We start from the raw sequence: 57,671 nt of genomic DNA on the forward strand, positions 1-57,671 counted from the left end.
TGCAGTTCGATGTCGCTGCGGATCTGCAGCACCAGCCCGGCGCCGCCATCATCGACAGTGGCATGACCACTGCGTGCGTCCACCTTCGGCGATGCGACCACGCCGATCCGGCCCAGCAGCGATGCCTGCGGCACCGGACGCAGGCGCAGCAGGAAGCGCCGGACCGGGCGCAGGATCAGCGCGGTGATGGGTACCGCAGGCAGCGGTGCCAGTACCGCCACGAGCGTACCCAGGCCCCAGCGCAGCAGGTCCGGCAGCGGCAGCAGTACGAACAGATGGATGAAATAGGTGATGAGCCAGCCGAACAGGCCCAGCAGGGTGACCACCACCATGATCGGGACGCCGCCCAGGCCCCAGCGCGCCAGCATGGCCGACAGGCCACTGAGGTCGGTCCCCGCCTCGAGCGCGCCATCGGCGCCGAGATCGCCGAAACCGTCATCGACCAGGCCGAACGCGGCAACCGCCCAATACATCACCGACACCATCAGCAGAATGCTGTACGGCAGCGTCGGGTAACCGAGTACGACGGTGAGAAACTCCTGCATCGCTTGCCTTCCTGGGCTATGGGCGGCGGCCGCCCGTTCGGGGCGCGCCGAGCGCGTCCCGTCGATCCCCGCGCCAGCTCTCATGGCAGGCGCGCTTGGGACCATCCTATGTGAAGAATGCGTGCAGGCTCAAATCGGGGTGCTGATCAGAGTAAATAGTGACGCGAATCACTCGAGAACCGTGCAATCGGCGCGGCGCACTTCCTCGACGAAGGTACGCATCTTGTAGCCGTCCTTGATGCCCGGCTCCAGTTCGATGCCGCTGGAGACATCCACGCCCCACGGCAGGGTGGCCAGCACCGCGTCGTAGACGTTTTCCGGGTTCAGGCCACCGGCCAGCAGGAACGGGCGATGCAGGCCGGTCGGGATCCGGCCCCAGTCGAAGGCCACGCCGGTGCCGCCACCGCCGCCCGGCGCATGGCTGTCGAACAGGAAGCCAGCGGCGCTGGGATAGCGCAGCTGCAGGGTGCGGGCGTTGATCTCTTCACGCCCGCCCATCGCGATCGCCTTCAGGTACGGCATGTTGAAGCTGCGGCAGAAGCTCTCGTCTTCCTCGCCGTGGAACTGCAGCAGGGTCGGTCGCACCGTGCGCAGCACCTCGCGCACCTCTTCCTTGCTGTTGTTGCGGAACAGCGCCACCACGTCGACCATGGGTGCGATCGCCTGGCGCATCGCGCGTGCCTCGGCCGGGGCGACCCGGCGGCTGCTTTCACGGGCGAAGATGAAACCCACCGCGTCCACACCCAGTTCACCGGCCAGGCGGACGTCGCCGGCCCGGGTCATGCCACAGAACTTGATGCGCGTGCGGTAGTAGGAGCGGCTCATAGCGTGACCTCGGCGGGCAGATGCCAGTTGTCGGGGTACAGGGGCCCAAGGAACACCAGGCCCTGCGGCGGTGCGGTGGGACCGGCTACGGTGCGATCGCGCCCGGCCAGCAGTTCGGCGATCCATTCCACCGGTTTTTCGCCGCTGCCCACCAGGATCAGCGATCCGACGATATTGCGGACCATGTGATGAAGGAATGCATTGCCCTGCACGGCGACCTCGATCACCTCGCCCTGGCGGCTGACCTGCAGCGACTGCAGTTCACGCCGTGCATGCAGCGCCTGGCACTGCACCGAGCGGAACGCACTGAAGTCGTTCTCGCCGAGCAGGGCCTGGCCGGCGGCATGCATCAGGGTCTCGTCCAGCGCCCGGCGCTCCCAGCTGAGGGTCTGCCGCTGCAGCGCCGGCCGCACTTCGCGGTTGAGCAGGCGGTAGCGGTAGCGGCGCGCACGCGCCGAGAAGCGGGCGTGGAAATCGTCGGCCACTGGTACGCACCAGCGCACTGCGATCGAGCGCGGCAGGCGGGTGGTGGTGCCCAGCATCCAGGCGCGCGGATCTCGCACCACGTCGGTGTCGAAATGCACGACCTGGCACTGGCCGTGCACGCCAGCATCGGTGCGGCCGGCACAGACCACCTGCAGCGGCGTATCGGCCACCGACGACAGGGCCTGCTCAAGGCTGGCCTGCACGCTGGGGCCACCCTCGCCCAGGTTCTGCCAGCCCCTGAAATCGCTGCCGTCGTACTCGACGCCAAGCGCGTAACGCATGTGCTACCTCGATGTTGCGGGAGGGGCGGCGCTCAGGCCGGATCGCGTTCGGACCAGACCGCCAGTTCGTTGCCACCGGGCTCGACGAACTGGAAACGGCTACCGCCGGGGAAGGAAAACACCGGCCGCACGATCTCGCCGCCGGCGTCGCGCACCGCCGCCTCGATCGGCGCCAGCTGGTCAGCGTACAGCACCAGCAGCGGTGCACCGGCATCGCTGGCACGCTGTGGCTGGCCACGGAAGAAGCCCCCCTGCAGGCGACCGTCGTCGAACGCGGTGTAGTCGCTGCCGTAGTCGACGAACGACCAGCCGAACGCCTTCTCGAAGAAGGCGCGGCTGGCCGCGGGATCCGTGGAGGCGAATTCAACGTAGTCGATGCGGCGCTCGCGGCTCATGGCGGGGTCCTTGTCGGCGGGGTCGGTCACGGCAGGCGGGCCAGCAGTTCGCGGGCCTGGGCCTGGCAGTGCAGGTCGCCGCCCTCGGCCACTTCCTGCAACAACGTACGTGCGGTCTGGGCATCGCCCAGGTCGAGGTAGGCGATGGCCAGTTCCAGGCGCTCCTGCCCGGCGCGCGGCGCCCAGCCGGCATCGCTGGCCGGTGCCGCGGTGCCTTCTTCATGCGCGGCCTCGGCCAGCGCGTCGTGCGGCACCGCGCTTGAATCCCCGCTGTCATGGTGTTCGGCCGGCAGGTCGAACACGCCGCGGAACTGCGGCTGCTGTTCGGCGTGCAGTGCGTAGTCAGGCACTGCCACCTCGTCAGGCGTCGCCTGCGCGACCGGCTCATCCTGCACGGCAGCGGACGGCGCGGGATCGTCCTGCGTGGCCACCGGCTCGTCCCAGCGTGGCAGGTCGGTCACGGCCTCGGGCAGCTCCACCACTTCATCATCGCGCAGCGTCTGCGCCTGCCAGTCAGCCTGGGCGGCGACGTCGGCGACCGGTTCGGCAACCACATCATCCCGCACTTCGGTTTCGGTCGCCCAGGCCGGCATCGCCGGCTCCTGGCGCCCCCCCTCGGGTACTACCGACGACCACGAGGACTGCTCGGCCAGCGTATCCAGCGCCGCGCCCGCCGGTACCGCAGCGGCCAGGCCGGCGGCATCGCCTTCTTCGCGCAGCGGCGGCAGCGGCGACGGCTTGCGACGACGCAGCAGCCAGGCGGCACCGGCCGCCAGCAGCAGCACCGGCAGCCCCAGCCAGTACCACGGCGTTGCCGCATCGCGGGCATCCGGTGCCTGCGCCAGGCGCTGCTGCGCGGCGGCCAGGTCGTTGTCCTTCATCGCGATCAGCGACTGCTGCTGTTCCTTGAGTTTTTCCAGGTCGGCCACGCGCTGCTTCAGCTCGCCGATCTCGGCATCGCGGGTCGCGATGTCCTCGCGTGCCTGGCGCAGTTGTTCGTTGCCCAGCATGTCACCCTCGCTGCCGGCTCCGGTGCCGGTGGTTGTGCCCGCGTGCGCGGCGTCGGAGGCCAGCGCAGGAGCGATTTCAAGTCGTGCCCCATTGGCCGCAGCCGGGGAAGAAGCGTTCGTGGTTGCCGCCTTGGCGACCGGGGCGACGGTGCCCGCCGGTTGCGGCACGGTGCGCGCCTGCCGCCACTGTGCAGCGTGTTCACGCACCAGCGCTGCGGCCTCGGCGGCATCGACCGCCGCCAGTGCATCGCTGCCGGGCATGCGCAGTACGGCCCCCTGCTTGAGCAGGTTGACGTTGCCCCGGATGAACGCCTCCGGGTTGGCCCGCAGCAGCGCAATCATTGCGCGGTCTCGGCTGACCTGGTTGCCGCGGGCCACCGCGCTGGCGATCTGCGACAGGGTCTGCCCACGCTGGACGGTGACGCTGCCATCGGCTGCCGGCGTGGCAGCGGGTGCAGCCACTGCACGAGGACGTGCCTGAGCGGGTGCCGGCGCTGCCACGGTGGACGGTGCAGGCGCGCTTGCGCTCTCCGCAGCGGCGGGTGCCGGCGCAGCGTCACGGACGATGGTGTTGGAGAGGGTGCCCGCCGGTGCGACGATTTCCGGCTCGGCCACCGCCAGTGCGCTGGAGGGCGCGTCGACCAGTGCCGAGTACTCGCGCACCAGGCGGCCCTGACCCCAGTCGGCCTCGATCAGGAAGCTCAGCGACGGGGTCTCGACCGGCGTCTGCGAGGTCACCCGCACTACCGCCCTGCCCTGCGCATTGCGGGTCAGTTCGAACTGCAGCTCGCTGACCAGCCCAGTCGGCCGCTGCAGGCCCACGCGCTCGAAGGTGACCGGTGAAGCCAGCGCGACGCGCAGGTTCTCCAGCTCGGACGGATCGGCCGAGACCACCGGGATTTCGGCCAGCAGGGGCTGGCCCGGCTTGGACAGGACACGGATGTCACCCAAGCCCAGCGCAAGCGCCGAACTGCTGGCCAGGGCCAGCAGCGCGGTGGAAAGATAGAGGAGCGGGCGCTTTGCGCCCCTGGCCCGTTTATTCATGGGCGACACTATAAAGCGTGCGGACCGGGGTCCGCACCCACCGGAAAGACCCTTGAGGTAGTGCCGGCCGCTGGCCGGCATGCACTCCGGCGCATGGATCACGGCAATGCCGGCCAGCGGCCGGCACTACCGGTGAGGCAACCGCTGTGATCAACGCTGCTCGGCGGCAACCAGCTCGGCCAGCTGCACGGCATTCAGGGCAGCGCCCTTGCGTACGTTGTCCGACACGATCCACAGGTTCAGGCCGCGCGGGTGCGACAGATCCTCGCGGATGCGGCCGACGTACACCGCGTCGGTGCCCGAGGCGTGGGTGACCGGGGTCGGGTAACCACCGGCCTCGTGGCGATCCACCACTTCGATGCCCGGCGACTGCTCCAGCAGCGCGCGCGCTTCGGCGACCGTGACCTTGTCGCGGGTCTCGATCGCCACCGACTCGGAGTGGCCGTAGAACACCGGCACGCGCACTGCGGTCGGGTTCACCAGGATGCTGTCGTCGCCGAGGATCTTGCGGGTCTCCCAGATCAGCTTCATCTCTTCCTTGGTGAAGCCGTTGTCCTGGAAGTCATCGATGTGCGGGATCAGGTTGAAGGCGATCTGCACCGGGAAGCGCTGCGGATCGATCTCCTGGAAGCTCAGCAGCTGGCCGGTCTGCTTGCCCAGTTCCTCGGTGGCCGAACGACCACCGCCGGACACCGACTGGTAGGTGGAGACGTTGATGCGCTTGATGCCGTACTTGCGGTGCAGCGGCGCCAGCGCCACCAGCATCTGCATGGTTGAGCAGTTCGGGTTGGCGATGATGCCGCGCGGACGGTTGACGACCTGTTCCGGGTTGACCTCGGACACCACCAGCGGCACGTCATCGTCGTAACGGAAGGCCGAGGAGTTGTCGATCACCACCGCACCGGCGGCGGCGAACTTCGGCGCGTATTCCTTGGACACGCTGCCGCCAGCCGAGAACAGCGCGATCTCGACACCGCTCGGATCGAAGGTGGCCAGGTCCTGGACCTTGACCTTCTGGCCGTTGAACTCGATCTCGCCGCCGGCCGAACGCTCGGAGGCCAGGACGCTCAGGGTGCCGACCGGGAAGTCACGCTCGGCAAGGATCGACAACATGGTCTCGCCGACCGCACCGGTGGCACCGACGACGGCGACGTGGAAACTGCGCTGTGCATTGCTCATGGGGGAAACTCTCACGAAAACGGGGATGGGGAAAAAACACGCACGACAGCTGGGTTCGGGGAACCTCCTCAAGCGGGGCGCGCAGAGGTTCCCTATCGTTTCCCGGTTTTTTTGCCCAGAGTCACGCGCGCGGCCATCGCCGCGTCAGCGTTGATCGCGCTCGGCATGCGCGACGGGCCGCCGTCCAGGCCGAGCCCGGCAACCAGATTATCCACGGCCAGCTGTACCATCGCCGTGCGCGTGGCCAGCGAGGCGCTGCCGATATGCGGAGTGAGCACCACGTTGCGCAGTGCCAGCAGCTCCGGGCGCACCTTCGGCTCGCCCTCGTACACATCCAGGCCGGCGGCCGCCAGGCGGCCGTTGGCCAGTGCATCGGCCAGCGCGATCTCATCGACCAGGCCACCGCGGGCGATGTTCACCAGCGTTGCCGACGGCTTCATCTTCGCCAGCGCGGCGGCATCGATCAGATGATGCGAGGCCGGCGTGTACGGCAGCACCAGCAGCAGGTGGTCGGACTGTGCCAGCAGCGTATCCAGGTCCACATAGGTGGCGCCCACTTCCGCTTCGGTCGCGGCCGGCAGCTGCGAACGGTTGTGGTACAGCACCTTCATGCCGAAACCGTGCGCGCCGCGGCGGGCGATGCCCTGGCCGATGCGGCCCATGCCGAGGATGCCCAGCGTGCTGCCATGGATGTCGGCGCCGAGCATGGTCTGGAACGACCACTGCTGCCACTGGCCTTCGCGCAGCCAGCGCTCGGATTCGGTGATCCGGCGCGCAGTCGCCATCAACAGGGCGAAACCGAGATCGGCGGTGGTTTCGGTCAGGACGTCCGGCGTGTTGCTGGCCAGGATGCCGGCTGCGCTGAGCGCATCGACGTCCAGGTTGTTGTAGCCGACGCCGACATTGGCGATCACCTGCAGCTGCGTGGCATCGGCCACCTGGGCCGCACCGATGCGCTCATTGAGGGTGATGATCGCGCCGTCGGCGCTGGCCAGCTGTTCGGCGATCTGGTCCAGCGACCAGGCGGTGACGGTGTCGGTGCTGCGCAGCTGCACGCGATCGCGCAGCGGCGCGATGGCCGCGTCGATCAGCGGCTGGCTCACCCACACGGTCGGCCGCGTGTCAGCCATCGATCTGCCCGGGAATGCGCGGGGTGATCGTGCCGACATCGCCACACTGCGCGCGATGGCGCAGCGCCTGGTCCATCAGCACCATCGCCACCATCGCCTCGGCGATCGGGGTGGCGCGGATGCCGACGCAGGGATCGTGGCGACCGGTGGTGACCACCTCCACCACGTTGCCGGCGGTATCCAGCGACGGACCCGGCAGGCGCAGGCTTGAGGTCGGCTTCAGGGCAATCGACGCGACCACCGGCTGGCCGGTGGAAATACCACCGAGGATGCCACCGGCATGGTTGCTGGCGAAGCCCTGCGGGGTCAGCAGGTCGCGGTGTTCGGTGCCCTTCTGCGCAGCGCTGGCGAAGCCGTCGCCGATCTCCACGCCCTTCACCGCGTTGATGCTCATCAGCGCGGCGGCCAGTTCGCCGTCGAGCTTGCCGTAGATCGGCTCGCCCCAGCCCGGCGGTACGTTGTCGGCGACCACATCCACGCATGCACCGACCGAATCTCCGGACTTGCGCAGCGCATCCATGTACGCCTCCAGCTCGGGCACCTGTGCCGCGTGCGGCCAGAAGAACGGGTTGTCTTCCACCGCCGACCAGTCGAAACCGGCCGGGGTGATGTCACCCAGCTGCGACAGGTAGCCACGCACGGTGACGCCAAAGCGCTCGGCCAGCCACTTCTTGGCGACCACGCCGGCGGCCACGCGCATGGTGGTCTCGCGTGCCGAGGAACGGCCGCCACCGCGCGGGTCGCGGATGCCGTACTTGTGCCAGTAACTGTAATCGGCGTGGCCCGGGCGGAACTGCTGGCCGATGTTGGCGTAATCCTTGCTGCGCTGGTCGGTGTTGCGGATCAGCAGCGCGATCGGGGTGCCAGTGGTCAGGCCCTCGTATACGCCCGACAGGATCTCGACCTCATCAGCCTCGCGCCGCGCCGAGGTGTGCCGGCTCTTGCCGGTGGCGCGGCGCTGCAGGTCATGGGCGAATTCGGCGGCGTCCAGCGCCAGCCCCGGCGGGCAGCCATCGATCACGCAGCCGATGGCCGGCCCGTGCGACTCGCCGAACGTGGTGACGGTGAACAGCTTGCCGAACGAATTGGAGCTCACGGGCGCTGCGCCGCCAGTTCGGTGATGCGCGCACTGTGGGCGATCAGCTCGCGGCATTCGACCGCGAAGATGCCCATCTGGCCGACCTTGAACTCGATCCAGGCGAAATCGACTTCCGGCAGCAGCTTGACCAGATGCTGCTCGGATTCGCCCACTTCACAGATCAGCAGACCGTCTTCGCTCAGGTGCAGCGGCGCATCACGCAGGATCTTCAGCACCAGGTCCAGGCCATCGTCACCGGCACGCAGACCCATTTCCGGCTCGTAGGAGTACTCCTGCGGCAGGGCATCGGTCTCGTCGTTGGTGACGTACGGCGGATTGGTGACGATCAGGTCGTAGTGGCGGCCGGACAGGCCGTTGAACAGGTCCGACTTGATCAGGTTGACGTTGTACGCCTGCAGCCGCTCCCGGTTTTCTTCAGCCAGCGACAGCGCGTCGTCGCTCAGGTCGACGCCGTCCACCTGCCAGTTGGGGTAGTAGTGGCCCATGGCGATGGCGATGCAGCCCGAACCGGTGCACAGATCCAGGGCACGGTACACATCGCGACCCGCCAGCCACGGCTCGAAGCCGCACTCGATCAGCTCGGCGATCGGCGAGCGCGGCACCAGGGCGCGCTTGTCGCTCTTGAAGCTCAAACCTGCAAACCAGGCTTCACCGGTCAGGTAGGCGGCCGGGATGCGTTCGTCGATACGGCGCTGGAACAGCTCCAGCACGCGCAGCTTCTCGGCCTGCAGCAGGCGCGCCTGGCCGTAGGCCGGGCCGAGGTCGTGCGGCAGGTGAAGGCTGTGCAGCACCAGCTGGGTGGCCTCGTCCAGCGCATTGTCGTAGCTGTGCCCGAAGGTCAGCCCGGCTTCGTTGAAACGGCTGGTGCCGTAGCGGATCAGATCGATGATCGTGTGGAGTTCGGCGGCCGTTTCAGCGGTCATGGCGGTACTGCGGGCAAAGTGGCCCCCGATTATAGGGGCTGGCGCCGGCGGCGGCATCCGTTGCGGCGGAAACGATCGGGCGGCAGCCGTTATGATGGAGCCCATTTCGCGCGGGAGCCCCCATGTTCAATCGCAACGCCGGCATCATCCTGCTGATCGCCCTGGCGGCGGGGCTCGGCCTGCTGGCCGCCCAGCAGGTGTTCGCGCCGAAGCCGCCGGCCAACGCCCCGGCCACCGAAGCGATCACCCTGTACCCGCAGCCGCGTGAACTGCCCGACTTCAACCTGGCCCAGTCCGACGGCACCCGCCTGATCCCGGGCGAACTGAAGGGCCACTGGACCCTGGTGTTCCTGGGCTTCACCTTCTGCCCGGACGTCTGCCCGACCACCCTGGCCGAGCTGGCCGGCGCGCAGAACCAGTGGGAGGCCCTGCCCGATGGCCTGCGCCCGCGCGTGCTGTTCATCTCGGTCGACCCGGATCGCGACAGCGCTACCCGCCTCGGCGAGTACGTGCACGGTTTCCACAAGGACACCCTGGCCGCCAACGCCGATATCCCCTCGCTGGAGCGCTTCGCCACCTCGCTGGGCTTCGTGTTCCAGAAAGTGCCGGGCAAGCATTTCGACGAGAACCCCGAGGATTACACCGTCGAGCATTCGGCCAGCCTGGCCGTGCTCGACCCGCAGGGCCGCCTTGCCGGCCTGGTGCGCCCCCCGTTCAATGCGCCGGCGATCGCCCGCGACCTGCAGAAGCTGACCGAGAAAACCGCCCCATGAGCCTCACCACCGCCCTGACGTACGCCCTGCCCCATCGCCTGCTGTCCTCGATGGCGCGCTCGTTGGCGTACTCGGACGATCCGCGCGTGTCGCGCTGGCTGATCGACACCGTCACCCGCAAGTTCAACGTCAACCTGGACGAAGCGGCCAACCCGGACCCGCGCAGCTATGCGACCTTCAACCAGTTCTTCACCCGCGCGCTGAAGCCGGGCGCGCGCGTGGCCGATGCCGATCCGCGCAGCCTGGTGATGCCGGCCGACGGCCGCATCAGCCAGCTCGGCAGGATCGAGGCCGGCCGCATCTTCCAGGCCAAGGGCCAGTCGTTCACCGCCGCCGAACTGCTGGGCAGTGACGAGGATGCCAAGCCGTACAACGACGGCCTGTACGCCACCGTGTACCTGTCCCCGCGCGACTACCACCGCGTGCACATGCCGTGGACCGGCACCCTGCGTGAAACCGTGCACGTGCCAGGGCGCCTGTTCAGTGTCGGCCCGGCGGCCGTCAACGGCGTACCGCGCCTGTTCGCACGCAACGAGCGCCTGGTCTGCCACTTCGACACCAGCTTCGGCCCGATGGTCAGCGTGATGGTCGGTGCACTGCTGGTGTCCGGCGTGGAAACCGTGTGGAGCGGCGAGGAGATTCCGGCCTATGGTGATCGCATCACCCGCAAGGACTACCGCGGCCAGGGCATCAAGCTGGAGCGCTTTGCCGAGATGGCACGGTTCAACTACGGCTCGACCGTGATCGTGCTGCTGCCGCCCGGCGTGGCCGAATTCGCCCCGCAACTGGGCGCCGAAAGCCCGGTGCAGCTGGGCCAGGCCCTGGCGAAACTGCGCTGACAAAAAGGGGACGGAGGGGATTAAGTCGTTTATGCATAAACGACTTAATCCCCTCCGTCCCCTTTTTGGCGTTACTGCAGGGCCGGGGCGGGGCCGACGTCCATGCCGTCGTAGTCTTCCACGCCGCGCTCCGCGGCCAGCGCCGCGAATTCCTGGTTGCGGCGGTCCAGCGAGGCTTCGTCGTGGGTCTCCACGCGCTCCACGTGCAGTACGTGGAACGAGGCATCGCCCTCTTCCGGCTCCTGCTCGAACAGCTCCACGAAGGTGTAGCCCTGCCCCTGCAGGTGGTCCGCCAGTGCCTGCAGCGGTTCTGCACTGGAGTGGACGAAGAAATACCCCCACAGCAACGGGCCGTTGATGTCCCAGTCGGTGTTTTCGCGGAGGTTGGCGAACAGGTTGCGGGTGGCTTCGAGGTCCATGCGGATTCCAGTGGTCGTGGGGATTACTTGTCGCAGCCCTGCAGCTTCAGCGTCTGGCCGTGGCGCAGGCTGTAGGCCGGGGCCTTCAGACCGTTGGCGCGGGCCAGGGTCGGCACGTCGCACTGGAACTTCGCCGCGATGGCGCCCAGGGTCTCGCCCTTGCCTACCTTGTGGCTGCGTACCGGCTTCGGCCGGGCCGCCGGTGCCGGGCGCGGCGTCGCCACTGCAGCCACCGGCGCGGTCGGCACGCTGGTGGATGCGGCCGCGTCGGCCACCGGCACCACACCGCCCACCGCCACGCTGCCGGTATAGCTGGCCGCGGTCGGGCGCTTGATCGCCGCATTCAGATCGGCGGTGATCAGGGTGCGGGCCAGGTCGGCACGCGGGCCACTGACACAGTTGCGCTGATACAGGCCGGCGATGCGGGTGGTAGCGTTGATCAGTGTGCCGGCCGGAATCCAGCCATCGGCTTCATAGCGCGGGTTGAGGTTGCGCAGCGCACGCATGTAGCCATCGCGCGTACCGTGGCTGCCCAGGCAGATGGTCAGTTCGTAGATGGTGGTGGACTTGGCCAGGCGCAGCGTGGCCGGCTGGGCGCTGATCTTCGGGAACTCCACGCCGTACTGCTGCGGGTGCAGGAAGATCCAGGCAGCAGCGATCACCATCGGGACATAGTCCTTGGTCTCGCCCGGGAACTGGTTGTAGACGCTGTCGGTCCAGAAGCTCTGGCCAGCGCTCTGCTTGAACACGCGCGCGGCACGGCCTTCGCCACCGTTGTAGGCGGCCACCGACATTTCCACGTTGTTGTTCAGTTCGCGCAGGCGCTCGTTGAGATAGCTGGCGCTGGCTTCAGCGGCACTGCGCGCGTCGAAACGGGTATCGAAGCCGGTGCCGTCCGGGCCGAGGCCGAAGCGGCGGCCGGTGGCCGGCATGAACTGCATCAGGCCGGCGGCGCCGGCGCGCGAGGACGCATGCACGCGACCGTTGGACTCCTTGGCCATGATGCCGAACAGCAATGCCTCGGGCAGGCCACGCTTCTCCCACTCCGGCCACATCACCGCGCGCAGGTTCTGGTAATTCTCGTAGCTGGTCAGCAGCGCCGGGCGCATGTCGGTCAGCCAGCGGCGGATGCCCGCCTGCACTGCCGGGTTGTATTCGACCATGCTGTCGAAGGCGTGCCGCTTGTCGTTCAGCAGCGCGGCAGCGCGCGCGGCTTCGGGCACGTCGGCGGTGAGCGGGCCGATGTGGTCGGGGTCGGCTTCCAGGCGGTCACCGCCCTCATCGGCCACGTCATCGCTGGCGGCCGCATCGGCGTCGTGCTTGAGCAGGCGCTTGTAGCTGGCCAGCAGGGTGCCCATCTGGCAGCCCTTTTGCTTCACGCAGTCGTTGAGGACATCCTCCATGTCCTCCAGCGCGGCATCGGCCTCGTTGCTGCCCTTGGGATCGGCATTGGAGACCAGCAGCAGGGCATCGCTGTAGCGCTTCTCGGCGGCGGTCATGCGCTGTTGCAGCGCATCCACCTTCACCTTGTCCCGGGCCGAAACCCGCTGCGCATGGGCGTCGGGCGCCAGGGAAACCAGGCCGGCCAGGGCCAGCAGCGGCCAACCACGGGAAATCAGGACAGGAACGGGCATTGATGGCACTGTGTGCGAAACAGGCAGGCAGAGTAGCGGCGCCGCCAAGGTCCGGGCAAGCCGACCTTCGGACCGTCACTGCCGGCGGTTAACATTGGGCTATTCATCACAAGGGCTGGACCATGGATCCGATTCTGCTCGGCAAAGGCATTACCGACGATATTGCCGTCACCCTGCTGCCGAAACTCGGCAACCGCCACGGCCTGGTGGCCGGCGCCACCGGTACCGGCAAGACCGTGACCCTGATGACCCTGGCCGAGGGCTTCTCGCGACTGGGCGTGCCGGTGTTCCTGGCCGATGTGAAGGGCGATGTCTCCGGCCTGGCCGTACCCGGCACAGGCGCAGAGAACCTGCTCCAGCGTGCCGCCGAGATCGGCGTGGCCGACTATGCGCCGGCCGCCAGCCCCACCATCTTCTGGGACCTCTACGGCAAGCTGGGCCACCCGGTGCGCACCACTGTCAGTGAAATGGGCCCCACCCTGCTGTCGCGCATCCTCGAATTGAACGATACCCAGGCCGGGGTGCTCGACATCGTATTCAAGCTGGCCGACGACCGCGGCCTGCTGCTGCTGGACATGGACGACCTGCGCGCCCTGCTCGGCCTGGTTGCCGACGAGCGCAAGGACATCTCCACCGAGTACGGCCTGGTCAGTGCGCAGTCGATCGCCGCGATCCAGCGTTCGGTGCTGCGCCTGGCGCAGGACGGTGGCGAGAATTTCTTCGGCGAACCGGCGCTTGAGCTGGCCGACATCATGCGGGTCAACCACGACGGCCGCGGCGTGATCGGCATCCTCGCCGCCGACCAGCTGGTACTCAAGCCCAAGCTGTACTCCACCTTCCTGCTGTGGCTGCTGTCGGAGCTGTTCGAGCAGCTGCCGGAAGTGGGTGACCTGGACAAGCCGAAGCTGGTCTTCATCTTCGACGAGGCGCACCTGCTGTTCGACGATGCACCGCCGTCGCTGGTGCAGCGCATCGAACAGGTGGTGCGCCTGATCCGTTCCAAGGGCGTGGGCGTGTACTTCTGCTCGCAGTTCCCCGACGACGTGCCGGGCAACATCCTCGGCCAGCTCGGCAACCGCGTGCAGCACGCACTGCGCGCGTTCACCCCACGCGACCAGAAGGCGGTGAAGACCGCGGCCGAGACCTTCGTGCCGAACCCGAAACTGGACGTGGCCAAGGTACTGAGCCAGCTTGGCACCGGTGAGGCACTGGTCTCCACGCTGCAGGACAAGGGCATTCCAATGCCGGTGCAGCAGACCCTGATCGCGCCGCCGCGCTGCAGGATGGGGCCGATCACCGAGGCCGAGCGTGCACAGGTGCGTGCCGGCAGCCCAGTCGGCAGCCGCTACGACACCGCGATCAACCGCGAATCGGCCGCCGAACTGCTGGCCCAGCGTGCACAGAAGACCGTCGAGCAGGCGCAGGCGCCGGCCGCGCGCAGCCGCGAGCAGGACGAAGCGCAGGACGGTGGTTTCGGCCAGGCGATCAAGGATGCGATTTTCGGCACCAAGCGCCGCCAGGGCATGATCGAAACCATGGCCAAGCAGACCACGCGCACCGTCGGCACCAAGCTGGGCAACCAGATCGTGCGCGGTATCCTCGGTGGCATCTTCGGCGGCAAGCGTTGAGCCGCCGCGGCGTCCTCATTGCTGCAGGCGCAGGAATGCTGGTGGCATTGCTGACGGTGGGCTGCAGGCAGGAGCAAGCGCCTGCTGAGAGCAGTAGCGCCGCCGCAGCGGCGGACAATGCTCCCGCCGTCGTAAGCGGCGGGCAGGCAACCATGGAACTCGACGAAGCGAGTCAGGGCGAGCCTGCGCCTGCCTACGTGCCAGTCGGCAGCAAGGATCTGGTCGGTACATTCGTCGTTGGCGGCGTCGAAACCCGTACCCTTGAACTCAAACCCGGCGGCCGCTACACACTGAAGGGCGGCGTGGTCTGGGACCTTGTCAAGAGCAGGTGGTCCCTGGAAGCCGGCGGCACGCACCTGCGCCTGCACCACGATCACCGGCAAACGGAAGATCTGTTGTTTGGCGTGGAATCAGCCGATGTGCTGGTCCTGCTCAACGCCGATGGCAGCCCAACCCACATGCGCAGCACCCTGGATAGAGTCAAGAAGTGAGCCGTTGGCGTCCCCCTGCAGAGAAAAGCACCGCCCTGATCACCGCCTCCGGGCATGCGCGACTGAAGGCCGAACTGGATGAGCTATGGCGCGTGCGCCGCCCGGAAGTGGTGAAGGCGCTGGCCGCCGCTGCCGCAGAGGGCGACCGTTCCGAGAACGCCGAGTACACCTACCGCAAGAAGCAACTGGGCGAGATCGACCGCCGCGTGCGCTACCTGACCAAGCGGCTGGAATCGCTGCGCGTGGTCGATACCACGCCAACCGATCCGCTGGCGGTGTTCTTCGGCGCATGGGTGGAACTGGAGAACGTGGACAGCGGCGACACCAGCCGCTATCGCATTGTCGGGCCGGATGAGACCGATGCTGGACTGGGCTGGATAAGCATCGATTCCCCCCTGGCGCGCGCGCTGCTGAAGAAGCGGCTGGACGATGAGTTTTCGGTAGAGCTGCCCGGCGGACAGTTCACCTTTGCGGTGATCGGGGTGGAGTACGAGCCTGTGTAGCGTCGAGCATGGCTCGACGTTACGGAACCAGCAACGGCGGCGGGTACGCGCGTCCTGCACGCAGCGGGCGGAAATAATCGGCATTGCGATAGAAGGCGGGATCCTGCACGCCATGCCAGCCGGGAATACCGGCCAATGGCAGGGGCCGCAGCTGCAGCGGATCGGTCACTGCCCTGCCCTCGGCAATGGCAGCGGTCACCGCGTCGACACAGGCGGCATCGGCATCGCCCTGTACCACCAGGCACTTGCCGACCAGCAATCGCCCCGGCAACAGCGCCTGTTCCATCAGCGCATGCCCGAATACCACAGCGATGGCGATGTCACCGCTCTGCCACCGCGTCGGCTCGAACAATGCAGGCCAGTCATGCCCATCCCATGCGTGCAGCAATGTGTCATCACGCATACGCACGATCACGCCGGTTTCGTCGAACTGGGTCAAGGCGGCCTGCGCGCGGTTGCGCTGGCCGGGTGGCATGGCCTCGATATGCCTGCATTGTTGCGCGTTCAGTGCACGCTTCAGCTGCGGATGGGAGGCCCACACCAGTGCGTTGAACAGGTCGTGCCAGTTGTCGGCACGCGTGGCGATGCGCCCCTGCGCGATACGCGCCTCGTAATGCAGGCCGTCGGCCAGCAGCGCGGCATCCTGCTCCACCAGCTGCCAACCCGGCAAGGACAGGCATGCGTCAAGTGCCGCGATGGGTGGCCAGCGGGTGCCAACCAGAAGATCACCGAAATCCTGCAGCCCGGCAAACACCGGGTGCCCGAACACCTGAGGATCGACCGCCGCACGCGGCGGCGGCACGAAGCGGCGGACGCCGCTGCCGTCACCGGCGGCGGTCGTCGTTGCGGTCACAGCATCTTGAGGTCGAATGCCGGACGGGTAGCGGCGGGCAGCGCGTCACCATACAGGTCGTGCTCGTCGCTCTCGGTGATCTCCACGTCAACGAATTCGCCCACGCGCAGCGGAACCTGGTCGGCATTCTGGATGTGCACCAGGCCGTCGATCTCCGGGGCATCGGCCTTGGAGCGGGCCACGGCGATGTCGCCTTCGATGGCGTCGACCAGGCACTGCTGCACGGTGCCGATCTTGGCCTCCAGGCGCGCGGCGGAGATCTGTGCCTGCTTCTCCATGAAGCGGGCCAGACGCTCCTGCTTTACTTCCTCCGGCACAGCATCGGGCAGATCGTTGGCGGTCGCCCCCTCAACCGGCGAATAGGCGAATGCGCCCACGCGATCCAGCTGCGCTTCGTCGAGGAACGACAGCAGTTCTTCGAACTCGGACTCGGTCTCGCCCGGGAAGCCGACGATGAAGGTCGAACGCACGGTGATGTCCGGCGCGATACGGCGCCAGTTCTGCACGCGCTCAAGGGTCTTCTCGACCGCGCCGGGGCGCTTCATCAAACGCAGGATGCGCGGGCTCGCATGCTGGAAGGGGATGTCCAGGTACGGCAGGATGCGGTTCTCGGCCATCAGCGGCACCACTTCGTCCACGTGCGGATACGGGTAGACGTAGTGCATGCGCACCCACGCATCCAGCTCGGACAGTCCTTCGCACAGCGCCTTCAAACGGGTCTGGTAGGCCTTGTCGCGCCACATCTTCTCGGCGTACTTCACGTCCACGCCGTAGGCCGAGGTGTCCTGCGAAACCACCAGCAGTTCACGCACGCCACCACGCACCAGGCGCTCGGCTTCACGCAACACCTCGTCAACCGGGCGCGAGACCAGCTTGCCGCGCATCGACGGAATGATGCAGAAGCTGCACTTGTGGTTGCAGCCTTCGGAAATCTTCAGGTAGGCGTAATGGCGCGGGGTCAGCTTGATGCCGTAGTCGGGCACCAGGTCCACGAACGGATCGTGCTTGGGCGGCAGTGCTTCATGCACCGCTTCCATCACGCTCTGGTAATCCTGCGGGCCGGATACCGCCAGCACGTTGGGGTACGCCTCGCGGATCTGCTCCGGGCGCTTGCCCAGGCAACCGGTGACGATCACCTTGCCGTTCTGGTTCATCGCCTCGCCAATGGCATCCAGCGACTCAGTCACCGCCGAATCGATGAATCCACAGGTGTTGACCACCACCACGTCGGCCGAATCGTAGGACGGGACGATGTCGTAGCCTTCCGAGCGGAGCTGGGTGAGGATGCGCTCGGAATCGACGAGGGCCTTCGGGCAGCCAAGGCTGACGAAGCCGACTTTGGGGTTCAGCTGGGACATGGAATCGCGGGACTCTGGGGGCCTGGGCCCCTGCCGGCATGGCAGGGGTTCCTGGGGGCCGGGGGCCTGAAAGGGCGCCAGTATACCGGGGTTCGGGCCAGGGCCCTGAATCACCGCTCCCGCCTGCGGCCCCTGGCCTGTGAAGGGTCAGTACCCGGTCACGTCCAGCACCACCGCAACCAGGTCGCGGAAGTCCGGCCGACCCGGCTGCGGCGTCTCGAACATCATCGACCAGTCACTCCAGATGCCATCGATGAAACCCAGCTTCAGGTGACTGCTGTCACCGGAGATCACACCGGCACGGCGTGTCATCCAGCGGGCCTGCCATCCACCGTGCAGGCGCTGGTTTTCGATCAGCTCCTGCCAGGGCGCTACCAGGAACGCGACCGCATACTTTCGACCGGCGGGTACCGGAATGATCCGATAGATCCAATCGTAGGAGTTCGTGTACTCGATCAGCTCGACCACACGCGCGTACTTGAAGCCGGACCAGAACGCACATTGCCCGGCGCCATTGAATACCTGCAGGCCCGCACGGGCGTCTGCGGGAATCACACGATCATCGGCAAAGTGGTAGCTGCGATCATGACTGTTCGCGACCAGATGGACCTGCGGCCACCTGGGCTCGTAATCCACCAGCCGCAGGCACGAAAAATCATCGCTGATCTGGATGCCATTGCCATCGTCGAGGGTTGTTTCGAAGTACGCCATCACCAGGCCACAAGATAAAGATAGGCGCCGTCGCCGGCGGACCAGGAAACCCGGTTGCCACTGATCGTGACAACCCGCCTGGAGCTTGAGCTTCCGGTGAACCCACCGGCGTTGATGAAGGCACGTATCGTGCCCTGGGCGCTGGCGTTGACTTCGATCTGCCCTGGCCCCGCGCCGATGGGAATGACCTGCAACGTGCGGAAAACGCGAGTAGCCAGGTCTATTTCCGGTTGACCGGCAGCGTCCCATGTCTGCAATCCCGCGGGCATTTTTCTTTCTCCTTGAAAACACGGGGCCGCAGGCAGCCCTCTGAAACGGGCGGCGGTATCCCGTCGCCTGACAACCGCCCGGTATCAGCCAGCAGCTGATTCAATGGGCAGCGCTTCTTCCACCTCGATCGCCTCGAACCGGTACAACGCGCCAAACTTCAAGGCGTAAGCATCCAGCGGCGATACCGGGATCACCATCTGCGGAAGAAGGTTGTCGCCTTCCGGCCGGAAATGCAGATTGACCACCCCCGACTGCTCCACAGCGCGGGTCAGCAGGACGAGACGTGCGTTGAACTTCATGTTGGATCTCCAAAAAAAATGGGCCGCATCCACCGGCGGCCCGAACGGTTTTCATGCAAGGCACCCACCGCGACGGGCAGGCGCGCGGTTCACCACACGCCCATGCGCACACGCAGGCGTCCGGCTTCGTCATAGACCCGCCAGTTGCCATCGCTGTACTCGGTGCGGCGCCCGCCACCGGGCGCACTGACACTGAACGCATCGGCCACCACATCGAAACGCGAGACCTGGCCACTGGACGCCAGCTGCACGCCGCCTACCCGGCCGTCGGCACGAACGTTCACCGACCATTGCGCGGAAGACTCGGTGCCTCCGGCCGACCAGGTGGGGGGGGCGGTTGCCGACGCATCCACCTGGCTCAGCATTGGGCGGAACATCCAGAAGTACGGCGTGTCTCCACCGGTACCGATCACGATCACGCGGAAGCGAGCGAAGGACGCTGTGGTGGGCGCTTTGGTGATCAGGAACGTCCGCGTCAAGCGGTCGAGCGTGATCGGCGTTCCGGTATCGCTCCTCACGCCAGGGCTGTGCACCAGCCCCAGATGGTTGCCGGCCGCATCGAAGAACGTCATCTCCAGCTTGGCTTCCACGCGATGAGTGTTGATCCAGGCGGACGCGCAATAGGTCTTGCCGCCCTCGATGGCGATGTCGTACTCGGTTCCCCACCACGCCATTTCGCCTGCCGCGACGACGCCGGGTGTCACCGCGCCCAGTCCGAATATCCCCTTCGGATGCCAGCTGTCATTGCCGGTGGGGTTGCCCAGCTCGGACCAGCGGGCGTTCGGGTTGCTTCCCCACCCCCACCCCGAGCGCTGCCAGAAGGGGAACGTGGTGTTCATCAGCAGGTTGCCGCCGGCGCCGAGATTCTTGACCTGCGCCTGCATGCTGGTCACCACGGCAGCGTCCGCCTTGCCGCCCAGTGAGGCCTGCACGCCGTCGACCCGACCAGACAGTGCGGTCAGCTGCGTACCCTGCTGGCTGACCTGGCTCTTCAGCTGCGAGAAACCGCTGGCCGAGACGTCGCCCACCTGGGTCTTGAGCTGGGTCAGGTCACGCGCCGTGGTGTCCAGCTTGCTGCCCTGCTGGCCTACCGAGGTGCTCAGCCCACTGATGGCCGAGGCATTGGCATCGTTGGCCACCTGGTCGGTGATGTCGTAGACCTGGACGCTGTCCACCCGCACCTGGCCGTTGTCGGGGTGAGCATAGATGTTCAAACGCCAGGCATCGATGCCGCTGTTGAAGGCATCGAAGTCGAACGATCGGGTCTCGAACGCCTCTACTGCGAACACCGCACGCAGATCCTGGTAGGACTGCTGGCCGGCCGCATTCTTGCGATAGATCCGCACCAGCAGATTGTTGGCACCGCCAGCACCGCAGGCGCGGACGATCACCCGCAGGCGGCGCGCGCCGTTGATCGGCACCCATTTGCCACCGTTGGCCTGCAGGGTCGGATTCACGTTCGTGTAGCGGTTGAGCAGCACACCTGGGCGTCCATCACCGTTGACCGTGCTCCACACCGCGCCATTGGCCGCCGCCGATGCCGTCCAGCCACCCAGCCCTTCGGCGAAGTCGGGATTGGGCAGCAGGCCGCTGCCGGTGTTGAGTACGCCCTTCAGCCCACTCGACAGATCGGTGATCTGCTGTGCCTGCGCATCGACCTTCGTCCCCTGCTGATCGACCTTGGTGGTCAGCGCGGTCACTGCAGTGGCCGTGGCGGCGGCGCTCTGCTGCGCGGCGTAGGCGTCGGTGACATCGATCATGCGGATGTCGTCCACCTGCACGCGCACGCCCACTTCGCGCGCACCGCTTCCTCCCGGGATGCTGACCAGCATCCGCCACTTCGCCGCAGACGCGGCGGTATTCATGTAGCCGCTGACCTTGGTCCAGCCATCCTTGCGCAGGGAGGCCAGTGCGTAAGCCTGCAAGGGCCACGAATTCTCCGCGTTGGCTTCGTTCGTGGTCTGCCAGCCCACCCGGATCGAGCCACCGGTCGGCTGGATGCTGTCCGGATGCAGGCGCGCGTAGTACTCCACATAGATGCGGCGATTGCCGGTGATGGGGGTCCACTGCCCGAAGTACATGTCCGCATTGGTGTTCGGGCTGGTGTTGGCCGCGACATTCACATCCAGGCCGCGCTCGCCGGTCCGGCGTGCATCGGCGCGGGCGGTGTAGATCGTGCCCGCCGCACTACCCAGCAGCTGGCCGTCCTGGAACGTTTCGAACGCACCCAGCGGGAACAGGCTGTCGCTGCCATTGAGGACCGATTGCACGTCCGACTGCAGCTTGACCACACTGGACGCACTACTGGTGACACGATCGCCAAGCTGCACCACGTCGCTGCGCAGGTTGGCGATGGCCGTCGCGTTGCCGGCGATGTCCTGCGCATCGGTGATGTCATAGAGCTCGACCCGGTCGAACAGCACCTTGCCGCCCGCGTTGGTCAGATGCACCTGCGGCATGATCTCGTTGCGATCCTGCGCGGCAGACCATTCGGCCGTGTAGGTTTTCCAGGCTGCATCGGACAGGTTCAGCGTCACGTCGGCATGGCTTTCGCCCCCTCCGCTGGTCCGCACGCGCAGCCGGCAGACCAGGGTGGCCGTCGCATTGTCGAAGGCGCGGGCGATCATCACCAGGCGGTACCGCCGCGACCTGCCGGCAACCACCGGCAACCACCGCGCATCATTGGCCGTGATGAAGGGGTTCTGTCCGGCCTGGGGACCATGCGTCATCAACAGTGCGTCACCACTCTGGCCCGATGCCTTCACCCACTCCACGGTGTTGGCCGACACGGTGCGGGTCAACGTCCACCAGGCGGCACTGCCAGCGAAGGAGCTGTTGCGCAGCACGTTGTCGCTGCTGGTCACCGAGGTCTCCACCCGCGCGGCCAGGCTGGTCAGGCTGTCGGCCGCGGACACCAGGTCGGTACCGAGCTTGCTGACGTCGGTGCGCAGCCCGGTCAACGCTTCCGCATTGCTCCGCGCCGTACGATCGAGCATCGACGAATCCTGCGATCCGGTCGGCACGCCATTGAGCACGGTGACGGTCATTTCCACCCACATGCCGGTACGGCCGGTCTCCGGCAAGGGCGACAGGATCTGCCTGCCACCGCCGGCACCGCTCCTGCGCCGCCCGATCATCACCAGCATCCGCGACCCCGACAGGGCCGCCAGGTTCTCCTGTGACAGGCCCGCATCCAGCAGGCGGGTGCGCAGGCCGCCGGTGTCAGCGTTGCTGGCGCTGCTGATCGCCCCGACTGCGTCGGACGTATAGGCAATGAAGTACTGGTTGTCCTTCAGTGTCTGGTCGTACCAGGTGTTGAAACGGGCCGACTCGCTCTGCAGGTTGCCATGGGTATCGAACACCGCCGTATCGGTGATGCTGTTGTCCGCATTGATGATGCCGACCCGTAGCCCCCGGTTGGCGCCCATGCCCGGCACGATACTGCCATTGGCGCGGTATACACCCGATGCGCGGGGGCCACCTGTGGGCCAGGCGAGGATGTGTGCGTTGGCGATGATGTTGTAGGCCACCATGTTGCCAATGCCCGAGGCCAGCCGCGTGACGTTCTCGGCGGCACTGGCCAGCTTGCCATCGATCTGTTCCACCTTGGTCGACAGGCCGCTGACCGCCGTAGCGTTCGCGTCGACATCGGTTACATCCTCCACCCACAGATCGTCCAGCCACAACGTGCCGGCCGTGCCATTGCGATTGATCGTGACCTTGATGCCCTGCACCGTGCCCGTGGGCGGCAACGTCACGAAGGTCTCGGTCTTGACCCAGTCGGCCGATTTCGGGAACGACTGCGTGGCGCCACCCATCAGGTTGCCGTTGTGGTCGGCGACGCGCAGCTTGGTGTTGTCGGCGGTGCCGTCGAAGTCTTCGCTGGTCCGCGTCCAGCACGACACTCGATAGCGACGGCCGGCGGTCAGGGTGATGACGCGCCCCTCATTGACCGCGGCGCTGACCACCGTACTGCTTCCCCCCGCGTAGGGCTCCGCCTTCCAGCAAAGGCTGTTGCCGCGCCCCTCGCGCACCACCGACGCTGCGGTGGTGTTGAAGAACGTCCAGCCGGTGCCAGCGCCCAGGTTGAAGTCGCCATTGAGCGCGAGGTTGCTGCCTGCGCCCATCACCGCTTCCATGCGACTCTTCAGTTGCACCAGGTCCTGGCTGCTGCTGGTAACCCTGCCATCGAGCTGCCCGACTTCGGTCTTCAATGCATTGAAGGCGCTGGATCCGATCTTGTCCCCCATCGTGGCATCGAGGCTGTCCACGCGCCGCCCCAGTGCCGTGTCAGCGGTCACCATCGCCTGCTGCAGGCTGCTGACACTGGCACTGGTGGCCAGCGCGCCGGTGCCTGCCGGCATGCGTGCCTGGAGTGCCTGGATCGACTGCGCGTTGACCTGGTCGCCACTCAGCCGCGCGGTCTTCTCGGCCGCAATCAGGCCCTGGCTGACCCCCGCCAGGTCACCGCCCTCGTAGCTGCCGCGCATCTGCACGGCCAGCGACTCGCGCCGGCCCGCTTCGCTGCTGTCTGCCGCGACGCGTGCAGTGGCTTCGTCCTGCAGCATGGCCACCGACGCACCCGGCGTCGGGCGACCGATCGCCACCCAGTCCAGCAGGAAGTAGTGGGCGTCGGTCTGCGCCTTGGACAGGTCCAGGCGGATCTGGTCGACGACGGTACCGTTCCACGGAATGTTGTCCACATCCAGCGTCGCGATGCCGTTGCTGTCATAGCTTGGCTCCGCGAACTGCACCATGCGTGCGTTGTCCCACGACTGGCCGGGACCGTTCCACAGCAGGCGCCCGTCCCAGGCAGGACTGCCCACCTTGCGGATGCGCAGCTTGACGAAGCGATGCGCCGCGCCTTGGACATCCTGGCCGCGCGGGCTCGTCACGAAGGCATCGCTGGCATGGTTGGCCGGGCGCAGCCAGCCCTCCACCAGCGTTGGACTGCCACCGTTTGCCCCCCACCCTTCGACGCTGCTGTCGAAGTACCAGATGCGCTTGCTGTCGAACTGCACGCCACTGCCCGCCGACAGCTGGCTTACCATGCGGGTGAGGTTCTCCACATCCGACCGGCGTTCGCTGGTTTCGCGGGTCACCGCCGTGGTCAGCTCGGTGCGGGTATTCAGATCACCGGCGGCGCGGTCCAGCACTTCGCGTGCAAGGCCATCGGTGCTGGCCTTGAGCGCCAGGGCCTGCTGGTCCAGCCGTTCGGCCTGGCCGGCAAGCCGTTGGGCGCTGGCGGTGATCTGATCCTGCAGGCGCAGCGATTCGCTGCGCAGCGCCTCGGCGGCACGGGTGGCGGCGGCCAGGTCGCTGTCAATGCGGGCGTTGATTTCCTTGCCCAGGTCCTGCTTGACCGATTCGACCACACCGCCGATTCCCTCCAGCGTCTGCCCGGTGTTGCGCCCCAGCGCGCGCCGCAGGTAGCGGGCACCGACGGACAGCACGCCGGCGGTATTGCGACTGCGGCAGGCAAACGTCCAGCTGCCCGCCTCTGGCAGTACGGCTTCGATTGCGGAGGTGAAGAAGCCACCGGCATCGCCCAGCGGGGTCATATGCTCCCACAACGGGTTGTCGATGCTGCCGGCGGTATAGCGGATCTCCACGCCGGCGAAATCAGCCGACTGCACGGTGTCGCTGGAGAAGCCCCACACATAGCGGCGCACGCCACCGCTGAGCTCTTCGATGTCGAACAGATCGACCAGGACCGGCGGCGCATCAGCACCCAGCGTGGTGTACTGGGTGGACACGGCAACGCCGGCACGGCCATCGGGGCTGTACGGACGAACGACCACCGGATAGGTGCCCGCTCCGGGAATCGCCCAGCTCGCCGACCGCGTGGTGGTGCGTGCCACTTCCTCCAGCGCAGCATTGCCGTCTGGATCGGACAGGACCCGCGTTTCGCCGGCCGGGCCACTGATATCGAAGCTGGCCTGCAGTTCGGTGTGCATGCTGCCACCGCGGCTGACCTGGCGCTCGACCACCTTCAGATTGCTGGCCACCGGCCGGGTCTGCAGCGAGGATTCGTTCGACGGCGGCACATATTGGCCGGTCCGCACGTAGTGCCAGAACTCGGGCCCCTCCTGCACCACCTCCACTGCGGCGCCCTTCAGGTCACCTTCCGGGCGGATGCCGGTCACGCGCACGCGGGTACCCGGCGTCTGCTTGAAGTCGTAGATCCAGATCGTGTCGTGTGCGGGATTGCCGTCGTTGTGGCCCGGCAGCGGTGCATCTGCCGGCCACGGATCGGCCAGCACCAGCCTGTCACTCGGCTCAGCGCCCGGAACCACGCGCAGTACGCGGTAGACACGTTCGCCTGGAATACGCAGGCCGATGAACGCACTGCCCAGCGAAGGTGCCGGAACCGTCTCGTCCAGTTGCAGCGTGGCAATGCCTGCAGCGTCGACGGCGGCACCGATCAGGCGGCCACCGAAGCCCCACTGGGTCAGGTCGTGCTGCAACGCCAGCACCGACAACCGCGAGTAGGCCAGGTGCTCGATGTCGGTGCTGTAGCTGATCGACTTGTACTGATAGACGCTCTGCGCCAGATGCCAACGCGCCAGCATCGCGGCATGGGCTTCGGAGCTGACGCCCTCACCGGTGATCTTGGCCGGATTGAGCATCACCTCCACGCCCGGCGCCGGCACGCGCAGCGTCGCCGCCTTCCAGGTTCGGCGGTCCAGGTAGCTGTACTCGATGCCATCGGCAGCGTTGGCCAGGGTGTAGTCCACCTGGAACTGGCCCTTCTTGATCGTGGCCATGTTGACCACGCCGGAAAGGGGCTGCTCGTCGGCCGCCCAGGCCACGCCGAGCCGGCCCTTGGCCCAGGTCACCTGGCCGAAGCCGGCCAGCGCGATGGCGTCGAGCACGGCCTGGTGGCTGCGCACCTCGGTCAGCCAGTAGTCGTAGCCCAGCGCGTTGTCCGCGCAGTGCAGCATGAAGGCTTTCAGGCTTTCAATGTCGATGCGGCGGTCGGCCATGCCCAGGCCGGCGATGCGCTTGCCGTTCTCATCATGGATGCCACGCGCGTAGGCCAGGATCTGCGCGCCCGGGTTGCTGGTTTCCTCGGTCACCCAGCCGGCCGCTTCGCCCTTCCACACCGGAATCGGTCGCGCATGGGCCACACAACGGATCTCATCCGGGGTGCCGTTGAGTTGACCGGACGCCTTCATCTGCAGGCCGATGGCAGGAATGCCGGCATGGCTGGCATCGTCGCGCTGCACGCTGACCAGCGTGGTCCAGGTGAAATTCGCCTGCGCGCCACTGCCATCGGTGTTCTGCCCGGCCACGCGCACGCGCACGTCGTACTGGCCCAGTTCCACGTCGCGGCCGTAGCTCACGCGTCGCGCCTTCTGCGTGCGTCCCACTACGCTGTAATTGCCGAACAACTGCCAGGCATCGGAGCCGACCGGCCGGTACTGGATCTGGATCTGCTCGCGGTTGTCCTTGTCCTTGCCCTTGGACGTGGTATCCCACAGCCGGAACTCGATGTTCACCTGCAGGCGCAGAGTGTCAGCGGAGCTGGTGCGTTCCACCCACGGGCTGGCCATGTGCTTGGCATCGCTACCGGTATCGAGCAGCTGTGCACCTTCAATCACATCGGCGTTGCTGTACAGCGGAATCGCTTCGTCGGGCATCTGCGGGAAGCCGCGGAACCAGGTGCGCACGCCCTCGTAGCTGGACAGCGCCGAATCACCGTTCTGCAGGGCCTCTACCCGGCCAACGTTGATGCCCGGGCTGAGGGTCAGGCCGACGTACTGCTCATCGCCCTCGAACCAGGTATAGGGGCGGCTGATCAGGTCCGGAGCGAGGCGAGTGGAACCGAACAGCAGGCCCAGCGGCTCATAGGCGCGCACACGGTTGCGCGGCGCTGCCAGGGAATACGCAGTGTCGGCGACACCGCCACCACCGGGCTTGGGTGGCTTCGGCGTGAGAACCTTGTTGATCAGCACGCTGCCGGCCACGTAGACCGCGGATGCAGCCAGCGTACCGTACGTGCCTGCGATGGCGCCTGCGCCCCAGGCGGAACCGGCCACCAGCGTGCCGATGCCGAAGGTGAAATAGGTCAGCGCGATCATCGCCACCAGCGGAATCACTGCCTTGCCCACCACGCTGCGCACTTCGATCAGCTGGCCATGGCGCGGTCGTACCTGCATCCACTGCTCGCGCGGCACCTCCAGCCCGTCCACACAGACCTGCCATGCGCGGCCATCGAGCCCGTCTACATGGCGCATGAGGAACGCGTACAGGCTTTCACCCGGGCGCAGGTCGACCGGCACGTTGCGCTGGCCATCCAGCAGCACTGGGTGCGGGGTGATGATGAGGCGGCCGTCGACCGCCGGTTGTGGTGTCAATTCCATGCGTAGTATCCCTCGATCCTCAGCCCAAATCCGGGCAGGTCACGAACGCGGTGCAGCACGCTGCAGCCGTTCGTTTCGTTGCTGTGCAAGACCCAGCCCTCATGGGCCAGGAAAAAGAAAACCCCGGCGTGGCCGGGGTTGTGTTGTCCGCGTTCGATCATCAGTACCAGGTCGCCGTCCTGTGGAGGGCCCTCGCGAGGTACCGCCTGTGCACGCGACAATGCGCCCAGCTCGGCCGAGCCGCGCCGCCCGCGCGGCCGGCGTCCGGGCAGTGCCACTTCACGGGCGAACAGCGCTCGCTGCACCTGCATCACCAGATCGGCGCAGTCGTACGCCGCTTCGTCATAGGGGATGCCCACCCATCGCTCGACGTCGACCAGGCGCATCAGAAGATTCCCGGCAACGTGAACGGATTGGCATGCAGCAGCACGGCCTGCTGGCGCATCAGGAAATCGACACCACACTGGGCACTGACCGTGCGCGTGTTGACCGACACCTGGGTCATCGGCAGGTCGTACTCGGCCTCGATGGCATCCGGATCGGCGCGATCGGTCAGCATCAACCGTGCGGTCACCATCTCTCCGGGGGCCAGCCCTTCCAGGTCCTCGGTGAGTGCGCGGCCGATGTTGTCGATCACCAGCTGCGCGCGCGGTGCCTGTCCACTGACATCGTCGGGAAGCTGGAAGCCGAACGGCGCGGCAATGAACTCCCTGCCGTTGCTGGTCCAGTTGACGTTGTCGTTGACGATCCGCAGCACCTCCGGCATCGACGGTGCCGACACCTCCAGCAGCATCAGCGGTCCATGGGTGTCGGCCAGGCGCTGGCGGCGCTCGTGGAAGGAACTCATCGCATGTACTCCAGTACAAGATCGCGCTTGGAGAAGCGGAACCGGGTGTTCAGTGGCACCAGGCGGCCGATGCCCTGCGGGAAGCGGGCGCTGATCGGCTGCCCGGTCCGCGGGTGCTCCATCGTGAACCAGCCGACGCGACCGACATCGTGCAGGTACCACTCTTCGAATGCCTCGGCATCAGCCGCGGTGCGGAACTGCACCGAGGCGTACACGTTCTTCATCACCCGGCTGTTGAGCGCGCGCATCTTGCTGGGGCCGCGCTCCATCTCGGTCCGCTCTTCCGAGGCAACGATCTCCTCGCCGTAATCCGCAAAGCGGATTTCTGCATACTCTGGCCAACTGCTCATCCCACTGCCTCCGTCCATCCGTATCGGGCCCGTCCAATGGCGCCCAGCTCACCACCGTTGAGGCTGTCGCCCACGATGTCGATCACCAGTCGCCGCACTTCGCTGCCATCGGGCATGCGCTGCCGCTCTTCCCGGGTACTGACCCGGCTTTCGCCGTAGTTGTTGATTTCCACATTCATCCCACCCTCGCCGGCGTGGGCGATCGGCACCTGCACATAGCCCCCGCTGTCACCACCAGACAGGCCATTGCCGGTTCGCAGCGAAGCGCGCAGGGCAAAGAATGCCGATGGGCCGCCGAGCGCGGCCATGTCTTCCTGGCTGAGCACGCCCTCGCCTTTGTGGACGATGCCGGCCGGCTCGTACTTGCCCCCCGGGCCGGTGTAGCCGCCGATGGAAAAGCCGGTGATCTTCGGCCCGAACATCTGCCCGATCGAACTGATCAGCCCACTGACCATCTGTTTGGCTGCCACGCGCGCCAGATCGGCGATGATCGAGTCGGCGAGGTCGGAGAAGGACAGCTTTCCGGTCTGGGCAAACTTGACCAGACTGTCTTCCAACCCGCCCAGTGCATTGCTGAAGACGCCGTGGCTCAAGTCGGCGGCATTGGCTGCGGCATCGGCATAGTCCTCGAACGCCCGCATCGCGCCGTTCTTCCAATCGGACTGGTATGCCTTCTTGTTTTCCTGGAACTCGGCCTCGCGTTGCAGTGACTGTTCATGGAATGCATCGAGCTCGGCCAGCTGGGCCCTGTAGCGCTCCGACTCGATGACCTTGCCGTCTTCACCACGTGACTCGTCGTCCAGCGCACGCTTTCGATTGTCCCGGTCCTCATCCAGTGCGGAACGGCGTTGCATGCGATCCACGCTCGCCGCGCCATGGCCGATGCCGAACAGTGCCTGGTCGTTGCCACGCTGCTGTGCATTCGCCGCCTGCTGGAGCTCCCGCTGCAGTTTCAGCAGATCCTGCTGCGCCTTCTTCGACGCTTCAGCGGCCGCCGCCTCCTTGGCCAGGGCCACCGCGGCGTCCAGCGAGGCCTTCACCCGCAGTTGTTTCTGCTCGCCGAGCTTCTTCTCGGCATGCTCCATCTCGTCAAGGAGGGTGACCTGCAGCTTTTCCGCCTCTGTCATCCCCTCCTTCAGCTTCTGGCGCACCCGGTCCTGGGCGATCTGCTTCTCGATGCGATCCATCAGCCCGGCGTACGCATCAGCCTGCTCGTTCACGCCCCTGACCGACTGCTGGGCGGCCTGCTGCTGTTCGCGGAACTGGGCCTTGCGTTCGATGTCGGCCTTCTTGCGCGCGGCGTCCCTGTTGAACTCGGCGCGCTGGGCCGGGTCCATCTTGTCCGGGCCACCGTTGGCGTTGATCTCCGCACCGCGCTCAGCCATCCAGGCCGCATATTCGCCACGGGTCAGCCGGATCCACTCGACTTCGTCCCGCCACGCTTCTCCGCGCATGGCGCCCAGCATGCCGTTGAAGGCATCGGTTGCCTTCAATGCGTTCCATTCCGTCGCACCCAGAGACGCGATGAGCTGGTCAAGCGTCTGGTTGTCCACGTTCTGGATGGCCGTGGCAATCGCATTGAACAACTTCTCGTCAAGGGAGCCCCTGATCGTTTCTTTCAGGCCCCGGAACTTCTCCTGGACCGGCGCGACCTCCGCCTGGAACGCTTCCAGGTTCGCCCTGGCCTTCTCCAGCTCAGCGTAATCCGAGGCCGCACTCAGGCCCGCACCTTCGCGTCCCGATCGCTGGCCATTACTCACTCGACCTTCCCAATGGACGACCGAGCCCTGCAACGCCTTCTCGCGCGCCTCCAGCTCGCGCAGCGCCTTGGCCTGCTCATGCAGCGTGGCGACCGCCTGCTGCAGGGGCAGCGTGCCCGCCCCCATGCCGAGGCCGGCCTGGTCCATCGAGAACGACATCTGCTGCAGCGACTGCATCTGCTCCTTGTACTCGGCGCGCGCACGTTCGGACGCCTTGACCATGTCCACGTACGCTTCGCCCAGCTTCTGCACAGACGCGATGGCGATACCCCATGGGCCACCGGCGGCCGTCAGCAGGCCGCTGCCCAGCTCCTTCAAGCCGCTGCCGAGCACATCGCCGCCGACGTTGGCCTTTGCCTTTGTCCCGGCCTTGCCCGTTGCGCCCTCCGGTGCCGCATGCACGCGCGCAAGCGCGGCGGCCGTCCGCTCGGCCTCCGCGCGCAGTGTCTTGAGATTCTGCGTCGCCAGGCGACTGGCCTCCGCCATTGCGGTACGGAAGCCCGTCGTATTGACCCGCAGTACTACGTCTAGATTCTGGTTAGTGGACGCCATACGCGTTCCTCCAAGAATGATGAGGGGCCCCGCAGGGCCCCAGGTTCGATTGCATGCCACACATCGGAGAAGCACTGCCCTGCCCCGCCCGGAATCACGCCGCAGCGTTGCGTCGCGATGCGCTGCCGAACAGTTCCAGCAGCTGCTGCGAGCGCTCCTTTACCGCCTTCTCCGGCGAAGTGCGGGGACGCACCAGCAGGAAGTCTTCGGCAGTGGTCGTATTGCCATGCACCTGCGCCAGCACGCTGGTCAGCTGGGCGAGCATCCCCTGCAAGGGCTGGTCCAGCGGCTCCAGGCGTGCGAACGCATACATCTCCGAGAGCTGGCGGGAGGTGACTCCCGCCAGCAGGTGGTCCGGATGCGGGAGGCCCAGCCTCCACGCGATCCGGAACTGAAGCCGGCGCTCAGGCCGGCGGATCAGTTTTTTTCCAGCTCTCCCACGGCCGCATCGCCGAGCGCATTGAGCGTCTGTGCGACACGGAACACGCGATCCAGCGCCGCGGCCGATTTGGTGCCCAGCTGGGCCACCTCATGGTCGGAGAACAGGCGCTCGCCCATTTCATCGACCAGGCACAGGCCGACGAATCGCGCACGGAAGTCATCCACCTTGGGCGTGTCACCGCCATAGGTGTCCTGCTCCCAGCGATCACGGTCGCGGGCCGACATCATCGCCACGCGCACGTTGCCGCCCCATTCGGGTACGGCGACGTCCTCGTGCCGGCGATCCTGTGCGTCCAGGATCTGCTGCTTGCCCAACAGCATCACGGGGTGCCGCCAGCGGCCACGGTGACCAGCGCGAACTCACGCGGCAGCAGGTCCGCAGTGAAGGTCAGCACCTGGTTGGTACCCGGGGCCACGTTGAAGGCGGCGACCTTGGCGACGAAGGTGGCCGCATCGCCGGTGGGCAGCACCATCAGGAAATGCAGGTCGGCATCCGGATCGGCGTCGCGCAGGATCTCCTGGCCTGCCGAGCTGCCGACCGGCCAGCGGTGGCCGGACACCTGCACGGCCTGGCCGCCGGACAGACCCGCGATGTTCTCCATCTGCTTCGAACGCAGGTTGGTGGCATCAAGGGTGTTGGCCTGGCCGCGGCCGAACGGGAAGGCAGTCAGGCCGTCGATTTCGGTATAGCCGGCCGGATTGTTCGGCGCGGTCGGGGCGGTGCCGGCCTTCACGTACAGCGCGGAGTCCTGGGCGGAAATGGCTTGATTGATGGACATGGTGTTGAATCTCCTGGAAATGAAAAAGCCGCCTTGCGGCGGCTGGGGTTCGGGGTGATCAGGCTCGGGGCTGCCTGCAGTGGGTCATCGTGGCTGGCCCGTCACAGCCACCGGTTGCGCGTTGCGATCGGCAACACGCGGACAACAAAAAAGCCCCCGGCTCGCGCCGGAGGCTTGTATGTCATCGTGGCTGAAAGCTTAGGCTGCGGGTGTGCACCGGTCAATGCAGAAACAGCCCTCTGCACCGCCTTGGGAACGCACTGCGGCACGCCCGCAGCCGCCCGATCCGGCACAGCCGCTGACGCCGCGCTAACCGGCGCAGCACCGACAATGCAGCTCTGTTCCCAGCAACGAGGAAGATGACGATGGCCGAGTGGATCACCCTGGATACGCATCACGGCCCGGTACGGGCCTGGCAGGCCCTGCCGGAAGGCACCGCGCGCGGCGGCCTGGTGGTGGTGCAGGAAATTTTCGGCGCCAATCCGCACATCCGCAGCGTGGCCGAGCGCTTCGCGGCTGAAGGCTATGCGGTGCTGGCGCCCTCGTTCTTCGACCTGCTCGACGGCCCCGACGCCGATCCGGACGCGTTGCCCTACGACGCCGAAGGCGTGAAACAGGGCCTGGAACGGGTTGGCGCGCTCGGCATGGAACGGGCGCTGGAGGTGGTGCGGGCCGCGGCAACCCGGCTGGCACCGCAGGGCAAGGTCGGCACCGTCGGCTACTGCTGGGGCGGCACGGTGGCGATGCTGTCCGCGGTGCGCCTGGGGCTGCCGTCGGTCAGCTACTACGGTGCGCGCAACGTGCAGTTCCTCGACGAAACGCCCAAGGCCCCGGTGATCTTCCACTTCGGTGCCCAGGACCGCAGCATCCCGCCGGAAGCGGTCCAGGCCCACCGTGAGAAGCTGCCGCAGATGGCCACCTATGTCTATCCGGCCGATCACGCCTTCAACCGGGAGGTCGGACATGCGTATGATCCAGACAGCGCCGCCCTGGCGCTGCAACGCACCCTGGACTTCTTCTCGGAGCATCTTGGATGAGCGAATTTGAACTCGATTCACGCCTGGCCACCGATAGCGTGCTGGTGGCGGAAGGACCGTTGTCGCAAGTGCGGCTGATGAACGACGAACGATTCCCCTGGCTGGTACTGGTACCGCGCCTGGCCGGGGTGACCGAGTGGATCGAGCTGGACGGCGAGCAGCAGGACAAGCTGCGCACCGAGCTCAACCGCGCCTGCAAGGCCCTGAAGGGCTCCGACGGGGTGGAAAAGATCAACATCGGGGCGCTGGGCAACATCGTGCGCCAGCTGCACTTCCATGTGATCGGCCGCCATGACGGTGATCCGGCCTGGCCGGGCCCGGTCTGGGGCAGCGGCCCGGCGCACCGTTACGAGCCGGCGGCGCTGGACCAGCATGTCGCCTACTGGAAGGAACGGCTAGGATATCCGGCCCAGTCCTGAGCCTTCGCCGACCCGATGCGATTCAACCTCGTTGCCGCCGTCCTGCTGATCCTGATCGGCCTGTTCATGCTCGCCAGCAATCTCGGCTGGACGCACCTGAACCTGTCCAAGCTGCTGCTGACCTGGTGGCCGGTGGCCCTGGTGGGTGTCGGCATCGCGATGCTGTTCGGTCGCGGCAAATAAGCAAAGGCGGCGCAAGCGCCGCCTTCGCCCATGCAGAGCCGAGCCTTGCTCGGCTCCAGAACAACTCAGGTCCGCGGCAGGGTCACGCCGGTCTGGCCCTGGTACTTGCCGCCACGATCGCGGTACGACGTCTCGCAGACGTCATCGGCAGCCGCCTGGAAGAACAGCATCTGCGCCACGCCTTCGTTGGCGTAGATGCGCGCCGGCAGCGGCGTGGTGTTGCTGAATTCCAGGGTGACGTGGCCTTCCCATTCCGGCTCCAGCGGCGTCACGTTGACGATGATGCCGCAGCGCGCGTAGGTGCTCTTGCCCAGGCACACCACCAGCGTATCGCGCGGAATGCGGAAGTACTCGACGGTACGCGCCAGCGCGAAACTGTTGGGCGGGATGATGCATTCATCGCCGACGATATCCACGAAGCTGCCCGGATCGAAGTGCTTGGGATCGACGATCGTCGAGTTGATGTTGGTGAACACCTTGAACTCACGCGAGCAGCGCACGTCATAGCCATAACTGGACGTGCCGTAGCTGACGATGCGCTGGCCGTTGGCCTGCTTGACCTGCCCGGCCTCGAACGGCTCGATCATGCCGTGCTGCTCGGACATGCGGCGGATCCAACGGTCACTCTTGATGCTCATGCTTTGTCCTGGGGGTACGAGGGGGCGCGAGGATTCTAGCAGGGGGCCGGCCTGCGCCGGCGGCCCCTGCCCCGGCACTTACAGCAGCGACGACAGGATCGGGATCGAGGCCCGCGGGCGCTTGCCGACTTCCTCGATCAGGCGCTGCGCGGCATGGCGGTAGGCCAGGGCCGGCGCCGAATCCGGCTGGGCCACGGTGATCGGGGTGCCTGCATCGCCCTGTTCGCGGATGCCGATCTGCAGCGGCAGCGACCCCAGCAGCGGCACGCCGTACTGCGCGGCCATGCGATCGCCGCCGCCCTCGCCGAACAGATGCTCGATGTGCCCGCAGCTGCTGCAGGTGTGCACGGCCATGTTCTCGACGATGCCCAGCACCGGCACCTCGACCTTCTCGAACATCTTCAGCGCCTTCTTCGCATCCAGCGTGGCGATGTCCTGCGGCGTGGTGACGATCACCGCGCCGGCCAGCGGAATCTTCTGGGTCAGGGTCAGCTGGATGTCACCGGTGCCCGGCGGCAGGTCGATCAGCAGGAAATCCAGGTCGTCCCACAGGGTGTCGTTGAACAGCTGGGTCATCGCCGAGGTGGCCATCGGGCCACGCCAGATCATCGGCGTGTCCTCTTCGATCAGGTAGCCGATCGACATGGTGTCCACGCCGAACGCACGCAGCGGCTCGATGCTCTTGTTGTCCGGGCTTTCCGGGCGGCCGGACAGGCCCAGCATGGCCGGGACGCTGGGGCCGTAGATGTCGGCGTCGAGCACGCCCACCCGCGCACCGAGCTGCTGCAGCGCCACGGCCAGGTTCACCGACGTAGTGGACTTGCCGACACCGCCCTTGCCCGAACCGACCGCGATGACATTGCGGATGCGGGCATGCGGCGTGAGTCCCTTCTGGACCTGGCTGACATGGGGACGGCGGGGAGAACTGTTCACAACGAGCACCGGCGGGGTCAGGGGGATAACCCGACATCATACAAGCTGGACGTAACCTGACTGAAATTCAGGATTGCGACAGATTCGTGCACAGATTGTTAAGTTCATGTTACGTTCGATAAGCACTGTTTTGGGCTGCGGAGATGGGTATTCCCGCCCGCACGATGGCGCATGCGCAGTGCCGTTTTTGTTTTTTGCTCTCCATTGGAACTACATGAAACACTTCAGCAATACCGCACGTCGCAACACGCTCACCGTCGCCCTGATTTCCGCTCTGATGGCTGCCGCTCCGGCAATGGCCCAGGACAAGGCGACCAACCTGGACAAGATCACCGTCACCGGTTCGCTGATCCCGCAGACCCAGGTTGAAACCCAGACCCCGGTGATGTCCATCACCGCAGAAGACATCCAGACCCGCGGCTTCAGCAGTGTTGCTGAAGTGCTGCAGCAGTCGTCGCTGACCACCGGCGGCCTGCAGGGTGGCCAGACCTCGGGTTCGTTCACCCAGGGCGCCGAAGCGGCCGGCATGTTCGGCCTGAACCCGGGCTACACCAAGTACCTGATCAACGGCCGCCCGATGCTCTCGTATCCGGCGCTGTACAACGGCAGCGAGTCGTTCAACAACATCAGCGGCATCCCGATCGACATCGTCGAGCGCATCGAAGTCCTGCCGGGCGGCCAGTCGTCGCTGTACGGCTCGGACGCGATCGCCGGCGTGGTCAACATCATCCTGAAGGAACGCATGGACGGCGGCACGATGTCGATCCGTGGCGGCACCTACACCGAAGGTGGTGGCAGCAACATCCGCTTCAGCGCCGCCAAGGGCTTCAACGCGTTCGACGATCGCTTCCACGCGCTGGTCAACGTGCAGATCGAAAACGGCAGCCCGATCTGGGGCTACCAGCGTGACATCACCAAGCAGAACAACCCGGTCGGTTACACCGCGCAGCTGCCGTCGAACGACTTTGCCGTCATCGGCAACGCCGACAACAAGCTGTACATGATGGACCCGACCCGCTGCGGCAACGTGGCAGGCCTGTACGACGGCACCACCACCGTCGGCAAGCGTCCCTCGGGCGAGTCCTGCGGCTCGGTGTACAGCGCCGGCTACAAGACCCTGAAGAACGGCAAGAACAGCGGCCAGTTCTACTCGTCGATGACCTTCGACGTGAACGACAACTTCCAGCTGTTCGCCGACGTGCTGTACAGCAAGGAAAAGACCGAGTTCACCTCCGGCTCCAGCGCCCTGTGGTGGGGCACCAAGTCGGTGATGGGCGGCTTCTACGACCAGGGCCTGGGCAAGGTCGTGAACCTGCAGCGCGCCTTCGCGCCGGAAGAAATCGGTCCGGGCCACTACAACAACATCCTGAACTCCGATGAGAGCCGTTCCTACCAGGTCACCCTGGGCGGCAAGGGCATGGTCGGCGACTGGGACTACAGCGCCAGCTTCACCCGCGGCGAGTACCGCCTGGACCAGAACCGCTTCGCGCGCTGGAAGGACAAGATCGAAGGCTTCTTCGGCGACACCGTGCTGGGCCCGCGCCTGGGCACCACCGCTGATGGCTTCGGCATCTACAACCCGAACTACACCGCCTTCTACTCGCCGATCACTCCGGACCAGTTCGCCAGCTTCACCGGCTATGGCACCCACCGCAGCAAGACCTGGCAGAACCTGGGTCGCGTGCAGGTGACCAACGGTTCGCTGTTCTCCCTGCCGGGCGGCGACGCCGGCCTGGCCGTCGTGCTGGAAGGCGGCAGCGAAGGTTGGGACTACTCGCCCGACCAGGCCTTCATCGATGGCAACGCCTGGGGCGCCAGCGCCGTGGCCGGTGCCGGCCACCGCAGCAACTACGCGGTGACCAGCGAACTGCGCATGCCGGTGTTCGAGTCGCTGACCATCAGCGCCTCGGGCCGCTATGACGCGTTCAAGATCGCCGACAAGACCGTCGACAAGGCCACCTACAGCATCGGCCTGGAATACCGTCCGGTTGAAAGCCTGCTGCTACGCGGCAAGTACGGCACCGCGTTCCGCGCGCCGACCCTGTCCGATGCCTTCCAGGGCATGAGCGGCTCGTTCGCCTCCGGCCAGAACGACTACTACCGCTGCAGCCAGATGGGTTACGCGCTGCGTGACGAAGCCTGCTCGTTCTACAAGACCACCTCGGTGTACAGCGAAAAGTCCGGCAACCCGGACCTGAAGCCGATCACCGCCGACGTGTGGAGCGCAGGCGTAGTGTGGGCCCCGGTGAGCAACTTCTCGCTGTCGGTCGACTACTACAACTGGAAGATCAAGAACGAGGTCAAGACCCTGAGCACCGACCAGCTGCTGCTGGCCGAGTACCAGTGCCACAACGGCCTGCCGAACAACACCTCGGCCAGCTGCCAGAACGTGACCGACTGGGTGACCCGCGACGCCGGTGGCAACCTGACCCGCGTGTACACCCCGAAGCTCAACGTGGCCAGCCAGAACCTGGAAGCGGTGACCGTCGGTGCCAAGTACCAGCAGGATCTGGGCCGCTTCGGTTCGCTGATGTTCTCCGGCAACTACACCAACATGCTGAAGCGTGAAGTGGTGGCCCTGCCGGGTGCGCAGAAGCTGGACCTGCTGAGCGATCCGTACAACATGTGGTACTACGACAACTTCGCCAAGGTCCGCGGCGACGTGTCGGTGGGCTGGGCCATCTCCAAGTTCACCACCACCGTGTACGCCAACTACGTCGGCAGCACCCCGAACTACCTGGCCTACACCGGCCGCAGCTATGACTACGTCCACTCCTCCGGCGCCAAGGCCGGCAAGTGGGGCTCGTACACCACGTACAACATGAGCCTGAACTACCAGGCGCAGGACGATCTGACCCTGTCGCTGATGGTCAACAACGTGTTCAACAAGCTGCCGGAAGGCCAGCGCTACAACTACCCGGGCAACGAATCGACCCCGTTCAACGATGGCTTCTACAGCGTCTACGGCCGTCAGATTTCGGCCCAGGTCAAGTACGACTTCTAATCCCGTCGTATTCCGGACCACGTGTCTGGACCAGGCCCCGCTTCGGCGGGGCCTTTTTTTTGGGGCGCTGAACACCCCGTTCGGCCTTCAGCAAAAAGCGTGATCGACAACGCACAAACACCGGCGTTCGTGAGAACGCTGGTGGATCACAACGCATTGATTCTGAAGGGACATTCGCAACGTCGACATGCTCCCTTGCACGTCGCCATCTTTTGAAACACGCCAAAACAAATCTCCTTATCCATTGATTCGGAAGCATTTTTTGGTCCTCCAGAAGCGCCTGGATGTGACAGTCCCGTGTTTGCTGCGTTAACGACGTGTTACGGTCGACCTGAATGGAATCACACTGAACGAATCGTTAATGCGCAAGGAGTGCGCCGCCAAGACATTGCTCACTACGGGGATCCACCATGTCTCGCCAACGTTCCACGCTCTCGCGCCACCCTCTGACCCTCGCCCTGCTCGGCACCCTCCTGGCCTCCGGCACCGCCCTGGCCCAGGACGGCAATGCGCCGACCCAGCTTGACCGTGTGACCGTCACCGGATCGCTGATTCCGCAGACCGAGATCGAGAACCACACGCCGGTCCTGACCGTCACCGCCGAGGATATCCAGACCCGCGGTTTCACCAGTGTCGCCGACGTCCTGCAGCAGTCCTCGCTGTCCACTGGCGGCCTGCAGGGCGGCCAGACCTCCGCATCCTTCACCCAGGGCGCCGAAGCGGCCGGCATGTTCGGCCTCAGCCCGGGCTACACCAAGTACCTGATCAACGGCCGCCCGATGCTCTCGTATCCGGCGCTGTACAACGGCGGCGATACCTTCAACAACATCAGCGGCATCCCGATCGACATCGTCGAGCGCATCGAGATCCTACCGGGCGGCCAGTCCTCGCTGTACGGTTCGGACGCGATCGCCGGCGTGGTCAACATCATCCTCAAGGAGCGCATGGATGGCGGCGTGCTGAACGTGCGTGGTGGCGCCTACAGCGAAGGTGGCGGCAACAGCTTCCGCCTCAGCGGCGCACGCGGCTTCAACTCGAAGGACGACCGCTTCCATGCCCTGGTCAACGTGCAGTATGAGAAGACCAGCCCGATCTGGGGTTACCAGCGCGACCTGACCAAGGTCAACAATCCCGACGGCTACAGCCCGCAGTACGTCTCCAATGATTTCCTGGTGCTGCTGCCGGCCGCCAACAACCGCTACGCGATGATGGACCCGAACCTGTGCGCCAACGTGGCGGGCCAGTTCGACGGCACCACCGTGCTCGGCACCCGGCCGACCGGCCAGGCCTGCGGTTCGGTCTACGGCACCGGTTACAAGACCATCAAGAACGGCAAGGAAAGCGGGCAGATCTACAGCTCGGCCACCTTCGACGTGAACGACAACTTCCAGCTGTTCGGCGACGCGCTGTACAGCCTGGAGGAGGTCAAGTACGCAACCGGTTCCGGCTACACCTGGTGGGGCACCTCCTCCGGCTGGGGCCGCTTCTACGACCAGGCCAGCGGCCAGTACATGAACCTGCAGCGCGTGTTCGCGCCAGAGGACATCGGCGGCGGTGGCTACCGCGACATCATGAACACCGACCGCAACAAGGCCTACCAGGTCACCCTCGGCGGCCGCGGCACCGCAGGCAACTGGGACTACAGCCTCAGCTTCACCCGCGGCGAGTACAAGCTGACCGAGCGCAACTTCGTGCGCTGGAACGACCCGATCAACGATTACTTCGAGCAGCGCGTGCTGGGCCCGGTACTGGGCACCACCAGCACCGGCTACGACATCTACAACCCGAACTGGGAAGCGTTCTACGCGCCGCTGCCCGCCGGCGACTTCCAGAGCTTCACCGGCTACAGCTACAGCGAAAGCCGCACCTGGCAGAACCTGGCCCGTGCCCAGGTCACCAACAGCTCGCTGTTCAAGCTGCCCGGTGGCGATGCCGGCTTCGCCGTGGTTGTCGAAGGTGGCAGCGAAGGCTGGGATTACACGCCCGACCCGGGCCTGATGGACGGCAGCGTGTGGGGCACCACCGCCGTGTCCGGTGCAGGCCATCGCAGCAACTACGCGGTGACCACCGAACTGCGCATGCCGCTGCTGGAAACGCTGACCGTTACCGGTTCCGGCCGCTATGACGCCTTCAAGATCGGCAGCAACACCGTCGACAAGGCCACCTACAGCGTCGGCATCGAGTTCCGTCCGATCGAAAGCCTGTTGTTCCGCGGCAAGTACGGCACCGCCTTCCGCGCACCGACCCTCTCCGATGCCTTCCAGGGTCGCAGTGGTTACTACGCCAACGGCTCCACCGACTACTACCGCTGCGGCCAGCTGGGCTACGACCCGGCCAACACCACCGGCTGCCCGTACGACAGCGTCTCGGTGTTCGGCACCCGCTCGGGCAACCCCGACCTGGAGCCGATTACCGCCGATGTCTGGAATGCAGGCGTGGTGTGGGCACCGATCAACAACCTGTCGCTGTCAGTCGACTACTACAACTGGAAGATCAAGAACGAGGTCGATACGCTCAGCTCCGACCAGCTGCTGCTGGCCGAGTACTACTGCCGCAACGGCCAGTCCAACAACACCTCGGCCAGCTGCCAGAACGTCAGTGACTGGATCACCCGTGATGCATCGGGCGTGCTCGACGAGATCTACACGCCGAAGATGAACGTCGCCCGCCAGAACCTGGAAGCGCTGACCGCCAGCTTCAAGTACGTGCAGGACATCGGCCGCTTCGGTTCGCTGCAGTTCTCGGCCAACTACACCGACATGCTCAAGCGCAAGCTGCAGCCGCAGCCGGGCGACGAGTTCCTGGACCTGCTGCACGACCCGTATGCGATGTGGGTGTACGACTCGTACGCCAAGGTGCGCGCGGACGGCTCGATCGGCTGGGCCAAGGACAACTGGACCACCACCCTGTATGCCAACTACATCGGCAAGACGCCGAACTACATGGCGTACGTGGGCAACGGCTATGACTACGTGCACAGCTCCGGCTACAAGGCTGGCAAGTGGGGTTCCTACACCACCTACAACCTGAGCGTGAACTACCGCGCGATGGAAAACCTGACCCTGTCGCTGATGGTCAACAACGTGTTCAACAAGATGCCGGACAACCAGCGCTACAGCTTCGCCGGCACCAGCGGCCAGCCGTACAACAACTACCTGTACAACGCCTACGGGCGCGCGATCTACGTGCAGGCCAAGTACGCGTTCGGCGTGAAGTAATCCAGCAACCGCAGCAACGGAAAAGCCCCGCCATGGCGAGGCTTTTCCTTGTCCGGCATGACCGTTTGGAAGAACAGGCCCGGGTAAAGCCGGGCCTGCCCTCTTCCTCCGGTCCTTCCGCTCAGCGGAAGCTGTAGCGCAGGCTGGCCATGTAGCGACGGCCCAGCGCGTCCAGCACGTACGGGAACGGACCAATGTCGTCGGACAGGTTCAACACCGACAGGTTCACGCGTGCGTTGTCGGTCAGGCGGTAGCTGACATTGGCATCCCAGGTCGTCCAGCTGTCGCGCCTGAAGTACTGCCGGCTTTCCGGGGTAGCGGTCAGGCTGAACTGCGAGCCGCTGGTGTAGTTGGACGTCACGCCATAGCTCCACTTGCCGATGGCATGCTGCGCCGTCCAGCGGAACTGGCGCTTGGGCTCGTCGAACGTACCCACGCGCTCCACGAACGGCACATCCGCGTTGGCGGCCTGGCCACGGTTCTTCGGCATGTAGCCGTAGAAGCCCAGTGCCACCTGGCCGAATCGGCCCATGTCCCAGTTGTAGTCCACTTCGGCCGTCCAGCCGCGGAACATCAGCACCGGGCCATTGCCGTACTCGGTGCGGATATCGGTGGCCGCACCACTCAGCGGATTGCGCGTCACCAGGCTGCAGAAGCGGTTGGCGTTGGGCACGTCGGAGGCATTGAAGTCCGGGTTGTCGAAGCAGCCGGTGATGATGTCGGTCGGGCTGAGGCTGGTGATCACATCGGTGATCTTGATGTCATACCAGTCGGCCGCAACCCGCAGGCCCTTCGCCCAGTCCGGTGCGAACACGATGCCCGCTGTCCAGGACTTTGCCTTCTCGTTCTTCAGGCCGGTATAGCCGTTGACCGAGCCGAGGGTGTTGGTCGGCGACGCCTGGAACGTTGCCGGGTCCGCACCCGGGTAGGCCTGGAAGAAGGCCTCGCAGTTGCGGCGGCGAATCGCGGGGTTGGTGCCGCCGTTGATGGCCGATACGGAGCAGACTTCCGGGATGTTGTAGTACGCCGGCTGCAACGAGGTATAGAGCTCGGCAATCGACGGGGCACGCAGCGACTGGGTCTTGCTGCCGCGCAGCTGGATTCCCGCGAACGGCTCGTACTGGATGCCATAGGTGTACGCATTGAAGCCACCGGCCACCGAGTTGACCACGCGGCGGCCCTTCAGGGTCACGTCCAGGCGATGCAGGCCAGGCAGGTCCCAGTCGGGGTTGAACAGCGGTGCCAGGAACTCGGCGAAGATTTCGTTGGTGTGATAATCGCCCTTGGCGCCCTGGATCGGCACCGAACGACCCTGCCCCAACCGCTGGTACTCGCTCGGAGTGAACGAACCTTCCTCGCGGCGATGCTCCACACCCGCCGCGAAGGAGAACTCGCCACCCGGAAGGTCAAACAGCCCGCCGGTCACCGATGCGTTGAACACGGTCTGGCGCGTCCGTGCCTTGGCCAGGGTCGGCGTTGACACATAGGCCAGCGCTTCAGGCGATGCCTGGTTCTCGCCGAACAGATTCAGCGGACGGCAGTTCGGATCGGCAGTGGTGCCCGGGGCGGATGCATCACAGACGATGTTGCCGCTGGCATCGCGCTTCACGTTGAGCGCATTGATGAAGTTCTGCTGGATCAGGCCGGTTCCCTTGTAGTCGAAGTCGCCTCGACCGTGGGTCACGCTGGTTTCCCAGTTGAAGCGGCGCTCGCCGATATCGAAGAAGCCATCCAGGCCGAGCACGATGCGGCTCAGGCGCGTGTCGGTGCTGGCGTTGTTCATGCTCAGGTCGCGCGAGGAGCGCGACAGGCGGAACGAGGTGATGCCGTTCTCGGCCAGGATGCGGCGCGACTCGGCACTGAGGAACGGATTGTTCGCGCTGAACAGCATCGCGCCGCTCTGGTCACCACTGCCATCGGGATTTGCTGCACCGAAGCCGGCGGCATTGTAGACGTTCTGGTCCAACGTCTCGCGCGCGGTCGCGCTGTAGTGCGACAGTTCGAAGAAGCCACGCACGTTGTCGTTGAAGTCGAAGCTGCCGGTCGAGTAGACCGAACGGCGTTCGAGGTCGGCGATCAGCGGCAGGGTTTCGTTGAGGTTGAGGCCATCGCCGCCGGACGCATTGCCACTGGGATAGGTAATGCCCGGATCGAAGGCAACCAGATCGCCCTTGTTGTTGAAGTGCCAGAGCTTGTTGTTCGGGCCGAAGCCGTTCAACTCACCCGTGGCATTGCGCTGGTAGCTGCGCCGCACCTGGATGTCCGACGGCATGATCAGGCCGCCGAAGGTCATGCTGGAGATGCGCCGGTTGCGGATCCAGACCTGGTCGGCGATGCCGTCAGCCGGCCCGGTGTTGAACGGGATGCTGGGGTCGATGCGACCGTCGTTGCCCGGGGTACGCCACGGCTGGAAGCGCGCCACGTTTGCGGCCGTCGGATTGGTCTGCAGGCTGTAGCCGTTGCGGTAGAAGTCGCGCTGGAGCGCGTTCACGCCGTCGCTGTTGTCCAGTTCGGCAGCGATGGTGAAGTGGCCACGGCCATCAGCGAAGCCACTACCGAAAATGGCGGACCACGAGTAACGGTCATTGTCGTTCTTGGTGGTCCTGCCAAAGCCGATCTCGACCTCGGCGCCTTCGAACTTGTCTCGCAGGATGATGTTGTTCACGCCGGAGATGGCGTCGGAACCATACGTGGGGGCACCACCGATGCTCAGGCTTTCCACACGCTCGACCATCACGGTCGGGATCGAGTTCATGTCGACCTGGATGCCCGAGCCACCGCCCGCACCGAACACGGTTGGCGGTGCGGAGGTCACGAAGCGGCGACCGTTGACCAGGGTCAGCAGGCGGTTGCTGCCGAGACCGAAGCGACTGGCGAAGTTCACGCCTGCGCCGAAGCCGGCCTGATCACCACGCGAAGAGACGCCGGCAGAAACACCGGGAATCTTGGTCAGCGCATCGATCAGGTTGGTGTGCCCGTAGGCCTCGATATCCTGGCGAGACACCACGGCGGCCGGTTCCAGGGTGTCATAGCCGGCGCGGTAGATGTGCGAGCCCGTTACCGTGATGCGGTCCAGCTGGGTGGCCGCGGCTTCATTGGAAGCCTTCTTCGCGCTCTCGGCAGTCTCCTTGGCAGCCTCTCCCTCCTGCGCGAAGGCAGGCAGGGCGACGGCAAGCAGGATGGCCGAGGTGAGCGCGAGACTCAACGGATTACGGGGTAGTGGGCGAGTCTTCTCCATGTCTCTCTCTCTGAAAAGTGAGGGCACAAAAAGCTCTGCATCGGCAAGGCAGAGGAAATGTAGTCAGCAACTGTTCACGTGCCGATAACGGAATTCATACACAGATCGACACGAAACGGCAACATTCAGCAAAAGTTCAATTTCATATGACACACCGTGGAATCGAGCATGAGGGTGTGAGTTGACCCGAGGATTTTTCCAATAATCCTTTCCAATCAGCACCTTGAGCCGACACCGTCGGATCCCGCGGCAACCATCGCACGCCATGGACAGTGCTCTGGACACGTCCTGTCCCGGCAGCCATCCAGCGCCGGCATCCTCGGCAATTGCGAACACGGGTTCATAATCAATTCACCCAATGCGCCTGGAGAGGACCGGCCTTCGTTCGGCGCTTCGGCGGAGCCTGGGGTGCCCTTCTGCGACGCCCTTCTGGCGTCTGTGCGCCCCTTGCGCAGGGGCATGACCTTCGACACCCTTGCAGGTCTGGCCGGCGGCGTATCGTTCGGCCCACGGTCGCACCTGCGGCCACTCCCTGACTCACTCGGCCTGGAGGCCATTCAAGTGACCCGTACTCCCAAGATCGTGCTGCTGACCCTGGCCGTTTCGGCCGCGCTGGTCGGCTGCGGCAAGACTGAAACCCCGGCCAAGGATGCCGCCGCCTCCGCCCCGGCCACCGCCGAAGCCACCCACTACACCCTGGACGACAGCAAGCTGCCGGCCTACAACGCCTTCCAGCCGAGCGACCTGGACACCACCAAGGACGCCTGCACCGCCTTCGGCGACTACGTCAACAGCAAGTGGCTGGCCGCCAACGAAATCCCGGGCGACCGCACCAGCTGGGGCGCGTTCACCATCCTCGACGAGCGCTCGGTGGCCGTGCAGCACCAGCTGGCCGAACAGGTCGCGCAGGTCAAGAATCCGAACCACATCGAAAAGATCGTCGGCGACCTGTGGGCCACCGGCATGGACGAGGCAAAGATCAATGCCCAGGGCATCGAGCCGCTGAAGGCCGACCTGGCTGCGATCGACGGCCTGCAGGACAAGGCGGCCATCGCCAACTACCTGCGCACCAGCGCCGCCAAGGGTGACAACATCCTGTTCGGCTTCGGCGCCGAAGCGGACTTCAAGAACTCCGCCATGAACATGGCCTACGCCAGCCAGGGCGGCCTGGGCCTGCCGGACACCACCTACTACACCGATGCCAAGAACGCCGACAAGCTGAAGGCCTACCAGGCGCACGTCGCCAAGGTGCTGGAGCTGTCCGGCGTGGCCGCGGCCGATGCGGCCAAGCAGGCCGAGGACGTGGTCAAGTTCGAAACCCGCCTGGCCAAGGCCTCCAAGTCGCGCGTCGAGCTGTCGCGCAACGTCGAGCTGTACTACAACCCGGTCACCCTGGCCGACGCCGACAAGCTGACCCCGAACTTCAGCTGGACCGAGTTCTTCAAGTCGCAGGGCGTGGCCGCGCCGGAGAAGTTCTCGCTGGCCATGCCGGCCTTCCATGAGGAAGTGAGCAAGTCGCTGGCCGACACCGATCCGTCGGTGTGGCGCGCCTACCTGCGCTTCCACACCGTGGACAGCGCCTCGCCGTACCTGGCCGATGCCTTCGTGCAGGAGAACTACGAGTTCTACGGCAAGACCCTCAACGGCCAGAAGGAACAGAAGCCGCGTTGGAAGCGCGTGCTGGGCACCATCGAGAATGATGCCGGTGAAGCCTTCGGCCAGCTGTACGTGAAGGTTGCCTTCTCGCCGGAAGCCAAGGCGAAGATGGAAGAACTGGTGAAGAACCTCGCCGCCTCGCTGAAGGACCGTATCCAGGGCCTGAGCTGGATGAGCGAAGAAACCAAGGCCAAGGCCATCGCCAAGTGGGAGACCTTCACCCCGAAGATCGGTTACCCGGACAAGTGGCGTGACTGGGCGGGCCTGCAGACCCAGCGCGACAGCTTCCTGGGCAACGTGCGCGCGGCCAACGAGTTCAACTACAAGTTCAACCTGTCCAAGATCGGCAAGCCGGTGGACAAGACCGAGTGGGGCATGACCCCGCAGACCGTCAACGCCTACTACAACCCGCTGCAGAACGAGATCGTGTTCCCGGCCGCCATCCTGCAGCCGCCGTTCTTCGACCCGAAGGCCGACGACGCGCTGAACTACGGCGGCATCGGTGCGGTGATCGGCCATGAAATGACCCACGGCTACGACGACCAGGGCGCGCGCTTCGGGCCGACCGGCAACATGGAAGACTGGTGGACCCCGGCTGACAAGAAGAACTTCGAAGGCCTCACCGGCAAGCTGGTCAAGCAGTTCGACCAGTACAAGGTCGACGGCCAGGCGGTGAACGGTCACCTGACCCTGGGCGAGAACATCGCCGACCTGGGTGGCCTGGCCACCGCCTACGACGCCCTGCAGAAGGCCACCGCCGGCAAGGAAGATGCAAAGGTCGACGGCTTCACCCGCGACCAGCGCTTCTTCTTCAACTGGGCCACCGTGTGGCGCACCAAGTACACCCCGGAAAACGCCAAGGTCCGCCTGGCAACCGACCCGCACGCCCCGGCGCAGTTCCGCGCCATGGGTGCGCCGTCGAACCTGCCGACCTTCGCCGCCGCGTTCCAGTGCAAGGCCGGTTCGCCGATGGCCCGCACCGGCGAGCAGCAGGTGGTGATCTGGTAAGCCACGGCTGACGCTGCGGCAGACCTGCAAGGGCCCGGGAATTCCCGGGCCTTTGTTTTTTGCGGCGCCCGTCATCCACGCATGGCGTGGACCTGCTGCGCCCTGGCTGGCCCACGCCGTTGGTAGATGCCGACCTTGGTCGGCGCACGGCATGGCGGATGCGCCGCGACGCGTGCATGCCGCGCCCATGCCACACACCCGGTAGCGCCGGGCCATGCCCGGCGGATGCGCCGCGATGCGTGCATGCCGCGCCCATGCGCGGCTTGCTATAGTGCGCGCGCCCTCAATCCATCACGGATTCGTTCCACATGCCCAATTTCCGTCCGCTTGCCATCGCCCTGGGCATCAGCCTGGCGACCCTGGTCCCGACCCACGATGCGTTTGCCGCCGCCAAGAAGAAGGCCGCACGCGCCCCGGCCGTCAGCGCCCAGTGCAGCGACTTCTACGACGTCACCAATGCAGGCTGGCTGAAGGCCAATCCGGTGCCGCAGACCGGCGCCACCACCGCGCTGGGCCAGCTGGTCGATCGCAGCCGCCAGCAGCAGCGCGAGCTGCTCGACGCTGCCATGAAATCGCCGCAGGGCAACGTGCAGAAGCTGCTGGGTGACTTCTGGGCCAGTGGCCTGGACGAAGCGGCCGTGGAAGCGGACGGTTCCAACCCAATTGCCCCGCTGCTGACCCGCATCAATGCCATCAAGAAGGCCAAGGATGTGCCGGCATCGATCGCCGCGCTGCACCAGGTGGGCATCCCGGTCGCCTTCAACTTCGGCCCGGACGTCGACCTGAAGGCGCTGGACCGCCACATCGGCTATTTCATGCAGGGCGGCATGGGCCTGCCGGATCCGGCGTTCTATACCCGCACCGACGCCGATACCGTGGCGCTGATGGGCCGCTACCGCAACTACGTCAAGCAGATCCTGGCACTGACCGGCACCCCAGCGGCCAAGCTGGATGCCGAGTCGCAGTCGGTGATCGCGCTGGAGACCGAGCTGGCGCGCAATGCGCAGTCGCTGGCCGGCATCAACAACCCGTTCAACAACTACGCGCCGATCTCCACCAAGGAGCTCAACAGCCGCTACCGCAATCTGCAGCTGGACGCGTTCCTGAAGGCACAGGGCGTGGACGACGACCTGGTCTCGCTGGCCGACCCGGGCCTGTTCAAGCAGCTCGATGGCATGGTCACCAAGCTCAAGCCGGACCAGTGGAAGGCCTACCTGCGCTGGCGCGTGGGCGATTCGATGGCACCGTACCTGTCCAAGGCCTACCGCGACGCAGAGTTTGAATTCCGCGGCCGCGTGCTTCGTGGCGAAACCCTGCCGCCGCAGCGCTGGGAAGACGTGCTGGACGCGATCAACGTGGCCGCCGGCCCGATGGTCGGCCGCGAATACGCCGCCCGTTACCTGTCGGCCGAAGACCGTCGCCAGGCCGCGTGGATCGTCGACAAGCTGCGCGAAGTGCAGATCGAGGCGGTCAAGAACAACAGCTGGATGAGCGCCGAAGCCAAGACCGAAGCGCAGGCCAAGCTGGCCGCGCTGAAGATCGAAATCGGCACCCCGCTGCGTGACCTCGACTACAGCGTGCAGCCGATGGGCCGCGGCTCGTTCGGCGGCAACATGCTGATCGCCTCGACCTGGCGTCACCGCGAGGAAATGAAGCGCATCGGCAAGGGCAATGCCGACCGCCGCTGGGACGTGCTGCCGCAGCAGCCGTCGCTGGCCTACGACCTGGCGCAGAACCGCCTGATCGTCACCGCCGCGATCCTGCAGGGCCCGGTGTTCAACGCCAAGGCCGACGCCGCCGACAAGTTCGGCAGCTTCGGTGGCCTGGTCGGCCATGAGCTGACCCGTGCGATCGATGCCAAGGGTGCGCTGGTCGACGCCAAGGGCGAGCTGCGCAGCTGGTGGACCCCGGCCGACAAGACCGCCTGGACCCTGCTCGGCAACCGCGTGGCCGCGCAGTACGGCACTTACGACTTCCCGGGTGTGAAGGGTGCCAAGGTCAACGGCACGCTCACCCAGGAAGAGAACCTGGCCGACATCGCCGGCCTGGAACTGGCCTGGGCGGCTTATGTCGCACAGGAGCCGAAGGCCAAGCAGGCACAGCAGCAGGGCTTCTTCCGCGCCTGGTCGACGCTGTGGGCACAGCAGCTGTCGCCGAACGAGGCCGTGCGCCGCCTGACCGCCGACATCCGCGCGCCGGGCCTGTGGCGCAGCAATGGCACGCTGGCGAATCTGCCAGCGTTCGGTGCCACCTTCAGCTGCAAGGCCGGCCAGCCGATGCAGCGCAGCGAAGCCGACCAGATCAAGGTCTGGCGCTGAGCCATAGGCTGCGGTGGTAATGCAAAGGGCGCCTTCGGGCGCCCTTTTTTTTGCGGGTGCAGCACGATCCGGGGTTAACACCGGGCGTGCTATCGCTGCGGCTTCGTCCGACGTGGAGCCCCGACATGGCACACAAGAACACGATCTGTATCTGGTACGACAACGGCGCGCTCGAGGCCGCCACCTTCTATGCCAGCCTCCTGCCCGACAGCGCAGTAGCTGCCGTACATCACGCACCGGGTGACTACCCCGACGGCAAGGAAGGCAACGTCCTGACGGTCGAATTCACCGTCTGCGGCATCCCCTGCGTCGGCCTCAATGGCGGCACCGCGTTCAAGCACAGCGAAGCCTTCTCCTTCCAGATCCAGACCGAGGACCAGGCCGAGACCGATCGCCTGTGGGATGCGATCGTGGGCAATGGCGGACAGGAAAGCCAATGCGGCTGGTGCAAGGACCGCTGGGGCATCTCCTGGCAGATCAGCCCACGCATGCTGATCGAAGCGGTGACCAGCCAGGACAAGGCCCTGGCCAAGCGTGCCTTCAACGCGATGATGCCGATGAAGAAGATCGACATCGCCACCATCGAAGCGGCAATCAAAAAAGGGGACGGAGGGGATTAAGTCGTTTCTCCCCACCCCTGCGCTCAGATGCGAATTGCGACTTAATCCCCTCCGTCCCCTTTTTTCGAGGTGCTGATGTCCTGGGATGCGATCATCATCGGTGGCGGCCACAACGGCCTGGTCTGTGCGGCCTATCTGGCGCGCGCGGGCAAGCAGGTACTGGTACTGGAACGCCGCGGTGTCCTTGGCGGTGCTGCGGTCACCGAGGAGTTCCACCCGGGCTTCCGCAACTCTGTGGCGTCCTACACGGTGTCATTGCTGCAGCCGAAGGTGATCGACGACCTGCAACTGCATGCGCATGGGCTGCGCATCGTCAATCGCCCGGCCAACAATTTCCTGCCGCTGGAGGATGATCGTTACCTGCTGTCGGCACCGGGCCGCACCCAGGCCGAGGTGGCGAAGTTCTCCGAGCGGGATGCGCAGCGGCTACCCGAATACGAAGCGCGCCTGGAGATCTTCGCCGACGTACTGCGCGCATGGGCCCTGCGCGCGCCACCGGATGCCGGCGTTGCCGGTGGTTGGCGCGCGTTGCCTGCGCTGTGGCAGATGGGCCGTCTTGGTCGTGAACTGGCGACGCTGGATGCCTCGCTTCGGCAGGAACTGCTGGACCTGTTCACGCTGTCGGCCGCCGAGTACCTGGACCGCTGGTTCGAGAGCACGCCGATCAAGGCGCTGTTCGGTTTCGATGGCATCGTCGGCAACTACGCAAGCCCGTATACACCTGGCAGTGCCTACGTACTGCTGCACCACGTGTTTGGCCAGTGCAATGGCGTGAAAGGTGCGTGGGGCCACGCGATCGGTGGCATGGGCGCGATCAGCCAGGCCATCGCCAGCGCGGCGCGCGAGGCCGGGGCCGAGCTGCGCGTGGATGCCGGCGTGCAGCGCCTGCTGATCGAACAGGGGCGCGCAGTGGGCGTGGCGCTGGCCAACGGCGAGATCCTGCGCGCACGCGCGGTGGTCGCCAACGTCAATCCGAAACTGCTGTACGAACAATTGCTGGAACCGGCGCAGGTACCCAACGCAACACGCGAACGCATGGCGAACTGGCGCTGCGGTTCCGGCACGTTCCGGATCAACCTGGCACTGTCGCGGCTGCCGGATTTCCGCGCCCTTCCCGGCCCCGGCGATCACCTTAGTGCCGGCATCATCATGGCGCCCAGCCTGGACTACATGGACCGCGCCTGGCTGGATGCACGCCGCGACGGCTGGTCGCGCGAGCCGATTGTGGAAATGTTGATTCCCAGCACACTGGACGATTCCCTGGCCCCGCCCGGGCAGCACGTGGCCAGCCTGTTCTGCCAGCACGTGGCGCCGGTGCTGCCTGATGGGCGTCACTGGGATGACCACCGCGAGACCGTGGCCGACCTGATGATTGCCACCGTCGAGCGGCATGCGCCTGGCTTCGCCGCCAGCGTGCTCGGCCGGCAGGTGTTGTCACCGCTGGATCTGGAGCGCACCTTCGGCCTGGTCGGCGGTGACATCTTCCACGGCGCACTGAGTGCCAACCAGTTGTTCTCTGCGCGGCCGATGGTCGGCCAGGCCGGCTACCGCGGTGCCCTGCCCGGCCTGTACCTGTGCGGTTCGGGCACCCATCCCGGTGGCGGCGTCACCGGTGCGCCCGGGCACAATGCCGCGCAGGTGGTGTTGCAGGATCTGTGAAGGCGTGCCGACCAACGGTCGGCACCTGCAGCGTCAAATGATCCCATTCAAAGCGTGCCAACCAAGGTTGGCACCTACCCGCGTGAAGCGTTGCGCATAGCGCCTCACTTCACGCTGCGCAGATGGTTAGGGCGCTTCGGTGGGCCCGGCGGGCGGCGCTTGTTGAACGGCGATTGCCCGCGCCAGTAACGGATCAGCAACCAGCCAAACAGCATGCCGCCGAGGTGTGCGAAGTGGGCCACGCCCGGCTGCCAACCGGTCATGCCCAGCACCAGCTCGCCCACACCGAACAGGATCACGAAGGTCCGCGCCTTCATCGGAATCGGCGGGAACAGCAGCATCACCCGCTGGTTGGGGAACAGCATGCCGTAGGCCAGCAGCAGGCCGAACACGCCGCCGGAGGCGCCCAGTACCGTCGCCGGGTTCTCCAGCAGGGTCCCTACCAGCAGCTGGCAGACGCCGGCACCGGCCACGCAGACCAGGTAGTACAGCAGGAAGCGCTTCTCGCCCCAGGTCTGCTCCAGCGGTGCGCCGAACATGAAAACGGCCAGCATGTTGAAGAACAGATGCCCGAAGCTGCCATGCAGGAAGCCATAGGTCAGCAGCTGCCACGGCTGGAAGTTGCCACCCGGCGAGAACGCATCGAAGCCCTGCTGCAACGGTTGCAGCATGAACGGCTCGAAGGTCTGCATGCCGAGCAGGAACGGCTGCTGCAGCAGGAACAGGATCGCGTTGGCGATCAGCAGGGCCTTGGTGACGGTTGGCAGTCGCGGGAACATGGGAGCACCGGCATGGAACGGCCTCCATCATAGCCGCAGCACCGTGTCTTGTTGGCGCCCCCCGGGTCCGGCCTGTTCAGTCGCCAGCGGTGCTCAGCCCGGGCCCCACACGGCAGCATCCAGCGCCGCCGCCGGATCGGTCGCCGGCATCCGCACCCGGCCGTTCTCCACCCGCACGCCCTCGGCACGCAGCCGCTGGGACTGCTCGCGCCACCCAGCCGAACCTTCTTCCATGGCGATGCGTCCATCCGAGCGCAGCACGCGGTGCCACGGCAGGTCCGGGTCGTCGTTCTGGCCAAGGATGCGCGCGGTCAGGCGCGCACGCCCGGGCAAGCCCGCGCGCATCGCCACCTGCCCATAGCCCATCACCTGCCCCGCCGGGATCGCGCGGATCACCGCCAGGATGCGCGCACGCGCCTGCTCCGGCGTCAGCGCCGCAGGCGGGTCACCAGCAGAACGCCGATCAGTACCAGCACGGTGCCGGCGATCTGCGCCGGCCCCATCGGTTCGTCGAGCAGCCATAGGCTCATCACGATGGTGGAAACAGGGCCCAGCATACCGACCTGCGCGGCCAGCGACGAACCCACGCGCTGCACCGCCAGCATGATCGCCAGCACCGGCAGCACCGTGCACACGGTGGCATTGACCAGCGACAGCCACTGCACCGGCGCCGGCGCCTGCCATAGCAGTGGCAGCGGATGGGTCACCGCGAAATGCAGCAGCACCAGCACGCCCGCCACGCAGCTGGCATAGGCGGTCAGCCGCACTGCACCGATGCGCGCGACCACCTGCCCACTGCCGAACAGGTACAGCGCGTAGCTGAGCGCACTGCCCAGCACCAGCAGGCTGCCGACGATGATCTGCCCGCCCTCGCGCTGCAGGTCATGCCCGAAGGCCAGCAGCACGCCCAGATAGCTCAGCACCAACGCGCCGATCTGCCAGCGTCCCGGCCGCTGGCGCGCCAGCAGCACATTGATCAGCAGCACCAGGGTCGGGTTCAAGTACAGGATCAGCCGTTCAAGGGTCACGCTGATGTACTGCAACCCCTGGAAATCGAGCAGGCTGGACAGGTAATAGCCGGTGAAGCCCAGCCAGAGCACGCGGGCGCGGTCGGCCCAGGACAGCGGCGTGGCCCGGCGCGCGGCCCACAAGGCCATCAACGCGAACAAGGGCAGCGCCATCAGCATGCGCAGGGCGAGCAGCGTGGTGGCATCCACACCGTGGCGCAGGCCGAGCTTGACGATGATCGCCTTGCCGGAAGCAGCAATGGCGCCGATCGCAGCCAGGCCGATACCCCCCAGCGCAATGCGTGGGGAAGCGGTAGCGATACGGGAAGCGGGATTGGACATCAGGACGACGGCGGGCCGCATGGGGCGGCTGGAAGGAATCAGATTGCTTCCAATTGTCTCACGGCTCTTCCGGACGGACGATCCAACTTCCGTTCACGCTCACCGCCACTTCGGATCCACGCATGGCGTGGATCTACCGTATCGACCCAGGTCGACACCTACCAACAGCTGTAGGAAGCCGTCGAAGGCGGGGCACTGTGGGATTGCGGGGTGTGAGCCGCATGGGCCCGAGGCATGCCTCGGGCGGGTTGGGCAGGACGCCCAACCCCGGTATTGCCGTGTGCGCAGGACTGCGCACACGAGCAAGCGGCGACCAAGCCCCCCAGGGACGGGTTCACGGCGGCCCCGCAAGCCCACAGTGCCCCGCCATCCCGCGGAATGCCACTGTTGCTCTCGATGTTGCCTCTGCGGGTGCCGGGCGCAGCCCGGCTCAGCGCATCAGCACCACTTCCTCGGCCGAGGTCGGATGGATCGCCACGGTGTCGTCGAACTGGGCCTTGGTCGCGCCCATCTTCACCGCCACCGCGAAGCCCTGCAGGATCTCGTCGGCCGCTTCGCCCAGCAGGTGGATACCGACTACCCGTTCTTCCGGGCCGGCACAGACCATCTTGAACAGGCTGCGCTGGGTACCGTTGGCCAGGGCCTGCAGCATCGGACGGAAACGGCTGTGGTAAACGCTGACCTGGTCGAAACGTGCACGTGCTTCTTCCTCGCTCATGCCCACCGCGCCCAGCGGCGGATGCGAGAACACCACGCTGGCCACGTTCTCGTAATCCATCTTCGATTGCGGGCGACCACCGAACAGGCGGTCCATCAGCCGCCGCGAAGCCGCCACCGCCACCGGAGTCAGGCCGACCTTGCCAGCGATGTCACCCACCGCGTGCACGCTCGGCACAGAGGTGGTCTGCCATTCGTCCACCTGCACCTGCTGGTGCTCGCCAATGCCGATGCCGAGCGCTTCCAGACCCAGGTCACGGCTGTTGCCGCGGCGGCCGGTGGCAAAGAACACTGCGTCGAACACATTGTCGAGCGGGCCGTCATGGCCGAACGCACGCACGCGCTCGCCATCGCGCTGCAGTTCGCGCAGGCGGTAGTCGAAATGGATGCGCACGCCCTGCTGCTTCAGGTTCTCGGCCAGCTGGTCGGTCAGCTCGTAGTCGAAGCGCTCCAGCAGACGCTTGCCGCGTACCAGCAGGCTCACCTTGCTGCCCAGCGCCTGCAGCAACCCGGCCAGTTCCACCGCGATGTAACCACCACCAATGATCGCCACCTCGGCCGGTGCCGCACGCAGATCGAAGAAATCATCGGAGACCAGGCCCAGTTCGGCACCGGGAATGTCGGGCCGCAGCGGGTGCGCGCCGGTGGCGATCAGGATGTGCTCGGCGCTGTAGCGCACACCATCGCTGCAGGCCACGGTGTGCGCATCGAGCAGGTGGCCGCGAGCCGGAATGCGCACCACGCCGGTTTCATCCAGGCGCTTGTGGTAGCTGGTGTGGATGTTGCTGATGTAGGCCTGGCGATGGATCACCAGCTCCTTCCACGACAGCGCCGGACGGGCCTCGACGTCGAAGCCCATCGCATTGGCCAGGCCGATGCGCTCGTGCAGGTCGGCCGCCAGCCACATCGCCTTCTTCGGCACGCAGCCGACATTGACACAGGTTCCGCCCAGCTCACCGGGCTCCAGCATTGCCACGCGCTTGCCGTGCTGCGCGGCGCGGATCGCGCCGGCCAGGCCGGCGGAGCCGCCACCAAGGACGATCAGGTCGTAATCATAGGATGCAGTGCTCATCGGAATCGCTCGGGTCGGTAAGGGGCAGGATCGATCGCTGGCGTGCGGCCGCAGACGAGATCGGCGATCAGCTGGCCGGTGCCGGCGCTCATGCTGATGCCGAGCATGCCATGCCCCGCTGCAAGCCAGACGTGAGGATGCGCGGGCGCGCGGCCGATCAACGGCACGTCGTCCACGCTCATGGGGCGCCACCCGCACCACTGCTCCTGCAGCTGCGCACCGCGCGGTATGCGCAGGTAATGATCGGCGGCGTGCTGCAGGGCCTGCAGGCGGGTCGTGCGCAGCTGCGGGTCGGCACCGGCGAATTCCATGGTGCCGCCCAGTCGCAACGCCTCGCGCCAGGCAATCACGAACACGGAATGGTCCTTCAGGACCACCGGGCGCTTTGGCACCTGCAACGGTCGCGACCAGGTCAGCGAATAGCCCTTGCCAGGCTGGATCGGCACGCGCAGGTCCAGTTGCCGTGCCCAGCGCGGCGACCACGGCCCGGTCGCCAGCACCAGCTCGCGTGCGTGCAGCGTGCGTTCGCCGACGTGCACGCGCACACCCTGCGCGTCGGCGCTGAAATCCTGCATGTCCGCCTGCTCCTCGATCACCACGCCCTGTGCACGCAGCACGCGCGCCAGTTCAGCGGTGTAGCGGTCCGGACGCAGCTGGGCATCGCCGGAAAAGTGGATCGCACCGGCGAGTCGATCATGGAACGCCGGGTTGTCGCGCACATAGTCGGCGCCATCGATGCAGGCCGTGGCAATACCCTGCGCGTTCAGCGCTTCGCACTCGGCAGCATGGTGATCGAAATTGCGGGCATCGCCGAACACATAGTCCAGACCACGTGCATCGAATTCGCAGTCCAGCGCATGCGTCTGCACCCAGTGGGCCAGGCGCAGCCGTGAATCATTCAACAGTGCGCCGCGTGCCCGCGTGGCGTGCAGCCAGTCACGTGCGTTGCAGCGCGCGCCGAACTGCAGCAGCCAGCGCCACAATGCAGGGTCCAGGCGCGTACGTACGTACAACGGTGCACGCGGATCGAGCATCCAGCGCAGCGCGCGCAACGGTACTCCGGGGGCCGCCATCGGTGGCGCGTGGCTGGGAGTGATGGTGCCGCAGTTGCCATGCGATGTCGCGCCGCCGACACGGCCACGGTCGATCACGCGAACCTGGCGGCCCTGTGCGCGCAGCGCCAGCGCAGCGGCCAGCCCAATGGCACCGGCGCCGACCACGATCACATCCTCGCGCGCGCCCTGCATCGATCAGCCCTGCCCGGCCTCGCGCCGCATCGGCGGCCACTGCCGGTAGGTCATCGCACGCCACAGCCATTCCATCGGGCCAAAGCGGAAGCGACGCAACCAGACGTGCGAAAAGGCCACCTGCACGGCAAACAACAGCAGTGCGGACAGCAGCTGCACGCTGCGAGGCATCAGCTCGAAGCGGCCCAGGCCATAGTGATAGAACAGCCAGGTGCACAGCAGCGACTGACCCAGGTAGTGGGTCAACGCCATGCGCCCGACCGGTGCCAGCCAGGCCAACCGCGCACGCCAGTGCACGATCCACGCGAGGTAACCCAGGCACATCGGCAGGCCACCGATCGTCACCAGCGCCATCGCCGCCGTCACCGGCAGGTTGTAGGCACCCGGTGCCAGGTAGGGCTTCCAGGCAACACCCAGCAGCGTGACCGCAAGGCCCAGCGGCAGTGCCACCCAGCGCAGCACCGCGTACAGCCGCGGGAAGTGCTCTGGCGCCGACAGCGCACCACTGCCGGCAAACCAGCTGCCGATCAGGAACATGCCCAGCACTTCCGGGCCGGTGATCAGCATCGCGCTCATCGACGATCCGAACTCGTGCAGGCGCTGCGCATTGGCCTGCATCCAGCTGCCCTGCCCGTACACCAGGCGCTGCAGATCGATGCTCTGCTGCGCGTCGGTGAGCATCGTCTGAACGTCCTCCGCCGAAGCCATCGACACCATCGCGCCCACCAGCAGCATCATCGCCACGCCGCCAAGGTAGACCGTCGCGCCCATCCACGGCAGCCAGCT

The 57,671-nt window shown here is 66.1% G+C and carries 47 protein-coding genes (2 of these 47 running past the window's edge); 14 read left to right on the top strand and 33 right to left on the bottom strand.

Annotated features, from left to right (window positions below; genetic code table 11):
• From EGM71_RS14570 to prmB, 9 genes are all read right to left on the bottom strand, one after another.
• A protein-coding gene (locus tag EGM71_RS14570; protein WP_188485473.1) for a DUF1449 family protein crosses the window boundary here: on the bottom strand, positions 1-545 show its 5' portion. Its footprint begins 130 nt before the window's first position; the window shows 545 of its 675 coding nt (coding positions 1-545); its start codon is at positions 543-545; its stop codon lies off the left edge, out of view.
• Between the two features lie 168 nt (positions 546-713).
• Positions 714-1,370 carry a phosphoribosylanthranilate isomerase gene (locus tag EGM71_RS14575; RefSeq protein ID WP_014037969.1) on the bottom strand — a complete coding sequence of 219 codons (657 nt, stop codon included), beginning with the start codon at positions 1,368-1,370 and terminating at the stop codon, positions 714-716.
• Complete coding sequence (truA, locus tag EGM71_RS14580) at positions 1,367-2,137, bottom strand: tRNA pseudouridine(38-40) synthase TruA (RefSeq protein ID WP_188485474.1); 771 nt, start codon at positions 2,135-2,137, stop codon at positions 1,367-1,369. Before truA ends, EGM71_RS14575 begins: the two co-directional genes overlap by 4 nt.
• 32 nt (positions 2,138-2,169) lie before the next feature.
• Positions 2,170-2,532, bottom strand: a complete 363-nt coding sequence (locus EGM71_RS14585; protein WP_088435900.1) for a VOC family protein — start codon at positions 2,530-2,532, stop codon at positions 2,170-2,172.
• Positions 2,533-2,558: 26 nt separating this feature from the next.
• Positions 2,559-4,586, bottom strand: a complete 2,028-nt coding sequence (locus EGM71_RS14590) for a FimV/HubP family polar landmark protein (protein WP_188485475.1) — start codon at positions 4,584-4,586, stop codon at positions 2,559-2,561.
• A gap of 150 nt (positions 4,587-4,736) precedes the next feature.
• A complete protein-coding gene (locus EGM71_RS14595; protein ID WP_188485476.1) occupies positions 4,737-5,765 on the bottom strand; it encodes an aspartate-semialdehyde dehydrogenase in 1,029 nt (342 codons plus the stop codon).
• A 92-nt stretch (positions 5,766-5,857) separates the two neighbouring features.
• The gene (locus tag EGM71_RS14600; RefSeq protein ID WP_188485477.1) at positions 5,858-6,895 is read right to left on the bottom strand and encodes a 2-hydroxyacid dehydrogenase; all 1,038 of its coding nucleotides are present in this window, start codon (positions 6,893-6,895) and stop codon (positions 5,858-5,860) included.
• Entirely contained in the window at positions 6,888-7,991 is a 1,104-nt protein-coding gene (gene aroC, locus EGM71_RS14605) for a chorismate synthase (RefSeq protein ID WP_188485478.1), read from the bottom strand. Before aroC ends, EGM71_RS14600 begins: the two co-directional genes overlap by 8 nt.
• Entirely contained in the window at positions 7,988-8,917 is a 930-nt protein-coding gene (gene prmB / locus EGM71_RS14610; RefSeq protein ID WP_188485479.1) for a 50S ribosomal protein L3 N(5)-glutamine methyltransferase, read from the bottom strand. The genes aroC and prmB overlap by 4 nt, the downstream gene beginning before the upstream one ends.
• Positions 8,918-9,039: 122 nt before the next feature.
• Here prmB and EGM71_RS14615 point away from each other — a divergent pair, with 122 nt between their 5' ends.
• Positions 9,040-9,690 (top strand): SCO family protein, encoded by a 651-nt coding sequence (locus tag EGM71_RS14615; protein WP_188485480.1) that lies wholly within the window; start codon positions 9,040-9,042, stop codon positions 9,688-9,690.
• The gene (gene asd / locus EGM71_RS14620; protein WP_049445583.1) at positions 9,687-10,529 is read left to right on the top strand and encodes an archaetidylserine decarboxylase; all 843 of its coding nucleotides are present in this window, start codon (positions 9,687-9,689) and stop codon (positions 10,527-10,529) included. Before EGM71_RS14615 ends, asd begins: the two co-directional genes overlap by 4 nt.
• 71 nt (positions 10,530-10,600) lie before the next feature.
• Here the strand turns inward: asd and EGM71_RS14625 are convergent, their stop codons facing one another.
• Complete coding sequence (locus EGM71_RS14625) at positions 10,601-10,948, bottom strand: ribonuclease E inhibitor RraB (protein WP_188485481.1); 348 nt, start codon at positions 10,946-10,948, stop codon at positions 10,601-10,603.
• Between the two features lie 23 nt (positions 10,949-10,971).
• On the bottom strand, positions 10,972-12,582 hold the full coding sequence (locus EGM71_RS14630) for a transglycosylase SLT domain-containing protein (protein ID WP_188485482.1): 1,611 nt from the start codon (positions 12,580-12,582) through the stop codon (positions 10,972-10,974).
• A 122-nt stretch (positions 12,583-12,704) separates the two neighbouring features.
• Between EGM71_RS14630 and EGM71_RS14635 the strand changes: the two genes are divergently transcribed.
• From EGM71_RS14635 to greB, 3 genes are read left to right on the top strand one after another with little or no spacing between them, the layout of a single operon-like run.
• Entirely contained in the window at positions 12,705-14,210 is a 1,506-nt protein-coding gene (locus EGM71_RS14635; RefSeq protein WP_188485483.1) for a helicase HerA-like domain-containing protein, read from the top strand.
• A gap of 41 nt (positions 14,211-14,251) precedes the next feature.
• Positions 14,252-14,701 (top strand): hypothetical protein, encoded by a 450-nt coding sequence (locus EGM71_RS14640; protein WP_188485484.1) that lies wholly within the window; start codon positions 14,252-14,254, stop codon positions 14,699-14,701.
• Positions 14,698-15,204, top strand: coding sequence for a transcription elongation factor GreB (gene greB, locus EGM71_RS14645; RefSeq protein ID WP_005418006.1), 507 nt, complete (start codon positions 14,698-14,700; stop codon positions 15,202-15,204). The genes EGM71_RS14640 and greB overlap by 4 nt, the downstream gene beginning before the upstream one ends.
• A 19-nt stretch (positions 15,205-15,223) precedes the next feature.
• On the opposite strand, the gene EGM71_RS14650 is transcribed toward greB, so the two are convergent.
• From EGM71_RS14650 to EGM71_RS14710, 13 genes are all read right to left on the bottom strand, one after another.
• Positions 15,224-16,057, bottom strand: coding sequence for a DUF3025 domain-containing protein (locus EGM71_RS14650; protein WP_188485485.1), 834 nt, complete (start codon positions 16,055-16,057; stop codon positions 15,224-15,226).
• Positions 16,054-17,415, bottom strand: a complete 1,362-nt coding sequence (gene rimO / locus EGM71_RS14655; protein WP_049445588.1) for a 30S ribosomal protein S12 methylthiotransferase RimO — start codon at positions 17,413-17,415, stop codon at positions 16,054-16,056. Before rimO ends, EGM71_RS14650 begins: the two co-directional genes overlap by 4 nt.
• Before the next feature lie 147 nt (positions 17,416-17,562).
• The gene (locus EGM71_RS14660) at positions 17,563-18,126 is read right to left on the bottom strand and encodes a hypothetical protein (protein ID WP_188485486.1); all 564 of its coding nucleotides are present in this window, start codon (positions 18,124-18,126) and stop codon (positions 17,563-17,565) included.
• Entirely contained in the window at positions 18,126-18,395 is a 270-nt protein-coding gene (locus EGM71_RS14665) for a hypothetical protein (RefSeq protein WP_188485487.1), read from the bottom strand. The genes EGM71_RS14660 and EGM71_RS14665 overlap by 1 nt, the downstream gene beginning before the upstream one ends.
• An 84-nt stretch (positions 18,396-18,479) precedes the next feature.
• Positions 18,480-18,695 carry a hypothetical protein gene (locus EGM71_RS14670; protein ID WP_049445590.1) on the bottom strand — a complete coding sequence of 72 codons (216 nt, stop codon included), beginning with the start codon at positions 18,693-18,695 and terminating at the stop codon, positions 18,480-18,482.
• 89 nt (positions 18,696-18,784) lie between these two features.
• Entirely contained in the window at positions 18,785-27,061 is an 8,277-nt protein-coding gene (locus EGM71_RS14675) for a host specificity factor TipJ family phage tail protein (protein WP_188485488.1), read from the bottom strand.
• Positions 27,052-27,447 (bottom strand): hypothetical protein, encoded by a 396-nt coding sequence (locus EGM71_RS14680; RefSeq protein WP_049445594.1) that lies wholly within the window; start codon positions 27,445-27,447, stop codon positions 27,052-27,054. The genes EGM71_RS14675 and EGM71_RS14680 overlap by 10 nt, the downstream gene beginning before the upstream one ends.
• Positions 27,447-27,908, bottom strand: coding sequence for a DUF1833 family protein (locus tag EGM71_RS14685; protein WP_188485489.1), 462 nt, complete (start codon positions 27,906-27,908; stop codon positions 27,447-27,449). Before EGM71_RS14685 ends, EGM71_RS14680 begins: the two co-directional genes overlap by 1 nt.
• The gene (locus tag EGM71_RS14690; RefSeq protein ID WP_014037988.1) at positions 27,905-28,258 is read right to left on the bottom strand and encodes a hypothetical protein; all 354 of its coding nucleotides are present in this window, start codon (positions 28,256-28,258) and stop codon (positions 27,905-27,907) included. The genes EGM71_RS14685 and EGM71_RS14690 overlap by 4 nt, the downstream gene beginning before the upstream one ends.
• Complete coding sequence (locus EGM71_RS14695) at positions 28,255-30,570, bottom strand: phage tail tape measure protein (protein ID WP_188485490.1); 2,316 nt, start codon at positions 30,568-30,570, stop codon at positions 28,255-28,257. Before EGM71_RS14695 ends, EGM71_RS14690 begins: the two co-directional genes overlap by 4 nt.
• A gap of 94 nt (positions 30,571-30,664) precedes the next feature.
• On the bottom strand, positions 30,665-30,883 hold the full coding sequence (locus tag EGM71_RS14700; RefSeq protein WP_188485491.1) for a hypothetical protein: 219 nt from the start codon (positions 30,881-30,883) through the stop codon (positions 30,665-30,667).
• 104 nt (positions 30,884-30,987) lie between these two features.
• Positions 30,988-31,332, bottom strand: a complete 345-nt coding sequence (locus tag EGM71_RS14705; RefSeq protein ID WP_164115332.1) for a hypothetical protein — start codon at positions 31,330-31,332, stop codon at positions 30,988-30,990.
• Positions 31,332-31,790, bottom strand: a complete 459-nt coding sequence (locus EGM71_RS14710) for a hypothetical protein (RefSeq protein WP_014037992.1) — start codon at positions 31,788-31,790, stop codon at positions 31,332-31,334. Before EGM71_RS14710 ends, EGM71_RS14705 begins: the two co-directional genes overlap by 1 nt.
• A 365-nt stretch (positions 31,791-32,155) precedes the next feature.
• On the opposite strand from EGM71_RS14710, the gene EGM71_RS14715 reads away from it, so the two are divergent.
• Genes EGM71_RS14715 through EGM71_RS14725 form a run of 3 tightly spaced genes read left to right on the top strand, consistent with a single transcriptional unit; the run spans position 32,156 to position 33,429 of the window.
• Positions 32,156-32,827 (top strand): dienelactone hydrolase family protein, encoded by a 672-nt coding sequence (locus EGM71_RS14715; protein ID WP_049445708.1) that lies wholly within the window; start codon positions 32,156-32,158, stop codon positions 32,825-32,827.
• Positions 32,824-33,246: an HIT domain-containing protein gene (locus EGM71_RS14720; RefSeq protein ID WP_014037994.1), complete on the top strand. Its 423-nt coding sequence runs from the start codon at positions 32,824-32,826 to the stop codon at positions 33,244-33,246. Before EGM71_RS14715 ends, EGM71_RS14720 begins: the two co-directional genes overlap by 4 nt.
• Before the next feature lie 15 nt (positions 33,247-33,261).
• Positions 33,262-33,429 (top strand): LiaI-LiaF-like domain-containing protein, encoded by a 168-nt coding sequence (locus EGM71_RS14725; protein ID WP_005418011.1) that lies wholly within the window; start codon positions 33,262-33,264, stop codon positions 33,427-33,429.
• 65 nt (positions 33,430-33,494) lie between these two features.
• On the opposite strand, the gene dcd is transcribed toward EGM71_RS14725, so the two are convergent.
• Both dcd and apbC read right to left on the bottom strand, forming a co-directional pair.
• Complete coding sequence (dcd, locus tag EGM71_RS14730; RefSeq protein ID WP_100440510.1) at positions 33,495-34,067, bottom strand: dCTP deaminase; 573 nt, start codon at positions 34,065-34,067, stop codon at positions 33,495-33,497.
• A 78-nt stretch (positions 34,068-34,145) separates the two neighbouring features.
• On the bottom strand, positions 34,146-35,000 hold the full coding sequence (gene apbC / locus EGM71_RS14735; RefSeq protein WP_188485492.1) for an iron-sulfur cluster carrier protein ApbC: 855 nt from the start codon (positions 34,998-35,000) through the stop codon (positions 34,146-34,148).
• 214 nt (positions 35,001-35,214) lie between these two features.
• Here apbC and EGM71_RS14740 point away from each other — a divergent pair, with 214 nt between their 5' ends.
• Together EGM71_RS14740 and EGM71_RS14745 are read left to right on the top strand one after the other, a co-directional pair.
• A complete protein-coding gene (locus EGM71_RS14740) occupies positions 35,215-38,004 on the top strand; it encodes a TonB-dependent receptor plug domain-containing protein (protein WP_188485493.1) in 2,790 nt (929 codons plus the stop codon).
• 410 nt (positions 38,005-38,414) lie between these two features.
• Positions 38,415-41,222 (top strand): TonB-dependent receptor domain-containing protein, encoded by a 2,808-nt coding sequence (locus tag EGM71_RS14745; RefSeq protein ID WP_188485494.1) that lies wholly within the window; start codon positions 38,415-38,417, stop codon positions 41,220-41,222.
• Between the two features lie 121 nt (positions 41,223-41,343).
• On the opposite strand, the gene EGM71_RS14750 is transcribed toward EGM71_RS14745, so the two are convergent.
• On the bottom strand, positions 41,344-44,460 hold the full coding sequence (locus EGM71_RS14750; protein WP_188485495.1) for a TonB-dependent receptor domain-containing protein: 3,117 nt from the start codon (positions 44,458-44,460) through the stop codon (positions 41,344-41,346).
• A 561-nt stretch (positions 44,461-45,021) separates the two neighbouring features.
• On the opposite strand from EGM71_RS14750, the gene EGM71_RS14755 reads away from it, so the two are divergent.
• From EGM71_RS14755 to EGM71_RS14770, 4 genes are all read left to right on the top strand, one after another.
• On the top strand, positions 45,022-47,124 hold the full coding sequence (locus EGM71_RS14755; RefSeq protein WP_188485496.1) for a M13 family metallopeptidase: 2,103 nt from the start codon (positions 45,022-45,024) through the stop codon (positions 47,122-47,124).
• 308 nt (positions 47,125-47,432) lie between these two features.
• Positions 47,433-49,442, top strand: a complete 2,010-nt coding sequence (locus EGM71_RS14760) for a M13 family metallopeptidase (protein WP_188485497.1) — start codon at positions 47,433-47,435, stop codon at positions 49,440-49,442.
• A 125-nt stretch (positions 49,443-49,567) separates the two neighbouring features.
• Positions 49,568-50,062 carry a VOC family protein gene (locus EGM71_RS14765; RefSeq protein WP_188485498.1) on the top strand — a complete coding sequence of 165 codons (495 nt, stop codon included), beginning with the start codon at positions 49,568-49,570 and terminating at the stop codon, positions 50,060-50,062.
• 75 nt (positions 50,063-50,137) lie between these two features.
• Complete coding sequence (locus tag EGM71_RS14770; protein WP_188485499.1) at positions 50,138-51,721, top strand: phytoene desaturase family protein; 1,584 nt, start codon at positions 50,138-50,140, stop codon at positions 51,719-51,721.
• A gap of 104 nt (positions 51,722-51,825) precedes the next feature.
• Here EGM71_RS14770 and EGM71_RS14775 read toward each other — a convergent pair whose 3' ends face one another.
• The 6 genes from EGM71_RS14775 to EGM71_RS14800 all read right to left on the bottom strand — a co-directional run.
• Complete coding sequence (locus EGM71_RS14775) at positions 51,826-52,500, bottom strand: rhomboid family intramembrane serine protease (protein WP_032128229.1); 675 nt, start codon at positions 52,498-52,500, stop codon at positions 51,826-51,828.
• Between the two features lie 93 nt (positions 52,501-52,593).
• On the bottom strand, positions 52,594-53,022 hold the full coding sequence (locus tag EGM71_RS14780; protein WP_428999185.1) for an MGMT family protein: 429 nt from the start codon (positions 53,020-53,022) through the stop codon (positions 52,594-52,596).
• Entirely contained in the window at positions 52,929-53,849 is a 921-nt protein-coding gene (locus tag EGM71_RS14785) for a DMT family transporter (protein ID WP_188485500.1), read from the bottom strand. Before EGM71_RS14785 ends, EGM71_RS14780 begins: the two co-directional genes overlap by 94 nt.
• Positions 53,850-54,279: 430 nt before the next feature.
• A complete protein-coding gene (gene gorA, locus EGM71_RS14790) occupies positions 54,280-55,638 on the bottom strand; it encodes a glutathione-disulfide reductase (RefSeq protein ID WP_032129001.1) in 1,359 nt (452 codons plus the stop codon).
• On the bottom strand, positions 55,635-56,885 hold the full coding sequence (locus tag EGM71_RS14795) for an NAD(P)/FAD-dependent oxidoreductase (protein ID WP_188485501.1): 1,251 nt from the start codon (positions 56,883-56,885) through the stop codon (positions 55,635-55,637). Before EGM71_RS14795 ends, gorA begins: the two co-directional genes overlap by 4 nt.
• 3 nt (positions 56,886-56,888) lie before the next feature.
• Positions 56,889-57,671, bottom strand: partial view of a DUF418 domain-containing protein gene (locus EGM71_RS14800; protein WP_188485502.1) — the 3' portion only. It continues 462 nt past the right edge of the window; only the last 783 of its 1,245 coding nucleotides appear in the window; the start codon falls outside the window, past its right edge — the gene reads right to left on this strand; it ends in the stop codon at positions 56,889-56,891.

The sequence above is a fragment of the Stenotrophomonas maltophilia genome (assembly GCF_006970445.1).
Lineage (GTDB): Bacteria > Pseudomonadota > Gammaproteobacteria > Xanthomonadales > Xanthomonadaceae > Stenotrophomonas > Stenotrophomonas maltophilia_AU.

What these genes read in the sequence shown, in the direction of transcription:
- EGM71_RS14575 (WP_014037969.1), bottom strand. Translation starts at nt 1,370, where the DNA reads ATGAGCCGCTCCTACTACCGCACGCGCATCAAGTTCTGTGGCATGACC.
- truA (WP_188485474.1), bottom strand. Translation starts at nt 2,137, where the DNA reads ATGCGTTACGCGCTTGGCGTCGAGTACGACGGCAGCGATTTCAGGGGC.
- EGM71_RS14585 (WP_088435900.1), bottom strand. Translation starts at nt 2,532, where the DNA reads ATGAGCCGCGAGCGCCGCATCGACTACGTTGAATTCGCCTCCACGGAT.
- EGM71_RS14590 (WP_188485475.1), bottom strand. Translation starts at nt 4,586, where the DNA reads ATGAATAAACGGGCCAGGGGCGCAAAGCGCCCGCTCCTCTATCTTTCC.
- EGM71_RS14595 (WP_188485476.1), bottom strand. Translation starts at nt 5,765, where the DNA reads ATGAGCAATGCACAGCGCAGTTTCCACGTCGCCGTCGTCGGTGCCACC.
- EGM71_RS14600 (WP_188485477.1), bottom strand. Translation starts at nt 6,895, where the DNA reads ATGGCTGACACGCGGCCGACCGTGTGGGTGAGCCAGCCGCTGATCGAC.
- prmB (WP_188485479.1), bottom strand. Translation starts at nt 8,917, where the DNA reads ATGACCGCTGAAACGGCCGCCGAACTCCACACGATCATCGATCTGATC.
- EGM71_RS14615 (WP_188485480.1), top strand. Translation starts at nt 9,040, where the DNA reads ATGTTCAATCGCAACGCCGGCATCATCCTGCTGATCGCCCTGGCGGCG.
- asd (WP_049445583.1), top strand. Translation starts at nt 9,687, where the DNA reads ATGAGCCTCACCACCGCCCTGACGTACGCCCTGCCCCATCGCCTGCTG.
- EGM71_RS14625 (WP_188485481.1), bottom strand. Translation starts at nt 10,948, where the DNA reads ATGGACCTCGAAGCCACCCGCAACCTGTTCGCCAACCTCCGCGAAAAC.
- EGM71_RS14630 (WP_188485482.1), bottom strand. Translation starts at nt 12,582, where the DNA reads ATGCCCGTTCCTGTCCTGATTTCCCGTGGTTGGCCGCTGCTGGCCCTG.
- EGM71_RS14635 (WP_188485483.1), top strand. Translation starts at nt 12,705, where the DNA reads ATGGATCCGATTCTGCTCGGCAAAGGCATTACCGACGATATTGCCGTC.
- rimO (WP_049445588.1), bottom strand. Translation starts at nt 17,415, where the DNA reads ATGTCCCAGCTGAACCCCAAAGTCGGCTTCGTCAGCCTTGGCTGCCCG.
- EGM71_RS14660 (WP_188485486.1), bottom strand. Translation starts at nt 18,126, where the DNA reads ATGGCGTACTTCGAAACAACCCTCGACGATGGCAATGGCATCCAGATC.
- EGM71_RS14665 (WP_188485487.1), bottom strand. Translation starts at nt 18,395, where the DNA reads ATGCCCGCGGGATTGCAGACATGGGACGCTGCCGGTCAACCGGAAATA.
- EGM71_RS14670 (WP_049445590.1), bottom strand. Translation starts at nt 18,695, where the DNA reads ATGAAGTTCAACGCACGTCTCGTCCTGCTGACCCGCGCTGTGGAGCAG.
- EGM71_RS14675 (WP_188485488.1), bottom strand. Translation starts at nt 27,061, where the DNA reads ATGGAATTGACACCACAACCGGCGGTCGACGGCCGCCTCATCATCACC.
- EGM71_RS14680 (WP_049445594.1), bottom strand. Translation starts at nt 27,447, where the DNA reads ATGCGCCTGGTCGACGTCGAGCGATGGGTGGGCATCCCCTATGACGAA.
- EGM71_RS14685 (WP_188485489.1), bottom strand. Translation starts at nt 27,908, where the DNA reads ATGAGTTCCTTCCACGAGCGCCGCCAGCGCCTGGCCGACACCCATGGA.
- EGM71_RS14690 (WP_014037988.1), bottom strand. Translation starts at nt 28,258, where the DNA reads ATGAGCAGTTGGCCAGAGTATGCAGAAATCCGCTTTGCGGATTACGGC.
- EGM71_RS14695 (WP_188485490.1), bottom strand. Translation starts at nt 30,570, where the DNA reads ATGGCGTCCACTAACCAGAATCTAGACGTAGTACTGCGGGTCAATACG.
- EGM71_RS14700 (WP_188485491.1), bottom strand. Translation starts at nt 30,883, where the DNA reads ATGTATGCGTTCGCACGCCTGGAGCCGCTGGACCAGCCCTTGCAGGGG.
- EGM71_RS14705 (WP_164115332.1), bottom strand. Translation starts at nt 31,332, where the DNA reads ATGCTGTTGGGCAAGCAGCAGATCCTGGACGCACAGGATCGCCGGCAC.
- EGM71_RS14710 (WP_014037992.1), bottom strand. Translation starts at nt 31,790, where the DNA reads ATGTCCATCAATCAAGCCATTTCCGCCCAGGACTCCGCGCTGTACGTG.
- EGM71_RS14715 (WP_049445708.1), top strand. Translation starts at nt 32,156, where the DNA reads ATGGCCGAGTGGATCACCCTGGATACGCATCACGGCCCGGTACGGGCC.
- EGM71_RS14720 (WP_014037994.1), top strand. Translation starts at nt 32,824, where the DNA reads ATGAGCGAATTTGAACTCGATTCACGCCTGGCCACCGATAGCGTGCTG.
- EGM71_RS14725 (WP_005418011.1), top strand. Translation starts at nt 33,262, where the DNA reads ATGCGATTCAACCTCGTTGCCGCCGTCCTGCTGATCCTGATCGGCCTG.
- dcd (WP_100440510.1), bottom strand. Translation starts at nt 34,067, where the DNA reads ATGAGCATCAAGAGTGACCGTTGGATCCGCCGCATGTCCGAGCAGCAC.
- EGM71_RS14740 (WP_188485493.1), top strand. Translation starts at nt 35,215, where the DNA reads ATGAAACACTTCAGCAATACCGCACGTCGCAACACGCTCACCGTCGCC.
- EGM71_RS14745 (WP_188485494.1), top strand. Translation starts at nt 38,415, where the DNA reads ATGTCTCGCCAACGTTCCACGCTCTCGCGCCACCCTCTGACCCTCGCC.
- EGM71_RS14750 (WP_188485495.1), bottom strand. Translation starts at nt 44,460, where the DNA reads ATGGAGAAGACTCGCCCACTACCCCGTAATCCGTTGAGTCTCGCGCTC.
- EGM71_RS14760 (WP_188485497.1), top strand. Translation starts at nt 47,433, where the DNA reads ATGCCCAATTTCCGTCCGCTTGCCATCGCCCTGGGCATCAGCCTGGCG.
- EGM71_RS14765 (WP_188485498.1), top strand. Translation starts at nt 49,568, where the DNA reads ATGGCACACAAGAACACGATCTGTATCTGGTACGACAACGGCGCGCTC.
- EGM71_RS14770 (WP_188485499.1), top strand. Translation starts at nt 50,138, where the DNA reads ATGTCCTGGGATGCGATCATCATCGGTGGCGGCCACAACGGCCTGGTC.
- EGM71_RS14775 (WP_032128229.1), bottom strand. Translation starts at nt 52,500, where the DNA reads ATGTTCCCGCGACTGCCAACCGTCACCAAGGCCCTGCTGATCGCCAAC.
- EGM71_RS14780 (WP_428999185.1), bottom strand. Translation starts at nt 53,022, where the DNA reads ATGGCTGCTCGACGAACCGATGGGGCCGGCGCAGATCGCCGGCACCGT.
- EGM71_RS14785 (WP_188485500.1), bottom strand. Translation starts at nt 53,849, where the DNA reads ATGTCCAATCCCGCTTCCCGTATCGCTACCGCTTCCCCACGCATTGCG.
- gorA (WP_032129001.1), bottom strand. Translation starts at nt 55,638, where the DNA reads ATGAGCACTGCATCCTATGATTACGACCTGATCGTCCTTGGTGGCGGC.
- EGM71_RS14795 (WP_188485501.1), bottom strand. Translation starts at nt 56,885, where the DNA reads ATGCAGGGCGCGCGCGAGGATGTGATCGTGGTCGGCGCCGGTGCCATT.